49 protein-coding genes are annotated in these 56,733 nt (G+C 72.4%); 30 read left to right on the top strand and 19 right to left on the bottom strand.

What is annotated here, in order from left to right; translation table 11 throughout:
* Positions 1 to 68 precede the first annotated feature (68 nt).
* The 4 genes from ACZ499_RS22935 to ACZ499_RS22920 all read left to right on the top strand — a co-directional run bounded on the left by ACZ499_RS22935 (position 69) and on the right by ACZ499_RS22920 (position 3,621).
* A complete protein-coding gene (locus tag ACZ499_RS22935) occupies positions 69 to 755 on the top strand; it encodes an ABC transporter permease (RefSeq protein ID WP_468412844.1) in 687 nt (228 codons plus the stop codon).
* Positions 755 to 1,441: an ABC transporter permease gene (locus ACZ499_RS22930; protein WP_468412912.1), complete on the top strand. Its 687-nt coding sequence runs from the start codon at positions 755 to 757 to the stop codon at positions 1,439 to 1,441. The genes ACZ499_RS22935 and ACZ499_RS22930 overlap by 1 nt, the downstream gene beginning before the upstream one ends.
* Before the next feature lie 53 nt (positions 1,442 to 1,494).
* Entirely contained in the window at positions 1,495 to 2,460 is a 966-nt protein-coding gene (locus ACZ499_RS22925; protein WP_468677489.1) for an ABC transporter substrate-binding protein, read from the top strand.
* 96 nt (positions 2,461 to 2,556) lie between these two features.
* The gene (locus tag ACZ499_RS22920) at positions 2,557 to 3,621 is read left to right on the top strand and encodes a hypothetical protein (RefSeq protein WP_468677487.1); all 1,065 of its coding nucleotides are present in this window, start codon (positions 2,557 to 2,559) and stop codon (positions 3,619 to 3,621) included.
* Between the two features lie 69 nt (positions 3,622 to 3,690).
* On the opposite strand, the gene ACZ499_RS22915 is transcribed toward ACZ499_RS22920, so the two are convergent.
* Positions 3,691 to 4,833 carry an NADH-quinone oxidoreductase subunit D gene (locus ACZ499_RS22915; RefSeq protein ID WP_385547311.1) on the bottom strand — a complete coding sequence of 381 codons (1,143 nt, stop codon included), beginning with the start codon at positions 4,831 to 4,833 and terminating at the stop codon, positions 3,691 to 3,693.
* 416 nt (positions 4,834 to 5,249) lie between these two features.
* The gene (locus tag ACZ499_RS22910; RefSeq protein WP_468677486.1) at positions 5,250 to 6,227 is read right to left on the bottom strand and encodes an SAM-dependent methyltransferase; all 978 of its coding nucleotides are present in this window, start codon (positions 6,225 to 6,227) and stop codon (positions 5,250 to 5,252) included.
* Between the two features lie 104 nt (positions 6,228 to 6,331).
* On the opposite strand from ACZ499_RS22910, the gene ACZ499_RS22905 reads away from it, so the two are divergent.
* On the top strand, positions 6,332 to 7,543 hold the full coding sequence (locus tag ACZ499_RS22905) for a sensor histidine kinase (protein WP_468677484.1): 1,212 nt from the start codon (positions 6,332 to 6,334) through the stop codon (positions 7,541 to 7,543).
* 67 nt (positions 7,544 to 7,610) lie between these two features.
* Entirely contained in the window at positions 7,611 to 8,282 is a 672-nt protein-coding gene (locus ACZ499_RS22900; RefSeq protein ID WP_468677482.1) for a response regulator transcription factor, read from the top strand.
* A 48-nt stretch (positions 8,283 to 8,330) separates the two neighbouring features.
* Here the strand turns inward: ACZ499_RS22900 and ACZ499_RS22895 are convergent, their stop codons facing one another.
* Positions 8,331 to 8,645 (bottom strand): ArsR/SmtB family transcription factor, encoded by a 315-nt coding sequence (locus ACZ499_RS22895; protein ID WP_371653989.1) that lies wholly within the window; start codon positions 8,643 to 8,645, stop codon positions 8,331 to 8,333.
* A gap of 121 nt (positions 8,646 to 8,766) precedes the next feature.
* Between ACZ499_RS22895 and ACZ499_RS22890 the strand changes: the two genes are divergently transcribed.
* Entirely contained in the window at positions 8,767 to 9,744 is a 978-nt protein-coding gene (locus tag ACZ499_RS22890) for a quinone oxidoreductase family protein (protein WP_468412829.1), read from the top strand.
* 171 nt (positions 9,745 to 9,915) lie between these two features.
* Here the strand turns inward: ACZ499_RS22890 and ACZ499_RS22885 are convergent, their stop codons facing one another.
* Positions 9,916 to 11,004 carry a DUF5937 family protein gene (locus ACZ499_RS22885; RefSeq protein WP_468677480.1) on the bottom strand — a complete coding sequence of 363 codons (1,089 nt, stop codon included), beginning with the start codon at positions 11,002 to 11,004 and terminating at the stop codon, positions 9,916 to 9,918.
* A 98-nt stretch (positions 11,005 to 11,102) separates the two neighbouring features.
* Between ACZ499_RS22885 and ACZ499_RS22880 the strand changes: the two genes are divergently transcribed.
* Positions 11,103 to 11,321, top strand: coding sequence for a hypothetical protein (locus ACZ499_RS22880; protein ID WP_468412825.1), 219 nt, complete (start codon positions 11,103 to 11,105; stop codon positions 11,319 to 11,321).
* A 29-nt stretch (positions 11,322 to 11,350) separates the two neighbouring features.
* Here ACZ499_RS22880 and ACZ499_RS22875 read toward each other — a convergent pair whose 3' ends face one another.
* The gene (locus tag ACZ499_RS22875) at positions 11,351 to 12,529 is read right to left on the bottom strand and encodes a threonine aldolase family protein (protein WP_468677478.1); all 1,179 of its coding nucleotides are present in this window, start codon (positions 12,527 to 12,529) and stop codon (positions 11,351 to 11,353) included.
* A 114-nt stretch (positions 12,530 to 12,643) separates the two neighbouring features.
* Here ACZ499_RS22875 and ACZ499_RS22870 point away from each other — a divergent pair, with 114 nt between their 5' ends.
* From ACZ499_RS22870 to ACZ499_RS22825, 10 genes are all read left to right on the top strand, one after another.
* Positions 12,644 to 13,543 carry a Rossmann-like and DUF2520 domain-containing protein gene (locus ACZ499_RS22870; protein WP_385547286.1) on the top strand — a complete coding sequence of 300 codons (900 nt, stop codon included), beginning with the start codon at positions 12,644 to 12,646 and terminating at the stop codon, positions 13,541 to 13,543.
* Complete coding sequence (panC, locus tag ACZ499_RS22865) at positions 13,540 to 14,526, top strand: pantoate--beta-alanine ligase (protein WP_468677477.1); 987 nt, start codon at positions 13,540 to 13,542, stop codon at positions 14,524 to 14,526. Before ACZ499_RS22870 ends, panC begins: the two co-directional genes overlap by 4 nt.
* Positions 14,523 to 16,256 (top strand): L-aspartate oxidase, encoded by a 1,734-nt coding sequence (locus ACZ499_RS22860; RefSeq protein ID WP_468677475.1) that lies wholly within the window; start codon positions 14,523 to 14,525, stop codon positions 16,254 to 16,256. Before panC ends, ACZ499_RS22860 begins: the two co-directional genes overlap by 4 nt.
* A 2-nt stretch (positions 16,257 to 16,258) precedes the next feature.
* Entirely contained in the window at positions 16,259 to 17,266 is a 1,008-nt protein-coding gene (nadC, locus tag ACZ499_RS22855) for a carboxylating nicotinate-nucleotide diphosphorylase (RefSeq protein ID WP_468677474.1), read from the top strand.
* 3 nt (positions 17,267 to 17,269) lie between these two features.
* A complete protein-coding gene (locus ACZ499_RS22850; RefSeq protein ID WP_468412814.1) occupies positions 17,270 to 18,076 on the top strand; it encodes a type III pantothenate kinase in 807 nt (268 codons plus the stop codon).
* A 610-nt stretch (positions 18,077 to 18,686) separates the two neighbouring features.
* Entirely contained in the window at positions 18,687 to 19,268 is a 582-nt protein-coding gene (locus ACZ499_RS22845; protein WP_468677473.1) for a hypothetical protein, read from the top strand.
* A 14-nt stretch (positions 19,269 to 19,282) separates the two neighbouring features.
* A complete protein-coding gene (locus ACZ499_RS22840; protein WP_468677472.1) occupies positions 19,283 to 19,462 on the top strand; it encodes a hypothetical protein in 180 nt (59 codons plus the stop codon).
* A gap of 146 nt (positions 19,463 to 19,608) precedes the next feature.
* A complete protein-coding gene (locus tag ACZ499_RS22835; protein WP_468677471.1) occupies positions 19,609 to 20,088 on the top strand; it encodes a BlaI/MecI/CopY family transcriptional regulator in 480 nt (159 codons plus the stop codon).
* A gap of 9 nt (positions 20,089 to 20,097) precedes the next feature.
* A complete protein-coding gene (locus ACZ499_RS22830) occupies positions 20,098 to 20,619 on the top strand; it encodes an amino-acid N-acetyltransferase (RefSeq protein WP_371654001.1) in 522 nt (173 codons plus the stop codon).
* 154 nt (positions 20,620 to 20,773) lie between these two features.
* The gene (locus ACZ499_RS22825) at positions 20,774 to 21,109 is read left to right on the top strand and encodes a histone-like nucleoid-structuring protein Lsr2 (RefSeq protein ID WP_371654002.1); all 336 of its coding nucleotides are present in this window, start codon (positions 20,774 to 20,776) and stop codon (positions 21,107 to 21,109) included.
* Here the strand turns inward: ACZ499_RS22825 and ACZ499_RS22820 are convergent.
* Positions 21,088 to 21,735 (bottom strand): SCO3374 family protein, encoded by a 648-nt coding sequence (locus ACZ499_RS22820; RefSeq protein ID WP_468677470.1) that lies wholly within the window; start codon positions 21,733 to 21,735, stop codon positions 21,088 to 21,090. The genes ACZ499_RS22825 and ACZ499_RS22820 overlap by 22 nt on opposite strands.
* A 450-nt stretch (positions 21,736 to 22,185) precedes the next feature.
* Between ACZ499_RS22820 and ACZ499_RS22815 the strand changes: the two genes are divergently transcribed.
* Positions 22,186 to 24,711, top strand: coding sequence for an ATP-dependent Clp protease ATP-binding subunit (locus ACZ499_RS22815; RefSeq protein WP_468412805.1), 2,526 nt, complete (start codon positions 22,186 to 22,188; stop codon positions 24,709 to 24,711).
* 88 nt (positions 24,712 to 24,799) lie between these two features.
* On the opposite strand, the gene ACZ499_RS22810 is transcribed toward ACZ499_RS22815, so the two are convergent.
* A complete protein-coding gene (locus ACZ499_RS22810) occupies positions 24,800 to 27,913 on the bottom strand; it encodes an NACHT domain-containing protein (protein WP_468677468.1) in 3,114 nt (1,037 codons plus the stop codon).
* A complete protein-coding gene (locus tag ACZ499_RS22805) occupies positions 27,910 to 31,107 on the bottom strand; it encodes an NACHT domain-containing protein (protein WP_468677467.1) in 3,198 nt (1,065 codons plus the stop codon). Before ACZ499_RS22805 ends, ACZ499_RS22810 begins: the two co-directional genes overlap by 4 nt.
* 303 nt (positions 31,108 to 31,410) lie before the next feature.
* Between ACZ499_RS22805 and ACZ499_RS22800 the strand changes: the two genes are divergently transcribed.
* On the top strand, positions 31,411 to 32,094 hold the full coding sequence (locus ACZ499_RS22800) for a M23 family metallopeptidase (protein WP_468677465.1): 684 nt from the start codon (positions 31,411 to 31,413) through the stop codon (positions 32,092 to 32,094).
* A 17-nt stretch (positions 32,095 to 32,111) separates the two neighbouring features.
* Here ACZ499_RS22800 and ACZ499_RS22795 read toward each other — a convergent pair whose 3' ends face one another.
* Positions 32,112 to 32,672 carry a TetR/AcrR family transcriptional regulator gene (locus ACZ499_RS22795; RefSeq protein WP_385545202.1) on the bottom strand — a complete coding sequence of 187 codons (561 nt, stop codon included), beginning with the start codon at positions 32,670 to 32,672 and terminating at the stop codon, positions 32,112 to 32,114.
* A 110-nt stretch (positions 32,673 to 32,782) separates the two neighbouring features.
* Here ACZ499_RS22795 and ACZ499_RS22790 point away from each other — a divergent pair, with 110 nt between their 5' ends.
* On the top strand, positions 32,783 to 34,438 hold the full coding sequence (locus ACZ499_RS22790) for an MDR family MFS transporter (RefSeq protein ID WP_468677462.1): 1,656 nt from the start codon (positions 32,783 to 32,785) through the stop codon (positions 34,436 to 34,438).
* A gap of 445 nt (positions 34,439 to 34,883) precedes the next feature.
* On the opposite strand, the gene cseC is transcribed toward ACZ499_RS22790, so the two are convergent.
* From cseC to ACZ499_RS22760, 6 genes are all read right to left on the bottom strand, one after another.
* On the bottom strand, positions 34,884 to 36,185 hold the full coding sequence (gene cseC, locus ACZ499_RS22785; protein ID WP_385545208.1) for a two-component system sensor histidine kinase CseC: 1,302 nt from the start codon (positions 36,183 to 36,185) through the stop codon (positions 34,884 to 34,886).
* 112 nt (positions 36,186 to 36,297) lie between these two features.
* Entirely contained in the window at positions 36,298 to 37,002 is a 705-nt protein-coding gene (gene cseB, locus ACZ499_RS22780) for a two-component system response regulator CseB (RefSeq protein ID WP_468412798.1), read from the bottom strand.
* A gap of 60 nt (positions 37,003 to 37,062) precedes the next feature.
* A complete protein-coding gene (locus tag ACZ499_RS22775; RefSeq protein WP_468677460.1) occupies positions 37,063 to 37,665 on the bottom strand; it encodes a hypothetical protein in 603 nt (200 codons plus the stop codon).
* Between the two features lie 41 nt (positions 37,666 to 37,706).
* Positions 37,707 to 38,315, bottom strand: coding sequence for a SigE family RNA polymerase sigma factor (locus ACZ499_RS22770; protein ID WP_468412794.1), 609 nt, complete (start codon positions 38,313 to 38,315; stop codon positions 37,707 to 37,709).
* A 315-nt stretch (positions 38,316 to 38,630) separates the two neighbouring features.
* Entirely contained in the window at positions 38,631 to 39,542 is a 912-nt protein-coding gene (locus ACZ499_RS22765; RefSeq protein ID WP_468677457.1) for an HhH-GPD family protein, read from the bottom strand.
* Between the two features lie 52 nt (positions 39,543 to 39,594).
* Positions 39,595 to 40,209, bottom strand: a complete 615-nt coding sequence (locus ACZ499_RS22760; RefSeq protein WP_468677454.1) for a phosphatase PAP2 family protein — start codon at positions 40,207 to 40,209, stop codon at positions 39,595 to 39,597.
* Positions 40,210 to 40,321: 112 nt separating this feature from the next.
* Here ACZ499_RS22760 and ACZ499_RS22755 point away from each other — a divergent pair, with 112 nt between their 5' ends.
* Entirely contained in the window at positions 40,322 to 41,179 is an 858-nt protein-coding gene (locus tag ACZ499_RS22755; RefSeq protein ID WP_468677453.1) for a hypothetical protein, read from the top strand.
* A 661-nt stretch (positions 41,180 to 41,840) separates the two neighbouring features.
* Here ACZ499_RS22755 and disA read toward each other — a convergent pair.
* Both disA and radA read right to left on the bottom strand, forming a co-directional pair.
* Entirely contained in the window at positions 41,841 to 42,965 is a 1,125-nt protein-coding gene (gene disA, locus ACZ499_RS22750) for a DNA integrity scanning diadenylate cyclase DisA (protein ID WP_468412787.1), read from the bottom strand.
* A gap of 36 nt (positions 42,966 to 43,001) precedes the next feature.
* On the bottom strand, positions 43,002 to 44,411 hold the full coding sequence (gene radA, locus ACZ499_RS22745; RefSeq protein ID WP_468412785.1) for a DNA repair protein RadA: 1,410 nt from the start codon (positions 44,409 to 44,411) through the stop codon (positions 43,002 to 43,004).
* 249 nt (positions 44,412 to 44,660) lie between these two features.
* Here radA and ACZ499_RS22740 point away from each other — a divergent pair, with 249 nt between their 5' ends.
* A complete protein-coding gene (locus tag ACZ499_RS22740; RefSeq protein ID WP_468677449.1) occupies positions 44,661 to 46,337 on the top strand; it encodes a BACON domain-containing protein in 1,677 nt (558 codons plus the stop codon).
* Positions 46,338 to 46,357: 20 nt separating this feature from the next.
* Here the strand turns inward: ACZ499_RS22740 and ACZ499_RS22735 are convergent, their stop codons facing one another.
* The gene (locus ACZ499_RS22735) at positions 46,358 to 47,170 is read right to left on the bottom strand and encodes a DUF3109 family protein (RefSeq protein WP_385545237.1); all 813 of its coding nucleotides are present in this window, start codon (positions 47,168 to 47,170) and stop codon (positions 46,358 to 46,360) included.
* A gap of 40 nt (positions 47,171 to 47,210) precedes the next feature.
* On the opposite strand from ACZ499_RS22735, the gene ACZ499_RS22730 reads away from it, so the two are divergent.
* The 4 genes from ACZ499_RS22730 to ilvD all read left to right on the top strand — a co-directional run bounded on the left by ACZ499_RS22730 (position 47,211) and on the right by ilvD (position 51,596).
* On the top strand, positions 47,211 to 48,143 hold the full coding sequence (locus ACZ499_RS22730) for a Ppx/GppA family phosphatase (protein WP_468412779.1): 933 nt from the start codon (positions 47,211 to 47,213) through the stop codon (positions 48,141 to 48,143).
* Positions 48,144 to 48,245: 102 nt separating this feature from the next.
* A complete protein-coding gene (locus tag ACZ499_RS22725; protein ID WP_188272957.1) occupies positions 48,246 to 49,061 on the top strand; it encodes a sugar phosphate isomerase/epimerase family protein in 816 nt (271 codons plus the stop codon).
* Positions 49,058 to 49,432: a helix-turn-helix domain-containing protein gene (locus tag ACZ499_RS22720; protein ID WP_468677447.1), complete on the top strand. Its 375-nt coding sequence runs from the start codon at positions 49,058 to 49,060 to the stop codon at positions 49,430 to 49,432. The genes ACZ499_RS22725 and ACZ499_RS22720 overlap by 4 nt, the downstream gene beginning before the upstream one ends.
* Before the next feature lie 313 nt (positions 49,433 to 49,745).
* Entirely contained in the window at positions 49,746 to 51,596 is a 1,851-nt protein-coding gene (gene ilvD, locus ACZ499_RS22715) for a dihydroxy-acid dehydratase (RefSeq protein ID WP_468677445.1), read from the top strand.
* 34 nt (positions 51,597 to 51,630) lie between these two features.
* Here ilvD and ACZ499_RS22710 read toward each other — a convergent pair whose 3' ends face one another.
* The gene (locus tag ACZ499_RS22710) at positions 51,631 to 53,817 is read right to left on the bottom strand and encodes a protein kinase domain-containing protein (protein ID WP_468677444.1); all 2,187 of its coding nucleotides are present in this window, start codon (positions 53,815 to 53,817) and stop codon (positions 51,631 to 51,633) included.
* Positions 53,818 to 53,954: 137 nt separating this feature from the next.
* On the opposite strand from ACZ499_RS22710, the gene ACZ499_RS22705 reads away from it, so the two are divergent.
* From ACZ499_RS22705 to proC, 3 genes are all read left to right on the top strand, one after another.
* The gene (locus ACZ499_RS22705; protein WP_468677443.1) at positions 53,955 to 54,245 is read left to right on the top strand and encodes a peptidase; all 291 of its coding nucleotides are present in this window, start codon (positions 53,955 to 53,957) and stop codon (positions 54,243 to 54,245) included.
* A gap of 48 nt (positions 54,246 to 54,293) precedes the next feature.
* Complete coding sequence (locus ACZ499_RS22700; protein ID WP_468677441.1) at positions 54,294 to 54,779, top strand: hypothetical protein; 486 nt, start codon at positions 54,294 to 54,296, stop codon at positions 54,777 to 54,779.
* 161 nt (positions 54,780 to 54,940) lie between these two features.
* Positions 54,941 to 55,750 (top strand): pyrroline-5-carboxylate reductase, encoded by an 810-nt coding sequence (gene proC / locus ACZ499_RS22695; RefSeq protein ID WP_468677439.1) that lies wholly within the window; start codon positions 54,941 to 54,943, stop codon positions 55,748 to 55,750.
* Positions 55,751 to 56,733 lie beyond the last annotated feature (983 nt).

Genomic DNA, 56,733 nt, shown 5'->3' with positions numbered 1-56,733 from the left:
GGTTAGGGTCGCCAGACAGACGTTCGGTCGGGGGATTCACGGGATCCGGCGGGGGAGGTGGGGGACGGGTGACTGCGCAGAATTGTTTGGTGCGCAACGACTGGATCTGCTGGGAGTACGTGCGCTCCCGCAGCCAGGAGCTGACCGACGCCACGGTCCAGCACGTCTGGATCACGGTGGTCTCGGTGCTGGTCGGGCTGCTGATCGCGTTTCCGCTGGCGCTGCTCGCGCGTGGCCGCCGATCGGTCGCGGGCGCGGTCCTGACCCTGACGACCGTGCTCTACACGGTGCCGTCGCTGGCGATGTTCTCGCTGCTGCTGCCGGTGTTCGGGCTCTCCGCGTCGCTGGTGGTCACCGGCCTGGTGCTCTACTCGCTGACGATCCTCGTACGGAACATCCTGGCGGGCCTCGAAGCCGTCCCGGCCGAAGTGCGCGAGGCGGCCCGGGGGATGGGGTACGGACGGATACGGCTGCTGTTCGAGGTCGAGCTGCCGCTCGCGCTGCCCGCACTGCTGGCCGGCGTGCGCATCGCGACGGTGTCCACGGTGGCGCTGACCACGGTCGGCTCGGTGGTCGGCAAGGGCGGCCTCGGCAACCTCATAGGCGACGGCGTGCAGTCCACGTTCAAGGCGCAGGTGCTCACCGCCTCGGTGCTGTGCGTGCTGCTCGCCCTCGTGGCGGACCTGCTGCTGCTCGGCCTCCAGCGCCTGCTCACCCCGTGGACACGCATACGGACGACGGCGGGGGCGCGCTGATGGGGGTCATGGCCGACGCCTGGACCTGGCTGACGACGGGGTCCAACTGGTCCGGCGACGACGGCGCCTGGCACCGTCTGGCCGAGCACGCGTATGTGAGCGGGGCCTCGCTCCTGGTGGCGTGCGCCATTGCGCTGCCGCTCGCGCTGTGGCTCGGGCACATAGGGCGGGGCGGGGCGCTCGCGGTCAACATCTCCAACGTGGGCCGGGCGGTGCCCGTCTTCGCGGTGCTCGCCCTGCTGATGCTCACCCCGCTGCGCAAGGCCGGGTACGCGCCGACGATCATCGCGCTGGTGCTCTTCGCGGTGCCGCCGCTGCTGACCAACGCGTACGTGGGAATGCGCGAGGTGGACCGGTCGGTGGTGGAGGCCGCGCGCGGGATGGGGATGTCGGGCGGCCAGCTGTTCGCCCGGGTGGAGCTGCCGCTCGCCTACCCGCTGATCATGATCGGGGTGCGGTCGGCCGCGGTGCAGGTGGTGGCCACGGCGACGATCGCCTCGATGGTGGGGCTCGGCGGCCTCGGCCGGATCATCACGGCCGGGTTCGCCACGTACAACACACCGCAGGTGGTCGCGGGGGCGATCCTCGCCGCGCTGCTCGCGTTGCTGGTCGAGGGCGTGCTGGTGGTGGCCGACCGGCTGTTCAGCCCCCTGCGCGCGGTGCGCGGGCGCAGCACGGCCCCGTAACACCCCGGACCCCGAACACGTCGGACTTACGAACTCTCGGATGGTGAACGTTCATGAGCAAGATCCTGCGCACGGCCGGTGCGGTGCTGGGCACGCTGGCGCTGGCCGGGTCGCTGGCCGCGTGCGGCGGCGACAGCCTGGAGAAGGACAAGGGCAGTGGTGGCGGGGGCGGCAAGAAGGGCTCGCTCACCGTCGGCGCCGCCGGCTTCACCGAGTCCGCCGTCCTCGCCGAGCTCTACGCCCAGATCCTGCACGACGCCGGGTACGGAACCTCGATCACCACGGTGAAGAACCGCGAGCTGTATGAGCCCGCCCTGGAGAAGGGCGAGATCGACGTCGTTCCGGAATACGCGGCTACGCTTACCGAATTCCTCAACGCCAAGGTCAACGGCGAGAAGGCGAAGGACAAGCCGCTCGCCTCCAGCGACGCCGCGGCGACCGTCGCCGAGCTCACCAAGCTCGCCACCCCGCGCGGTCTCAAGGTGCTCCCGGCGGGCGCGGCGGTCGACCAGAACGCGTTCGCGGTGACCAAGGAATTCGCCACCAAGAACAACCTCAAGACCCTTTCGGATCTGGGGAAGTCGAAGCTCAAGGTCAAGATCGCGGCGGGCCCCGAGTGCCCCGTCCGCGTCTTCTGCGCCCCCGGCCTGAAGACCAAGTACGGCATCGAGGTCGGCGGGATCGACCCCAAGGGCGTCGGCACCCCGCAGGCCAAGCAGGCCGTCAAGGACGGCGTCGACCAGCTGGTGCTGACCACCACGACCGACGCCACCCTGGACCAGTACGGCCTGGTGCTCCTCGAAGACGACAAGAAGCTCCAGAACGCGGACAACGTCCTTCCCGTGGTCAATGCGAAGGAAGCGGGCGCCCAGGAGATAGCCGGCGCGCTCGCGAAGCTCACCCACACGCTGACGACCGGCGATCTCGTCGAACTGAACCGCAAGGTGGACGCCGAGCGGGCGAAGGCGGCCGACGTCGCGAAGGACTATCTCCAGTCGAAGGGACTGATCAAGAAGTAGCGAAAACCGGGGCCCGGAGAAGACGGTTGGGAGAAGATTCGGGAGATTGACGGGCAGGGGCTCCATTGGGCGTCTACGCACGGTAAATTTCAGGCCATGCCACGTGGACGCCACCGCCATTCCCCTCCTCTGCACAGGCTCCTCTCACCGTCGGCCGTCGCCGGCGCCGCTGTCTTCTGCGCCGGTGGCGCCTGGCTGTTCGATCAGCCCATGGCACTGCGGGGCCTGGCCGCGGCCGCCGCGGTGGCCGCCGTCACCGGCTCGGTGCTGATGCGCGGCTGGGACCGGGCGGCCGGTCGCCGGGTCGCCGAGCTGACCCGCTCGCGCGCCGCCGACCAGTGGCGCACCGAGGAGCGGATCGCCGAACTGGAGGCGGACCTGGAGGAGTCGCGCGAGCTGCGCGGCCGCCTGGACGCCAAGCTCCGTGCCAAGCGCATGGAGCTGGCCGGGCTGCGCGGCGAACACGCGGCCCTGCTGCGGCGGTACGCGACGGCGGAGACCGAGCGGGCCAGCGCGCTGGAGGGCCGCCGCAGGCTCGCCCTGGAGGCCGCCGCCCCCAAGGCGCTGCCCGCCGCGGCCAGTACGCCGACGCCCGCCGCGTACGCGTCCGCCTCCAGGGCACTGGAGAACCTGCCGTACGCGCGCCGCGCGCAGGAGGCGCGCAGCGCGGCCGCGGCGGTGGAGGAGGCCCGTGCGGCGGCGCGCAGAACCCCGCAGGCCGTGCGCCCGTCGGCCGTCCCGGCCGCCCTGCCCGCACCGGCGGACCGGAAGGCGGACGAGCCGCAGGGGAAGCGCTCGGCGGCCGCCGGGAGCGGGGAACACGTCCGCCCGTCGTCCGCCGCCCTTCCCGCGCTGCCCGGGGCCCCGAAGCCGGTCGCGGCGGCGGTGGTTCCGTATGTCTCCCGTCCCGCCGTACGGCCCGAGGGCAGCTTCGACTTCTTCGGCACCGCGGCCGAGAAGGAGGCCGCCGAGAGGGAGGCGGTAGAGGCCGCGATAGCGGCGGCCGCGGAGGAGGACCTGGCCGACGTGGTCGGCGAGGAGGTCCTGGCCGAGCGGCCGCACACCCGCCCCGAGCGGGTCGTCGGCAAGGTCATCGACCTGACCGCGCACGACGAGACGGAGCAGCTGGACGTGGCGGTGCTGCGGACGGCGATCTCGTAGACGGTACGGAACGGAACGGGGCCCCGGCGCTTGATGCGCCGGGGCCCCGTCGTATGTCTGGGGGTGCGGCTACTTGTCGATGTCGCCGACGACGAAGAAGAGCGAGCCCAGGATGGCGACCATGTCGGCGACCAGCGTGCCCGGGAGGAGCTCGGTGAGGGCCTGGATGTTGTTGTACGAGGCCGAGCGGAGCTTGAGCCGGTACGGGGTCTTCTCGCCCTTGCTGACGAGGTAGTACCCGTTGATGCCCAGCGGGTTCTCGGTCCACGCGTAGGTGTGGCCCTCGGGGGCCTTCAGGACCTTCGGGAGGCGCTGGTTGATCGGGCCGGGCGGCAGCTCGGCGAGCCGGTCGAGGCAGGCGTCGGCGAGTTCGAGGGCGTTGTGCGTCTGCTCCAGGAGCACCTCGAAGCGGGCCAGGCAGTCGCCCTCGGTGCGGGTGACGACCCGCAGGGTGTCCTGGAGTTCGCCGTACGCGAGGTACGGCTCGTCGCGGCGCAGGTCGAAGTCGACGCCCGAGCCGCGGGCGATGGGCCCGCTGACGCCGTACGCGTGCACGGCCTCCTGGGACAGGACGCCGACGCCGCGGGTGCGGCCCCGGAAGATCTCGTTGCCGAGCACGAGCCGGTCGTACACGTCCATCCGCGAGTTGGCGGCGGCGACGGCCTCCCGGGCGCGGCCCAGCCAGCCCAGCGGGAGGTCCTCCTTGAGGCCGCCGACGCGGTTGAACATGTAGTGCATACGTCCGCCGGAGACCTCCTCCATCACGTGCTGGAGCTCCTCGCGCTCACGGAAGGCGTGGAAGATCGGGGTGATTCCGCCCAGTTCGAGGGGGTACGAGCCGAGGAACATCAGGTGGTTGAGCACGCGGTTCAGCTCGGCGAGGAGCGTGCGGGTCCAGACGGCGCGCTCCGGGACCTCCATGCCGAGCATGCGCTCGACGGCCATGACGACGCCGAGCTCGTTGGAGAAGGCGGAGAGCCAGTCGTGGCGGTTGGCGAGCATGACGATCTGGCGGTAGTCGCGCGCCTCGAAGAGCTTCTCGGCGCCGCGGTGCATATAGCCGACGACCGGCTCGGCGTGCCGGATGCGCTCGCCGTCGAGGACGAGGCGGAGGCGGAGCACGCCGTGGGTGGAGGGGTGCTGGGGGCCGATGTTGAGCACCATGTCGGTGCTCTCCGCCGCCCCGCCGATGCCGACCGTGGTCTCCGTCATGGGCGACAGTATCCCCGGCGGGGGTTGGTTTCCCCCACCCCGCCCCTCCCCGCAGTGACATGTGCGGCTCCGCCGCGTGGCCTCCGGGGGGTGGGTGGGGGTCAGGGTGGGTGGGTTTCCCCGGCGGCCACGCCCCCGGACCCCTGGCGGGGGCTCCGCCCGTTGCACTGGCGGGGGCCGGCTGCGCCCCCTGCACCCTTGGCGGGGCTCCGCCCCCTGCACCCCGCCAAGGGGCTAGCGCCTCAGCCCCGTCCCCCTCAGGGCCGCAGGGAACTGCGCGACCAGCCCCCACCGGCCCGCAGTCAAACACCGGGCCCAGAAGGGCCGCGGGGAACTGCGCGATCAGCCCCCACCGGCCCGCAGACCGAGACCCGCACCCCCGGAGGGCCAGCCCCACCCATCCGCAGACGCATCCCTCACACCCGCTCCCGCAGCCACAAAAAGTCCCCCAGCCCGCCCCGAGCCACCAGCTCCGCCGCCTCCCCCGCGCGCGCCAGCGCCCGTACGTAAGCGGCCGGGTCCGTCGACGCCAGGGACAGGGGCGGGCGTTCGCCCGTGACGCCCAGCCTGGCCAGGGCCTCGCGCTGAAGCATCAGCTCCCCGGACCGGCCCGCGCACGCGTCCAGCGCCACATGGGACGTGATGTCGCACGTGCCGTCCGGCACGGGGGCCACCTCGCGGCCGCCCCGGAAGCCCGTGAGGGTTCCGTACCGCGGGCGCCCCCCAGCCACGTGCCCGTAGTCCACCGCCACCGCCAGCCCCGCAGACAACGTGCCGACCGCCCCCGCCCACGCCTCGTCCCGCGTGCGGCCGATCTCCGCCCGGTCGCCGGGCTCCCGCAGGGGCCACCACCGCTCCAGCCAGCGCGCGTCCTCGCCGGAGACGGGCGCGCCGAGGTGTTCGCCCCCGTCGGGGCGGACCAGGACCTCGCGCGGGACGCCGTCCGCGTCGGCCTCGGCCACGTCCGCCGGGACGTTGTCCAGCCACTCGTTGGCGAACAGGAGGCCCCGGACGCCAGTGGGAGGCCGAGCGAGCCACGTCACCCGCTCATCGAGCCCCGGCGGACGCGCCGCGCGCTCCACGGCGTACGCCCGTACGGGGAATCCGGCGGGCAGCGCGGCCAGTACGCCCGTGACGAGCTCCCCGCGCCCCGCGCCCATGTCGACGAACGCGACCTCGCCGCCCCCGAGCTCCTGCGCGACCTCCTCCAGGAGCCGCGCCACGGCCTGGGCGAAGAGCGGCGAGGCGTGGACGGAGGTACGGAAGTGGCCTGCGGGGCCCTCGGGGCGGAGGTAGAAGCCGCCGGGGCCGTACAGGGCCTGTTCGGTCGCCGCCCGCCAGCCGGACCAGGCCTGCGAACCCCTCGCTGTGTCGTCCCTCACCTCGTGTTTCACAGCAGAAGGCTAGGCGCCCTCCACCTTGGGGAGTACGCCCCGGCGACCCGGATCGACCCTCCGGTTGACCCTTGCACCGATCCGGCTTCCCTACGCTGGGTTACGTGCAGCTCCTCTACGACTTCATCCGCAGACACCCGACCGCGGTCGACACCCTCTGGGCGGTCTTCCTCTTCGGGATCTCCGGCATGTCGCTCGTCTCCGGCGGTACCGGCCACGGCTCGACCCCGGCGGCCCTGCTGATCGCCGTCGGACTGAGCGTCGTCGTGGCGCTGCGCCGCCGCGCACCCGAGAAGACGTTGGTGCTCGCGGCCGGAATGGGGCTGGTCCAGCTGGCGCTGAACGTCAGCCCGAACGTGTCGGACTTCGCCATGCTGGTCGCGATCTACACGGCGGCCGCCGTCGGCGAGCGCTGGGCCTCGCGGTTCGCCCTGGTGGGCTCGCTGCTCGCCGCTGTGATCGCGATGGTGCGCTGGCCCGACTACAACGGCAGCGACGGCGGCATGAGCCCGGGCCAGACCGTCTTCTTCGTCATCGTGATGACGGTCCCGTTCATCCTCGCCTGGGTCCTCGGCGATTCGATGCGCACCCGACGGGCGTACTTCGCCGAGCTGGAGGAGCGCGCCGCCCGCCTGGAGAAGGAGCGCGAGGCGCAGGCGAAGGTCGCCGTCGCCGCCGAGCGCGCCCGGATCGCCCGCGAGCTGCACGACGTCGTCGCCCACAACGTCTCGGTGATGGTGGTCCAGGCGGACGGCGCCGCGTATGTGATGGACAGCGCGCCCGACCAGGCGAAGATCGCCCTGGAGACCATCTCGATGACCGGCCGCCAGGCGCTCGCCGAGATGCGCCGCCTGCTCGGCGTGCTGCGCACGGGCGAGCACCGGGAGGCGGGGGAGTATGTGCCGCAGCCGGACGTCGAGCAGATCGAGGAGCTGGTCGAGCAGGTGCGTACGGCCGGGCTCACCGTGGACTTCAAGATCGAGGGCACCCCGCGCCCGCTGCCCAGCGGCGTCGAGCTCACGGCGTACCGGATCGTGCAGGAGGCGCTCACCAACACGCGCAAGCACGGCGGCCCGGAGGCGGGCGCCAGCGTCCGCCTGGTCTACTTCGACGACGGGCTCGGCCTGCTGGTCGAGGACGACGGGCGCGGGGCGGCGCACGAGATGTACGAGGACGGCGGCGCCGACGGCCGGGGGCATGGTCTGATCGGCATGCGCGAGCGCGTCGGCATGGTGGGCGGCACCCTGGACGCGGGGCCGCGGCCGGGCGGCGGCTTCCGCATCAGCGCCCTGCTGCCGCTGAAGCCCGCCCACTAGTTCCCGTACGCGCACTAGTTTTCCCGTACGCCCGAATTTCTCGTACGTCGTGATGGAGAGGGACCCGATGACGATCCGCGTGATGCTCGTCGACGACCAGGTGCTGCTGCGCACCGGCTTCCGGATGGTGCTCGCCGCCCAGCCGGACATGGAGGTCGTCGCGGAGGCGGGCGACGGCGCGGAGGCGATCGAGATCCTCCGCGCGACCGCCGTGGACGTGGTGCTGATGGACGTGCGCATGCCGCGGCTCGACGGGGTGGAGGCGACGCGCCGGATCTGCTCGGCCGAGACGCCCCCCAAGGTGCTGATCCTGACCACCTTCGACCTGGACGAGTACGCGTTCTCCGGTCTGAAGGCGGGCGCCAGCGGCTTCATGCTGAAGGACGTGCCGCCGGGCGAACTGCTGGCCGCCATCCGTTCGGTGCACAGCGGTGACGCGGTCGTCGCGCCGTCCACCACCCGGCGCCTGCTCGACCGGTTCGCCCCGATGCTGCCGACGACCGGCAAGGAGAAGGGACCCGGCGGCGCCATGGACAGGCTGACCGAGCGCGAGCGCGAGGTCATGCTGCTGGTCGCGCAGGGCCTCTCGAATGGCGAGATCGCGGCGCGTCTGGTCCTCTCGGAGGCCACCGTGAAGACCCATGTCGGCCGGATCCTGACGAAGCTGGGGCTGCGGGACCGGGTCCAGGTGGTCGTCCTCGCCTACGAGTCGGGGCTGGTGCGGGCCGGAGGGCTCTGAGCCGGCCGGCTCTCTTGGCCCGTACGGTCCTCAGCGGCCCGTACGTCCTCAGTCGCCGCGCAGGACCAGTGCGAGCAGCCCCGGGAAGCGCTCGTCGAACTCCTCGCGGCGCAGGCGGTTGACCCGCTTGGACCCGTCGTCGCGCTGCTCGACCAGCCCGGCCGCGCGCAGCACCGAGAAGTGGTGGCTCAGCGCCGCCTTGCGTACGGGCACGTCGAACGAGCCGCAGCTGCGCGTCCACTCCTGGGACTCGGCGAGCTCGCGCACGAGCTGGAGGCGGACCGGGTCGCCGAGGGCGTCCAGGGCCGTGATCAGGGGGACCTTGTCGGGGTGGGTGTGTTCGGGTGCCGCGCGATGGGTCATCGGTGTCCTTCCTCCTGCCCGGGCCCGGCGAGCTGCTCTTGCCGAGTGTTCGATGTGGGTCGTACACTCCTGAGTGTTCGACATTCATTGAACACTTTACGTGCCGAGGGGGACTCACGTCATGCGTGCGATTCAGGTCAGCGAGCTGGGCGGTCCGGAAGTACTGCGGCTGGTCGAGACCGAGGTGCCCAGGCCCGGTCCCGGCGAGGTCGCCATCGACGTCGCCTACGCCGGGGTCAACTTCGCCGAGGTGAAGGCCCGTTCGGAGGGCTACCGGGTGCGGTCCCTGCCGTTCGTGCCGGGCCTTGAGGTCTCCGGGCGCGTACGGGAGCTCGGCGCGGGCGTCGAAGGGCTCGTCGTCGGCCAGGAGGTCGCGGCGATGGCCGAGGGCGGCGGCTACGCGGACGTCGCCGTCGTCGCGGCCGCCGCCGTCTTCCCGGTGCCGGAGGGCGTCGGCCTGCGCACCGCCGCCACGCTCCCCACGGTCCTGCCCACCGCGCACGCCCTCGTCCACGAGGTGGGGCGGCTGCAGCCCGGCGAGAGCGTCCTGGTCCAGGGCGCGGCGGGCGGCGTCGGCACGGTCGTGGGGCAGATCGCCCGGCTCGCGGGCGCGGGCGCCGTCTACGGCGTGGTGTCCAGCGAGGCCAAGGCCGCGTACGCGCGCGAGCACGGGTACGACGACGCGTTCCTCACCGGCTCCTTCGCCCAGGACGTGCGCCGGGCGACCGGCGGCCGGGGCGTGGACCTCGTCCTTGACCCGGTCGGCGGCGAGACGCTGCGTCAGGGGCTGGACGCGCTGACCTTGTTCGGGCGGCTCGTCTCGTACGGGAACGCGGGCGGCGGGGAGCCGTGGCGCGTCGGGCAGCCCGAGCTCTACCCGGGTGCCCGCTCGGTCGCGGGCTTCTCCATCCTGGGCCTGGCGGCCGGCGCCCCGGACGCGCTGCGCGAGCTGGCCGGACGTTCGTTCGCGCTCGCGGCGGACGGCAGCGTGAAGCTGCCGGTGACCGCGGAGTTCCCCTTGGGGCAGGCGCCGGAGGCCCACCGCCTGATGGAGGGCCGCACGTCGACGGGGAAGCTGCTGCTGCGGGTCAGTGGCTGAGGAGGGGTGGGCCGGTGTTTGTCTGCAGGCGGTGGGGGCTGATCGCGCAGTTCCCCGCGCCCTTTCAGACACCTACTGGTGCAGGGAGCTGGTGCAGCGACCCCCAACCCCCAAGGGGCGCGGGGAACTGCGCGCTCAGCCACGGACAACCCGCACCCGGAACACGACGCGCTACCGCAGCACCCCCTCCAGGAAATCGCTGCCGAGGCGGGCCACCACCGCCACGTCCAGCTGGTGCAGCACATAGCGGCCGCGGCGCTGGGTGGTGAGCAGGCCCGCCTTCTTCATCACCGCGAGGTGGCGCGACACCTCCGGGGCGCTGATCCCGTACGCGTCGGCCAGCTCGCTCGTCGTGTACGCGCCCCGGGCGAGGCTGCGGCACAGCCGCATCCGCATCGGGTGCGCGACCGCCTCAAGGCGTGCCTTCACCACGTCGACGGGCGCGGCGCCGCCCAACTCGCCCGTCGGGACCGGATACTGGACGACCGGCTGCCAGCCCGGCGCGTGCAGCGCGAACAGGTGCGGCCAGCCGAACGCGGTGGGGATGAACGTCAGGCCGGTGCCCGCCGCGCTCGTACGCCCGTGGGTCAGCTTGTCCACGACGATACGGCTGCCCCGCTCGTCCTGTTCGAGGGCGACGGCGGGGGAGACCGCCGCGACCGCCTCCGCCAGGCCCTTGTGCTTCAGGAGCTCCGTCTTGTGCCGTGCGTCGGCGGCCAGTTGGACCCGGACGCGCTGCCAGGTCTCCCCGAAGAACGCGGCGTCGCAGTCCTCCAACAGCCTGCGTATCCACGCGCGCGCCCCCGGCGGGTCGAGCAGCATCCGCTTCACGAAGGCGGCCTGGCGCGGGCCGCGCGCGGCGGCGAGGTCCAGGGCGCGGTCCCGCATCCGCGCGTCGACCAGCGGGGACGGCGCCCCCGCGTTGTAGAGGCTCGCGCAGGAGATCTCCAGCGCCGCCGCCACGTACTTCTCGTCGTCCATGCGGTCGAGGTCGTCCAGCTCCTCGGCCAGCGTCTCGCGGGGCCGCGGCGGCAGCAGGATGTCCGAGCGGGTGGACCGCCACAGGAAGTCCGCCTCGTGCAGCCGGTCGGCCAGCTCCGGCTTGAGCCCGGCCGCCGTGGTGGTGGTCCAGCCGTGCAGCCGGGCGTGGTGCGCGGGCTCGGAGAGCGCGTGCAGGGCGGCGCCCAGCTCGGCCAGCGGAGAGGGTCCGAAGACGATCCGCTCCTGCGGCAAACCCGTGATGTCGATGCACACGCTCATGCGCCCATGGTGCACTGCCCCACTGACAGCGCCCCCGTCGTTTGACGCCCCTGGTCAATCGGCGCGACGGACGGCCCCGACCGGCGCAGCCTGGATGCATGGACGCCATCCAGCAGCACATGCTCGACACCTATCGCACGGCCCGGCTCCAGGAGCCGCCGCCCCCGCTGCCGGGCACGCACGACGTGCGCACCCTGCGCGAAATACGGGACTACCGGCGCTTCGAAGCGGTCCTCTCCGGCCGCCTCGCGGGCGGCCGGCTGCGCGCCGCCCTGGGCCGCCTCTTCGCCCCGCACCGGCCGCCGGCCTGCCGCTGAGGGGCGGCGTCAGGGGCGGGGGCGCCCGCTCACCCCTTGCTCCCCTCGCCCAGCCTCCGCACGAACTCCGCCACCGCGTCCCGTACGTCCTCCGCCGACCACCGCAGGCCCGGCTCCGCCACCGTCAGCTCCGTGTACGAGAGCCCGGGCGGCCCCGCGGGCGCCGGGAACCAGCGGCGGAAGAGGGCCACTCCGGTCTCCTCGGCCTGTACGAGCGCGGCGTCGGACAGGGCGTCCGCCCCGTACGGCAGCCAGACGTGGAACTGGTGGGTGTGCGGGACCTCCGGGTTGATCCGGAACCATGGCACCCCCGCCTTGGCGAACCCCTCCGCCAGCGCGCCGGCCACCACGCGCGCGTGGGCGACGTACGACGGCAGCTCGGGCAGCACCCGGTCGAGCCCGACGAGCGCGGACAGGGCCGCCGGATACTGCTGGAAGACCTGGCCCCCGTAACGATGGCGCCAGGTGCGCGCCTCCTCGATCAGGGACTCCGGACCGGCGAGCACCGCGCCCGACATGCCCTCCAGGGTCTTGTAGTACGACACGTAGACGCTGTCCGCGAGCTGCGCGATCTCCTGGAGCGGGCGGTCGAAGTGCACGGCGCACTCCCACAGCCGCGCGCCGTCGAAGTGCACCACCGCATCGCGTTCCCGGGCCGCCTCCACCACGGCGGTCAGCTCGTCCCAGGTGGGCAGGACGAACCCGGCGTCGCGCAGCGGCAGCTCCAGCATCAGCGTGCCGAACGGCTCCTCGAAGTCCCGTACCTCCTCGGCCGTGGGAAGCCGGGGCGCGGTCGTCGGGTGGACCGTGCGCAGCCCGCTCACCGCACCGAAGGCGCGCCGCTCGTGCACCTCTGGATGGGCCAGCGGGTGCAGCGCCACCGTGCTGTCGCCGGTGCGCCCCGCCCAGCAGCGCAGAGCGACCTGCTGGGCCATGGTGCCGGTCGGGAAGAAGGCGGCCGCCGGGAAACCGAGCAGGTCGGCGGTGCGCCGTTCCAGCTCGGCGACCGGCCCGTCGCCGTAGAAGTCCGGCACCTCGGCCATGTCGTAGACCGCGCGCGCGTCGGCCGCCAGTGCCGTCAGCCGCTCGCCCATGCCCGTCTCGCCGGGCGCCCGCCACAGGGTCCGCTCCGCATTGCGCCAGGCCGCCAGTCTGCGCAGGCGCAGCTCCTGCTCGGCCCGGCCGTTCCCATCCACCTCGTCAGTCATGATCAGATCATCGCCCACAGCCTGTGGACAGCCGCGGACGTCTCGAAACCTGGGCGTAGCATGACGGGGAAATCGTCCGGTACCCCTCGCGGACTGGAACGGAAGGCCCGCCGCGTGAACGCACAACCAGAAACCCGCCCAGCCCGCCTCACCGTCGGTGTCGTCGGTGCCGGCCGGGTCGGCCCCGCCCTCGCCGCCGCGCTGAAGCTCGCCGGGCACCGCCCGGTCGCGGTCTCCGGCGTGTCGGACGCCTCCGTGCGCCGGGCCGCCGCCCTGCTGCCGGACGTGCCCCTGGTGCCGCCCGCCGAAGTGCTGGCCGCCGCGGACCTGGTGCTGCTCACCGTCCCCGACGACGCCCTGCCGGGCCTGGTGGAGGGCCTCGCCGAGACAGGCGCGATCCGCCCCGGCCAACTGCTCGTGCACACCTCCGGGCGGTACGGGACGGACGTGCTCGCGCCCGCCACGCGCGCGGGGGCGCTGCCGCTGGCCCTGCACCCCGCGATGACGTTCACCGGGACCGGCGTCGACGTCCAGCGCCTGGCCGGGTGCTCGTTCGGCGTCACCGCGCCGGAGGAACTGCGGCTCGCCGCGGAAGCGCTGGTCATCGAGATGGGCGGCGAGCCCGAGTGGATCGAGGAGCAGAACCGGCCGCTCTACCACGCGGCCCTCGCCCTCGGCGCGAACCACCTCGTCACCCTGGTGGCCCAGTCCATGGAGCTGCTGCGGCTGGCCGGAGTCTCCGCCCCCGACCGGATGCTCGGCCCGCTCCTGGGAGCGGCGCTCGACAACGCGCTGCGCTCCGGCGACGCGGCCCTGACCGGCCCCGTCGCGCGCGGCGACGCGGGCACGGTCGCGGCGCACATCGCCGAGCTGCGCAAGCACGCCCCCGGCACGGTCGCCGGATACCTCGCCATGGCCCGTACGACCGCCGACCGGGCGCTCGCCCACGGCCTGCTGAAGCCCGAGCTCGCCGAGGATCTGCTGGGCGTGCTCGCGGACGGAGAGAACCGATGACCCTTCTGGTCCGCACCGCCGCCGAGCTGGCAGCCCTGGAGCGCACCGGCCGCCGCGCCGTCGTCATGACCATGGGCGCCCTGCACGAGGGGCACGCCACCCTGGTGCGCACCGCGCGCGAGAGCGTCGGCCCCGGCGGCCAGGTCGTCGTCACGGTCTTCGTGAACCCGCTGCAGTTCGGCGCGGGCGAGGACCTCGACCGCTATCCGCGCACCCTGGACGCCGACATCGAACTGGCCGGGCACGCGGGCGCCGACGCCGTGTTCGCGCCCTCCGTGGACGAGGTCTACCCCGGTGGCGAGCCGCAAGTGCGCATCACCGCGGGGCCGATGGGCGAGCGGCTCGAAGGCGCCTCCCGCCCCGGCCACTTCGACGGCATGCTCACCGTCGTCGCCAAGCTGCTCCACCTCACCGCCCCCGACCTCGCGCTGTTCGGGGAGAAGGACGCCCAGCAGCTGGCCCTGATCCGACGCATGGCGCGCGACCTCAACTTCCCCGTGGAGATCGTCGGCGTGCCCACGGTCCGCGAGGCCGACGGGCTCGCCCTCTCCAGCCGCAACCGCTACCTCTCGCAGGCCGACCGCACCACCGCGCTGGCGCTGTCGCGCGCGCTGTTCGCGGCCCGCGACCGGCTGACGGCCGAGCACGCGCTCCACGCGCGCGCCGCAGCCACCCACGCCTCCTCCGGGCGCGCCCTGGCGCTCTCCCGGATCGGCGAGGCCCGCGCGGCCGCCGACGCGTACGCGGTGGAGGCGGCGGGCCCGTCCCCCGCGGTCGTGCGCGCCGCCGCCCAGAGCGTCCTGGACGAGGCCGCCAAGGCGGAACCGCCGCTGGCCCTGGACTATCTGGCGCTGGTCGACCCGGCGACGTTCGACGAGGCCGTGGACGGCTTCGCCGGTGAGGCGGTCCTCGCGATCGCCGCGCGCGTCGGCACCACCCGCCTCATCGACAACATCCCGCTGAACTTCGGAGCCCCCGCATGACCAGGACGAACGACGGTCCGGCCCGGACCGGCATACGGCTGGACGCGCCCGCACCCGGCTGGTCCATCGACGCGGACGTCGTGGTCGTCGGCTCGGGCGTGGCGGGCCTCACCGCAGCCCTGCGCTGCACCGCCGCCGGGCTCACCACCGTGGTGGTGACCAAGGCGCGGCTCGACGACGGCTCGACGCGCTGGGCGCAGGGCGGCATCGCGGCGGCCCTCGGCGAGGGCGACACCCCCGAACAGCACCTGGACGACACGCTGGTGGCGGGCGCGGGCCTGTGTGACGAGACCGCGGTGCGCACCCTGGTCACCGAGGGCCCGGACGCGGTGCGGCGGCTGATCGCCACCGGCGCCGCCTTCGACACCGACGACTCCGGCGCCATCTCGCTGACCCGCGAGGGCGGCCACCACCGCCGCCGCATCGCCCACGCGGGCGGCGACGCCACGGGCGCCGAGATCTCGCGCGCGCTGGTCGAGGCCGTCCGCGAGCAGGCCGTACGGACCATCGAGAACGCGCTCGTACTCGACCTGCTGAGGGACGACGACGGGCGTACGGCGGGCATCACCCTGCACGTCATGGGCGAGGGCCAGCACGACGGCGTGGGGGCCGTCCACGCCCCCGCCGTGGTGCTCGCCACCGGCGGCATGGGCCAGGTCTTCTCGGCCACCACCAACCCGCCGGTCTCCACCGGCGACGGCGTCGCCCTGGCGCTGCGGGCCGGCGCCGAGATCTCCGACCTGGAGTTCGTCCAGTTCCACCCGACCGTGCTCTTCCTCGGCGCCGACTCCGAGGGCCAGCAGCCGCTGGTCTCCGAGGCGGTACGGGGAGAGGGCGCCCACCTCGTCGACGCCTCCGGCACCCGCTTCATGCTCGGGCAGCACGAGCTGGCCGAGCTGGCGCCCCGCGACATCGTGGCCAAGGCGATCACGCGCCAGATGCAGGCGCGGGGCACCGAGCACATGTACCTGGACGCACGGCACTTCGGCGCCGAGATGTGGGAGCAGCGTTTCCCCACCATCCTCGCCGCCTGCCGCGCCCACGGCATCGACCCGGTCACCGAGCCCATCCCGGTCGCCCCGGCCGCCCACTACGCCTCCGGGGGCGTCCGCACCGACCTGCACGGCCGCACCACGGTCCCGGGGCTCTACGCGTGCGGCGAGGTCGCCTGCACCGGCGTCCACGGCGCCAACCGGCTCGCCTCCAACTCCCTGCTTGAGGGCCTGGTCTTCGCCGAGCGCATCGCGGCCGACATCGCGGCGGGCGGCCACGCGCGCGTGGCGGCCCCCCAGGACGACGCCCATCGCGTCCCCGGGTCCGCCCCCACCTCCCCGCTGCTGGCCCCCGAGACCCGCATCCAGATCCAGCGGATCATGACCAACGGCGCGGGCGTGCTCCGCTCCGCCGACAGCCTCGCCGGGGCCGCCGCCCGCCTGGAGGAGATCCGGGCCGACGCCGACGGAGCCGGTGAGCGCAAGGCCGCCGAGCCCGGCGTGGACGCGTGGGAGACCACCAACCTGCTGCTCGTCGCGCGCGTGCTGGTCGCCGCCGCCGCCGCCCGCGAGGAGACCCGCGGCTGCCACTGGCGCGAGGACCGGCCCGACCGGGACGACGAGGACTGGCACCGCCACCTCGTCGTACGGGTGACGCCGGACCGTACGCTCGACGTCCGCCGCACCGATTCCGCAGACTTCCCCCCGACAGTCGCCGACGCCCCCAGGGAGCCGTAACCGTGAGCACCCCCGACGAACACCGTCCCGAGCCGGTGGACGTACCGCTGATCCAGATCGGCGTCCCCGCGAGCGGAGGCTGCGGCGACGACTGCGGCTGCGGCGACGAGGACGTGTACGAGTGCGGCCTCGACCCCACGCTGGCCGCGCTGCTGGCCGAGGCGGGCCTGGACCCCGTACAGGTCGAGGACATCGCGCACCTCGCCATCGAGGAGGACCTCGACGGCGGCGTGGACGTGACGACCGCCGCGACCGTCCCCGAGGACGCCGTCGCCACCGGCGACTTCACCGCGCGCGAGGCCGGCACGGTCGCGGGCCTGCGGGTCGCCGAGGCGATCCTGTCGATCGTGTGCACCGAGGAGTTCGAGGTCGAGCGGCACGTCGCGGACGGCGACCGGGTGGAGGCGGGCCAGAAGCTGCTGAGCGTCACCACGCGCACCCGCGACCTGCTCACCGCCGAGCGCAGCGCGCTCAACCTGCTGTGCCGCCTGTCCGGCATCGCGACCGCCACGCGCGCGTGGGCGGACGCCCTGGAGGGCACGCGCGCGAAGGTGCGCGACACCCGCAAGACGACGCCGGGGCTGCGCGCCCTGGAGAAGTACGCGGTGCGCTGCGGCGGCGGCGTCAACCACCGCATGTCGCTCTCCGACGCGGCGCTGGTCAAGGACAACCACGTGGTGGCCGCGGGCGGCGTCGCCGAGGCCTTCAAGGCCGTACGGGAGATGTTCCCGGAGGTGGCGATCGAGGTCGAGGTCGACACGCTCGACCAGGTCGGCGAGGTCCTGGAGGCGGGCGCCGACCTGATCCTGCTGGACAACTTCACGCCGGAGCAGACCGCGCGCGCGGTGGAGATCGTGGCCGGCCGGGCGTTCCTGGAGTCCTCGGGCCGCCTCACCCTGGAGACCGCGGCGCAGTACGCGGCGACGGGTGTCGACTACCTGGCGGTCGGCGCGCTCACCCACTCCTCGCCGATCCTCGACATCGGACTCGATCTGCGCGAGGCGGCGTAACCGATGCTGCTGACGATCGACGTAGGCAACACGCAAACGGTCCTCGGCCTCTTCGACGGCGAGGAGGTCGTCGAGCACTGGCGGATCTCCACCGACCCGCGCCGCACCGCCGACGAGATGGCGGTCCTGCTCAACGGTCTGATGGGCATGCACCCGCTGCTCGGGGCGGAGCTCGGCGACAACATCGAGGGCATCGCGATCTGCTCGACGGTGCCGTCGGTCCTGCACGAGCTGCGCGAAGTGACCCGCCGCTACTACGGCGACGTCCCTGCGGTCCTGGTCGAGCCCGGCATCAAGACCGGCGTCCCGATCCTGATGGACAACCCCAAGGAGGTCGGCGCGGACCGCATCATCAACGCGGTCGCGGCGGTCGAGCTGTACGGGGGCCCGGCGATCGTCGTCGACTTCGGCACGGCCACGACGTTCGACGCGGTGAGCGCGCGCGGCGAGTACGCGGGCGGGGTGATCGCCCCCGGCATCGAGATCTCGGTCGAGGCCCTCGGGGTCAAGGGCGCCCAGCTCCGCAAGATCGAACTGGCCCGGCCGCGGGCGGTGATCGGCAAGAACACGGTCGAGGCGATGCAGGCGGGGATCGTGTACGGGTTCGCCGGGCAGGTCGACGGGGTCGTGACCCGCATGGCCCGCGAGCTGGTGGGCCCGGGCGGCGACCCGTCCGACGTCACGGTGATCGCCACGGGCGGGCTGGCCCCGATGGTCCTGGGCGAGGCGCATGTGATCGACGAACACGAGCCGTGGCTGACGCTGATCGGCTTGCGGCTGGTGTACGAACGCAACATTTCCCGCATGTAGCTCAGCCCCACCCCGCTCCTTCCCGCTGTCATATGAGGCTCCGCCGCGTGGCCTCCGGGGGTGGGAGGGGGCGGAGGTGGGGTTTCCCGGGAGCTCCCCCCGGACCCCTTCGCGGGGCCTGCGGCCCCAGCACCCCTGGAACCCCGTGTTCGTCTGCGGGCTGTGTGTGGCTGGTCGCGCAGTTCCCCGCGCCCCTGGAGGCAAATGGGGGCTCGGCCGAATTTCAGCCCCACCGGCGTGCGAGGAGCGCGGTCCGGGCACATTCAGCCCCATCGGCGTTTGAGGAGCGGGGTCCGGGGTGGAGCCCCGAAGCGGGGGCGGGGGCGCAGCCCCAGCGGGGTACCGGGGGCGGAGTCCCCCGTAAGCGGGGTGCGGGGGCCGCAGGCCCCGCAATGGGGTGCAGGGCCCCGTAGGCCCCGCCCGGGGGCCCCGCAGGCCCCGCCCCCGGGAAACCGTCCTCAGCCCCCACCCACCCCCGGAGGGTTACGGCGGGGCGGGGAATTCGACCCCCACCCGGACACAACGCGCCCACCACCCCCCATTAAACGGATTTTGTCCATTTAGGACGTATTGTCGGTTCATGCCCACGCCTTACGGATCCCGCGGCGGAATGGTGTTCAGCGCAGACGAGCTGCGTGTGCTCCGACGCGCCCTCGCCGTCGCCCTCCACCCTGCCCCCCTCGCGGACACGGACGTCCAGGACTGCCTCCGGCTAGCCGGATCCGTGGACGAGGCCGTGCGCGAGGCGAACCGGCTGCGCGCCTTTCTGCTGGCCGATCTCGCCCGCTACCGCACTGCCCTGCCCGGCTCCGCCCCGGGCTATCTGGAGCTCCTCCAGGACGCCCTGGCGGCCGGTTACGCCCCGACCCCGGACGACCTGGCAGCGCTGCGCGGGTTGCGCGCGCAGCCCGCGGCCGCCGCACTGCTCGAACGGTGCCGACGGCTGTCCGAGCACTCCGTACGGGCGCGGCTCGCCGCCGTGGCCCCGGGACCGCGCACCCGGCTCCTCGCCCTGCCCGGCGGGCGCGCCGCCGCGCAGGATCCGAAGCAGCCCCGACCCCAGCCCACGTCCGAGCCCGCCCCGCCGCAGCCCAAGGCGCCCCGCCCGGACCGGCCCATCCCCACCCCCGGCGAGGTGTTCCCGCCGCGCCGCAAGCCCCTGCCCCCGTCCGCCGCCCGCGCCGCCGGGTAGCTACTCTGGTCGGCATGGACTACGTTTCCGCGCTCGTTCCCCCCGTGGTGATGGCCGTCTTCTTCATCGGGCTCATCGTGACGATCGTCAAGAGCCAGGGCGGCCCCAACAAGGGCAAGGAGGACGCGGCCGTGGACGCCGCGCTCGCCCGCGCCGAGGCCGCACAGCAGCGGCCGAGCACCGGCCAGGTCTGACCGCGAAAGGCCTGCGGCCCCTCCCGGCCGCACGGCGCGTTTCACGCGTCAAGGGCGCGCGACCCTTATCAAGGGCGCGCGCCCTTTTTGCTGTTCACCACCGTAAATAACCAGCCATTCACGACATCTCCCACTATGGTGCAGATGTGCCTCGCCAATTGGGAGAGCTGGAAGACGCCGTCATGACGCGCGTCTGGCAGTGGAACCGTCCGGTCACCGTCCGGGAAGTACTGGAAGACCTTCAGCAGGAACGGTCCATCGCGTACACGACCGTGATGACCGTAATGGACAATCTCCATCAGAAGGGCTGGGTGCGCCGGGAAGTCGACGGACGCGCCTATCGATATACCGCGGTCTCCACCCGGGCCGCCTACGCGGCCGCACTGATGAACGAAGCGTGGTCGCAGAGTGACAACCCGGCCGCCGCACTGGTCGCCTTCTTCGGCATGATGTCTCCGGAGCAGCGCGAGTCCCTGCGCGATGCCGTACGGATGGTCGGACCGCCCGAGGGCTACGCGGATCCGGCCGATCCGCCACGGTCGACGGAAGCCGAGTCCCCGCAAGAGAGCGCACAACCCGCGGAACCCGCAGAACCCGATGGGACCGGAGACGGCACGGGGCGATAGCGTCCGGTCATGTCTTATGCCCCCGCAAATGCCGTCAGCGTCCGCCGGGCCAGGACCAGCGATGTCCCGGCGGTCCGCCGCCTTCTCGACGCGTACGTCGGCGCGGGGATCCTGCTCGACAAAGCGACCGTGACGCTTTACGAGGACATCCAGGAGTTCTGGGTCGCGGAACGCGACTCCGATGCCCGGGTGGTCGGCTGCGGCGCGCTGCACGTGATGTGGGAAGACCTCGCCGAAGTGCGCACTCTCGCGGTGGACCGCGAGTTCAAGGGCGCCGGAGTGGGGCATCTGGTGCTCGACAAGCTGCTGCAGACCGCCCGCTGGCTCGGGATCCGCAGGGTTTTCTGTCTCACCTTCGAAGTGGACTTCTTCGCGAAGCACGGCTTCACCGAGATCGGGGAGACTCCGGTCGACACAGATGTCTACAGCGAGCTGCTGCGCTCGTATGACGAGGGTGTCGCCGAGTTCCTGGGTCTCGAACGAGTGAAGCCGAACACCTTGGGCAACAGCCGGATGCTTCTGCACCTGTGATCGCGGGAACCCGGTGGAACCCGGCAGAGCCCTATGTCCGAATCGCGCACGTTTCCCGCTCTGTAAGGTCCCTGAACCTCTGCCGGGGGTTTGTGTTTTCCAGGCAAAAGCGGTTTCCTTTCCGCGTACTGCATTTTCGATGAAAGGAAATCCGGTGGCACAGAAGGTTCAGGTCCTTCTTGTCGATGACCTCGACGGCGGCGAGGCGGACGAGACCGTGACGTTCGCTCTCGATGGCAAGACCTACGAGATCGACCTCACCACCGCCAACGCGGACAAGCTGCGGGGTCTGCTCGACCCGTACACGAAGAGCGGGCGGCGCACCGGTGGCCGCGCTGCCGGCGGCCGGGGCAAGAGCCGCGCTGTCGCGACCGGCGGCCAGGACACCGCCCAGATCCGCAAGTGGGCCAAGGAGCAGGGCTACAGCGTGAACGACCGCGGACGCGTCCCGGCCGATATCCGCGAGGCCTACGAGAAGGCCAACGGCTGAGTTCCCGCGTTAGCCGACCCCTTCGCGCCGGCCCTCTCCAGGGCATGCGCGGAGCCGGTTACCGATTTCGTGGGGAACAACAGGGCCCGGTGGCATTCCGTCGCCGCCGCGTCCACCAGCCGGACGAGGTCGGGGGTGCCCTCACCGCCCCCGTCGCCCTTCGGTCCGGCGAATCCGGTGAAAGCCGGAAGGGTTGCCTCTACCTCGCACCCCGGCTCGGGAGGCCGCAGCCACACGGCGGTCTCCCGCGAGCCGTCCCGATCGGGCGGCACGCTCCAGCCGGGCGGTACGGGAGCGGTGATCCGGCCGCCGGCGCCGATGGCCGACAGGTCCAGGGCGACCCCGCCCCACTCCAGCCAGTCGAGCAGCCCCGGCAGCTCCTCCGCGCTGCCCGCGGCCACCAGGAGCCGCATCCGGCGCCCCACGAGGGCGACAGGGCCCGTGTGCCCGTACCGTCTCAGCAGGGCGGCACCGGCGGGCGCCGGGAGGTCGAGCACGTCGAAGCGCAGCCCCGTCAGGAGCCGCACCGGCGGTCCCGCCGCCACGGCCCAGCCGAGCTCCCGCTCGTACCACTGGACGAGCGGGCGGCCGAGCGGGGTGCGGGGGCAGGGCACGGTGAGGGCCATGTCCGGAGCAACTCCTGAAACGCCCCGGAGTTACGCAGAGTTTCCGGACGGATGCGTTCCGTAGGTGCATCGGGGGTGCGCGGAAGCATTCGGCGGCGCAAGTGTGTTCGCCCGTAGCTGAGGGAACCGGGGCGCGCCGCATGGACTGTCAGTGCTTACGGGTAAGACATTCCTAGTGGGGAGGGGCGAGAAGCTCGCCGGGCCGTCTCGCGTTCGCCATCGGCGTACTGGAGACAGGGGTATCTGCTTGGCCTGCGGGAACATCGTCTCGCACCATCGAGTTGGAGCAGTTGTCGACTGTTCGGCAGCAAGTTTCCCCGCCTGGGCGGGGGTGATCGGGTCGGATGTCGGCAGTTGGAATGAGCTGTCCCGTCCCACGGGACTAGCATGCGGAAGGACAGGGAGGGGACCGACCCCTTACTGCCCGACCGCTCTGAGGAGCGATTAACGATGTTCGAGAGGTTCACCGACCGCGCGCGGCGGGTTGTCGTCCTGGCTCAGGAAGAAGCCCGGATGCTCAACCACAACTACATCGGCACCGAGCACATTCTCCTGGGCCTGATCCATGAGGGTGAGGGTGTCGCCGCTAAGGCCCTGGAGAGCCTCGGGATTTCTCTTGAGGCGGTCCGCCAGCAGGTGGAGGAGATCATCGGCCAGGGCCAGCAGGCCCCGTCCGGTCACATCCCCTTCACTCCGCGTGCCAAGAAGGTCCTGGAGCTGTCGCTCCGCGAGGCCCTCCAGCTCGGCCACAACTACATCGGCACCGAGCACATCCTGCTCGGCCTGATCCGCGAGGGCGAGGGCGTCGCCGCCCAGGTCCTCGTGAAGCTGGGCGCCGATCTCAACCGGGTCCGGCAGCAGGTCATCCAGCTGCTCTCCGGCTACCAGGGCAAGGAAGCCGCCACCGCGGGCGGCCCGGCCGAGGGCACGCCTTCGACCTCCCTCGTCCTCGACCAGTTCGGCCGGAACCTCACCCAGGCCGCTCGTGAGTCCAAGCTCGACCCGGTCATCGGGCGCGAGAAGGAGATCGAGCGGGTCATGCAGGTGCTGTCCCGCCGTACCAAGAACAACCCGGTGCTCATCGGCGAGCCCGGCGTCGGCAAGACGGCGGTCGTCGAGGGCCTGGCGCAGGCCATCGTCAAGGGCGAGGTGCCCGAGACCCTCAAGGACAAGCACCTCTACACCCTGGACCTGGGCGCGCTTGTCGCCGGCTCCCGCTACCGCGGTGACTTCGAGGAGCGCCTGAAGAAGGTCCTCAAGGAGATCCGCACCCGCGGCGACATCATCCTGTTCATCGACGAGCTCCACACCCTGGTGGGTGCGGGCGCCGCCGAGGGCGCGATCGACGCCGCCAGCATCCTGAAGCCGATGCTCGCCCGCGGTGAACTCCAGACCATCGGTGCCACCACGCTCGACGAGTACCGCAAGCACCTGGAGAAGGACGCGGCCCTTGAGCGCCGCTTCCAGCCCATCCAGGTCGCCGAGCCGTCGCTGCCGCACACCATCGAGATCCTCAAGGGGCTGCGCGACCGTTACGAGGCCCACCACCGGGTCTCCATCACGGACGAGGCGCTGGTCCAGGCCGCGACGCTGGCCGACCGGTACATCTCGGACCGCTTCCTCCCGGACAAGGCGATCGACCTGATCGACGAGGCCGGCTCCCGGATGCGCATCCGCCGGATGACCGCGCCGCCGGACCTCCGCGAGTTCGACGAGAAGATCGCGGGCGTGCGCCGCGACAAGGAGTCGGCCATCGACTCCCAGGACTTCGAGAAGGCGGCCTCTCTCCGCGACAAGGAGAAGCAGCTGCTCGCCGCGAAGGCCAAGCGCGAGAAGGAGTGGAAGGCCGGCGACATGGACGTCGTCGCCGAGGTCGACGGCGAGCTCATCGCCGAGGTCCTCGCGACCGCGACCGGCATTCCCGTCTTCAAGCTGACGGAGGAGGAGTCCTCCCGTCTGCTGCGCATGGAGGACGAGCTCCACAAGCGCGTCATCGGCCAGAAGGACGCCATCAAGGCGCTCTCCCAGGCGATCCGGCGCACCCGTGCGGGTCTGAAGGACCCGAAGCGCCCCGGTGGCTCGTTCATCTTCGCCGGCCCGTCCGGCGTCGGTAAGACCGAGCTCTCCAAGACGCTCGCCGAATTCCTCTTCGGCGACGAGGACGCGCTGATCTCCCTCGACATGTCGGAGTTCAGCGAGAAGCACACGGTCTCGCGCCTCTTCGGTTCCCCGCCCGGATACGTGGGTTACGAAGAGGGCGGCCAGCTGACCGAGAAGGTCCGCCGGAAGCCGTTCTCCGTCGTCCTCTTCGACGAGGTCGAAAAGGCCCACCCGGACATCTTCAATTCCCTGCTCCAGATCCTGGAGGACGGTCGCCTGACCGACTCCCAGGGCCGGGTCGTCGACTTCAAGAACACGGTCATCATCATGACCACGAACCTCGGCACCCGGGACATCTCCAAGGGCTTCAACCTGGGCTTCGCCGCCCAGGGCGATGTGAAGACCGGCTACGAGCGGATGAAGGCCAAGGTCAACGAGGAGCTGAAGCAGCACTTCCGCCCCGAGTTCCTGAACCGTGTCGACGACACGGTGGTCTTCCACCAGCTCACCGAGGAAGACATCATCCAGATCGTCGACCTCATGGTCGACAAGGTGGACGAGCGCCTGAAGGACCGCGACATGGGCATCGAGCTCAGCGCGGAGGCGAAGTCGCTCCTGGCGAAGAAGGGCTACGACCCGATCATGGGTGCGCGCCCGCTGCGCCGGACGATCCAGCGCGAGATCGAGGACATCCTCTCGGAGAAGATCCTCTTCGGCGAGCTGCGCCCGGGCCACATCGTGGTCGTCGACACGGAGGGCGAGGGCGAGGCGAAGAAGTTCACCTTCCGCGGCGAGGAGAAGTCCGCGCTGCCGGACGTCCCCCCGATCGAGCAGGCGGCAGGCGGCGCCGGCCCGAACCTGAGCAAGGAGGCGTAGCCTCCGCGGGCTCGCCTTGAGGGGCTGCCCCGGCTGTATGCAGAGGTTTTGCGTACGGGCCGGGGCAGCCCCTTTTTCGTGCGTACGGTCAGAGGGGGCGGCCATTCACGGTGACGGCGACTCCGGACAGTGTGCGGAGGTCCCTGCGCTCTTCACGGCTCAGCTCCGGTCTGGCGAGGAGATTGAGGCTCAGCGCCTCCAGCGAGGGAAACACTTGGGGGAGTAGCCGGCAATCGCCGACGTCGTTCAACACGTTCAGGTGGACCTTGCGGATCTGTGGGCAGGGCGGCCCGCCGAGGAGTTCGCGGGGACGGCTGCCCCGGAGGCCCAAGGAAGTGAGTCTCGGCATTCTCGCCACCTGGGCCAGGAGACCGCGCAGGTCCGATGACCGGTACACCGTCAAGTGCGACAGTCCCCGCCACTCCTCCAGCCCGCTCGCATCCGCCATCGCATCCACGTACATGCTCGTGACTCCGGCATGCGCCGGTACCGCTGCCAGGCCGCGGCCTCTCATCCTGCCGAGACTGAGGGATTTGAGGGCCGTCAGCCCCGTAAGAGCGGAGAAGTCTTCGAGCTGGGGGCAATCGTCGGCCAGGGCCAGCCGATGGAGTCCATGGACACCACGGAGGAAGGAAAGGCTGGACAGGACGCCGTTGGACGCCAGGCGTAAGGAGCGCAGAGGCAAATTGCCCAGGGAGCCCGTCAGCTCCTGGGCGGTGAAGTTCCCCACGATGACGACCTCTTGGACGGCGGGGAGACCGCGAAGCTCTTCCAACTGTTCCTTCGATGTGACGCGCACTGTGATGCCCGGCCATGAGATCTGCGAGAGCACCTCGCGCGCGTAGGCGGTGGTGGGGTAGTGATCCCATGCGGTCGCGAACTCGTACGCCGCCGCACGGCTGTGAGAGGCCCAGGCGCGCGCATAGGGGATGGCTTCGGCCCCGCCAATCCTGTTGATCAGCGCGGTAATGCCGGGCGCCCCCGATGAATCGACCCCGCTGTCATCCGGCATGGGCAACTGCGGCAGCAGAGCAGGGCCGAGACGGGCCAGCAAGGCGATCGTGTGCGAACTCACCGGCGGTAACAGCGCCGCGATGCTCCGCTTCACGCGTTCGCTGGTCTGTTCATCGAGCCACGCCGCGTGCTGGGCGCAGAGCGCGGCCAGTACATGGGCTTCGTACGCTCGTTTTCCCTTCGCCTTCAGCAATCCATTGAGCAGCCCAGGCAGTTGACTCCGCCCGCAATGCCCGGCCGCGAGCAGAATGACGTCCTGCCACTGTTCGTCGCTCGCATGGCGGACCAGTTCCTTGATGTGGTCGTCCTCCACCAGCTCCTTCGCCGCCAGGAAGTCCTGGAACGTGCGGTGTGTGAACTGGTAGACATCGTGGCCGCGCTCCTGGAGCAGGCCGCTGCGGTTGAGGAGGTGGCGCAGGACCGCCTCCGGGGTGCCCTGTTCCCGTACGCGCGGCATCCCCGGCAGGGCCCGCTGGATCTGCAGCTCGGCCTGTTCCGCCGTGAACTCCGTCTGCCCCTCCCGCACCAGCCACACCGCGATCCGCTGGAGGAGCTGCGTGGACTCCTCCACAGTGAGGGTGATCCGTTCCGCCGCGCCCACCTTGCGGCGCTCGTCGCGGTTGCCGAGGAGCATGCGCAGGGCCGACTGGTACAGGTCCCAGCGGGTCTTCGGCAGGAAGCCCTGGCGCAGGCGGTGCAGGGCGCAGATGACCGCGCAGAGCAAGGGCGTACGCGCGAGCGCGGCCAGTGCCGCGTTGGTGCGGAACTGGTGGGCCAGGTCCCGCTCCAGCTCGTCCAGCGGCTCGTGCGGGTCGCTGTCCAGCCGGGCCGCCCGGTGCCAGGCGGCCACGAACGCCTGGATGTCCTCGTCCCGCATCGGCAGCAGCCGCAGCTCCTCGAACTCGGCGCGCCGCAGCCACCCCGGCTCCACCGCGAGCGGGCGTACGGTCGCCACGCACCGCACCTGCGGATAGCGCTCCAGGAGGAGCGAGAGCCATCGGTGGGCCTCCTCGCGGTCCTCCTGGGGGACCTCGTCGAGCCCGTCCACGAGCAGCATCGCCCGCCCGGTCTCCAGGACCCGCGCCGCCCAGCCGTCCGGCGCCTCGTCGATCATCAGGCGGGCCGCGTACGGGAGCCGGCCGGGCTGCGGGTAGGCGCCGCCCTGGGCGCGGAGGGTGCGCAGGGGTACGACGAACGGCACCAGGCCGTTCAGATCGGCCAGTTGGGGCCCGAGCGTGCCCGCCGCCGCGTGCGCCGCCAGCCACCACACGAGGGTCGTCTTGCCCGCGCCCGCCTCGCCCCGCAGCAGGACGCGCGGGCGGCAGGCGAGCAGCGCGTCGATGCGCTGGGGCGCCCCCGCATCGGGAAGGCCGGGCGCCCCGGGCCCCTTCGGCTGCGCCTCCAGACTCAGATACGCGGTGTCCAGGTCCCACTCCGCGTCGTGCCGGTTCAGCTCGTCGAGCCCGAAGATCCGGGTGCGGCGGTACTGGGCGCGCAGGGCCTTCGCGTACTCCTCCTCGTACGCCACGTCGTCCCCGTACTCGGCGGTGACCTCGGGCAGGGGCGTCATGGGCGCGCTGTAGTCGGCGCACCAGGTGCGGAAGCCCTCGTTCGCGGCGAGTGCGGCTACTGGTACGCACTCCACGCGCCGGTGACCGCGCCCCTTCGGCACCTTCCTCACCAGGCCGACCACCGTCGCGCCCACGTACACGGGCGCGCCGGAGAGCCCGGCGAGCGGGGAGGTGCCGTCGCGCCGCTCCCTCGCGGGCGGGCGGTCGAACTCGAAGGTCAGCGTCTGACGGAAGCGGCCCGCGACCGGCAGCACGGTTCCGGTGAACTGGTCGAGGTCCAGCCGGTCGCCGTCGTACCGCTGGACGTCCGGGAACCCGATGATCTCGCAGTAGGGGAGCGGCCGTTCGGTGGCGACCGCGCCGAGCCGGGCACCGGCGGCATCGTGCAGCCGCCGCCCCGGGCCGCACCACAGCAGTGCGGCGTCGAGATCGGTGTCCTGCCAGACCACATGGCACGCGATCTTTTTCCCGGGCCCGTCCGGCAGCGCGACCCTCGGCACGGCGTCGAGCCCGAGGTGCGCACAGGTCAGCACCAGCCCGGGGCCGATCAGTACGCCCGTGCCCTGCATGGCGCCGAACACGGCCACGACGTGGCGGGAGCCCTGGAAGCCGTTCACGGCAGCGCCACCCCGCCGTCGAACACCTCGACGCCCTCCGGAAGCCGGTCCATTCCGGTCACCGTATGGCTGGACTGGACGTGGATCTGGAGCAGCGTCGGCGGAGCCGCGAGCCGGCTCACGTCGTACTCCCGCTGGTACGCCCAGAGGTTCAGGACGTGCAGGCGCGGGAAGACGTCCGCGAGCCGGGCGAGGGCGGCCGATGGCACCTGGTCGATCAGATAGACCTGGAACACGGACGGCAGGGCGAGCCCGGCGGGGGCGGCGGACAGTGATGTGCCCGTCACCTGCAAGGTGCGCAGCCGGGGGATACGAGCCACCTCCTCCCACTCCTCGGCGCTCTCGGGGCTGCTCCACGGCCCCAGGTAGAGACCGGTCAGGGCCGTGGTGGACCGGGCCAGGCCACGCAGGTCGCCCGCCGCCGACCCGCTGATGTCGAGCGACTCCAGCGGGGCCGCCGCCGGGAGCGCGGCCGGCGACCAGCTCAGCCGGTCGCCGGTCAGGCCGAGCGAGCGGAGGTGGCGCAGTGAGGTGAGCGGGCTCAGGTCCGCGTTGCCGATTCCGCTCAGCGAGAGTTCGGTGAGCGGCTTGCCACGCAGGCCCGCGAGGTCGGTCAGCCGGGGGCAGTCGGCCACGCCGAGGTCCGTGAGCGGGTGCGGTCCCCTCAGGAAGGACAGGTCCTCCAGGGTCGGGTTCTCCCGCAGCCGCACCCGGGTGAGCGAGGCCTCGGCCGCGTACGCGCTCAGCGCCTGGGCCGAGACGTCGCCGCGCGCCTCCAGCTGCGGCCGGGTGCCGAGTGCCCGCAGGGCGCGCAGCTGCTCGTCGCAGGTGACCGTGAAGAGGATGTCCTCGGGGTCGATCCCGGCGATGACCTCGTCCGCGTACTGCTGGGTGTCGAACCGGCTCCAGGACCAGACGAGCTGGGCCCTCACCTGCCGTGAGGGGTGGTGGCCGAAGCGGGCCAGGAAGGCGATCGCGCGCTCCGACTCCACGTGCGAGGCGGCGATGACGGCCAGCTCGGCCGTGTACTTGTCCAGCCCCTCGGGGCCCGGCAGCAGGTCGAGGATCATCGGACCCGCCGCCGCGAGCGCCCGCGCGGCCACCAGGTCGCGCGGCGGGATCAGCGCGGCCGTACGCCGCTCGACCTCCGCCCGCACCTCCGAGGCGAGCTCGGGCGCGTGCTCCAGGCCGGTCGCCGCGAGCAGATGGACGCGGGTGCGCACACCCGGAGAGGCGTGTTCGTCGCCGTACCTCAGGAGCTCCCCGAACAGCTCCACGCGCTCGCGCGGGCGCGCGTGGGCGACGGCCATGCGGATGACGTCCTCCCACTGGTCGTCGGCGGAGTGGGCGACGAGCAGCCCGAGGTCGCCGGCCTCCACGGCGGCCCGCGCGCCCAGGTAGTCCTGGAAGGTGCGGTGGATGAAGTCGACGGTCCCGGGGGCGGGTTCGCGCAGCAGGCCGCTGCGGTGCAGGAAGTGCTCGAAGACGGCCCGCGCGTCGCCGAGCTCGGCCAGCTCCGGTACGGAGGGGAGCAGCTCCGCGATGACCGTCTCGGCGCGGGTGCGGTCCATCTCGGTGCGGCCGTTGCGGATCAGCCAGTACGCGAGCTGCTGGAGCAGCTGGATCTGCGGCTCCTGGCGGCGCTCGGGCACCCGCATGTCGCGCTCGCGGTCGCGGCGGATCAGCAGCATGGAGAGCGCCGCGTCGTACAGGTCCTTGCGGCCGTACGGCAGGAAGCCGCGCCGGTCGCGGTGGAGGGCGCAGATCAGGCCGCACATCAGCGGGTTGGTGGCCAGGCGCCCGAGGTCCGGCTTGGCGCGCACGGCTGCGAGGAGCTGGCTCTCGTACGCGGTGAGCTCGCCGTCGTCGTCCGCCCCGGTCCGCGCCGCCGTGTGCCAGCGCCGGATGAACGCGGCCACGTCCGCCGGGCCCATCGGGCAGAGCGTGAGCTCGGTGAAGCTCTCCTCGCCGAGCCAGTCCTCACCCACCGCCGAGGGGCGCGAGGTGACCAGCCAGCGGTTGCCGGGGTAGGCCTCGACCAGATCGCTCAGCCACGCCCGGGCGTGGGCGCGTTCGGCGTCCGGGATCTCGTCGATGCCGTCGACCAGGATCAGGCCGCGCCCCTCCTCCAGGACCCTGGACTCCCAGCCGGGCGGCTGCTCGCCCGCCAGCGGGGAGCCGACGGCGGCCAGGAAGTCCTTGGGCGCGGGCAGCCGCGCGCCGTGGCGGGTGAGGGTGCGCAGCGGCAGGACGTAGGGGATGCGGTCGTAGAGGTACGCGGTCGAGTGGTCGAGGTCGTCGCGCGCGGCGGACAGGGCGAGCCACTGGACGAGCGTGGTCTTGCCGGATCCGGCCTCACCGCGCAGCAGTACGCGCTCGTGGTCGGCGAGTACACGGTCGGCGGGGCGGGGAGCGAAGTCCTCCCCGGCGCTCACGGCGCCCGGCACCGGCGCGCGCTCCTCGCGCGTGCGCCACGGCCTGGCGGCGCGCCCCACCACCTCCAGCCTCAGATACGCGGTGTCCAGGGGCCACTTGCGCGGCGAGTTGGCGAGGTCGATGCCGTAGATCGTCAACTTGCCGTGTTTCTTCGCCAGATGCGCCAGATAGCGCGCCTCGAACTTCCCGTCCTGTGCGCCGGGGCGCGGCGTCCGCGCGATCAACTCGTCCATACGGGCGATGAGTTCGCTCTGGCGACGGCTCTGCTCGACGAGGGTGGCGGGCACGAAGGTGGAGCGCTGGGTGAAGAAGTTCAGGATGTGCAGACAGGCGGTGTCGAGCAGGCGCACGTAGAAGTGGGTGGCGTCGGCGGAGAGGTGGCGCTCGGGGTGGTCGCCCGCGCGGCTCAGCTCGCGGGCGAGTTCCCGGTGGCCCAGGGCGACCGCCTCGGCGTCGCTGAGGGTGAGCTCGCCCAGTGCGTAGAGGGTCCGGGCGAGGGCGTCGGCCACGGCCCGCTCCTCGTCCGCCGGGACCGGCCGCTCGCCGGACCGCAGGGCGGCCCTGACCAGCTTGGCGGCGAGGGCGCGCAGATCCGTCTGGCCGAGCGTGCGCTTCTCGCCCCGGAAGGAGACGTACGACGAGATCCGGACCGGCTGGTCGGCCAGGCCGGCGCCGGCCGGTTCGGCGGTGAACAGCTTGCGGATCAGTGGGGTGACGGCGGCGGACGCGACTTTGGCGGTTAGGAGTCCGGGTTCCACGACGCGCCAGCGTAGCCGTGGACACGGGACCTCGGTCCCGAAAAGGAAGGACTTGGGTCCCGCCGAAAGGGGGCGCACGGTGACAAGGGGCACAGGCTCCCGGGGGCCTACTACCGCCGATAGCGGCGCATGAGCCATGCATGGGCCGAATTCCACCGGTGATCGATACGGCTTTCATTAGTAGATGGGTGTTTTGTGGCGGGATGGGGGTGTGGGTTACCAAGGGATGCAGCCCGGCGCGCCACTCGTGTGCCGGGCCTGTTCCTGCCCCGCCCCTGTCGTCCACCCGGAGGATGTCCCCGCATGTTCCAGCGCTCCGCTTCCCGCACCCCCCGCCCGACCGTCCTCCGTCTCTGCGCCGCCGCCGTGGGCGCGGGCCTGGGAGCGACGGCCCTGCTGGGTGCCGGGACAGCCGTCGCCGCCGACAAGGCGGGGGCCCCGGCGCTGGCCGGTGCGGCCGCTTCCGTCGCCGCGCAGGCCGACGCGCAGGCCAAGGCGGCGACGCACGCCAAGGCGGCGACGCACGCCAAGAAGGCTGTGGCCAAGAAGGCTGCGGCCAAGAAGGCCGTGGCGTGGGTGGACCCGGTGGACACGTACAAGCTCAGCGCCACCTTCGGCACCGGCGGCTCGATGTGGGCGCACAAGCACTCCGGCCAGGACTTCGCGGTGCCGATCGGCACCCCGGTCAAGGCCGTGCACGCGGGCACCGTCGTCAAGGCGGGCCCGGGCGGCGGCGGCGACGGCCCGGCGTACGGCAACGCCATAGTGATCCGGCACGCCGACAACACGTACTCCCAGTACGCGCACCTGTCGCGGATCGACGTCCACATCGGGCAGACGATCTCCACCGACCAGCGGATCGCGCTCTCCGGCAACACCGGCAACTCCAGCGGCCCGCACCTGCACTTCGAGATCCGTACGACGGCGAACTACGGCTCGGCCGTGAACCCGGTCGCGTTCCTCCGCACGGCGGGCGTCACGGTCTGACGACCGCGACGTAGGGACTATCGCGCGCCGCTGTGCGCCTGAGTAACAAGATCGATGGCGACTTCGAGGATGGCCTTGCGCCTCTCCTCGGGGTCGCCTTCGAGGTCCTTGAGGGCGTGCATGCCGACGTGCATGGAGAAGAGCGCCGTGAAACAGCGGATCTGGTCGGTCAGGGGCGCGCCCGGGTCCTTGATCAGTTCGACCATCGCGAGGACGCGGTCCTTGAAGTTCTCCCCGATGGACAGCTCGCGGACGGTGGCCTGGTTCTCCTGCATGAAGCGGAAGAGCGGGGCGGCGTCGGTCAGGGCGTCGCTGTAACGTCGCAGAACCTCGATCTTGGATTCCAAGGTCTGAGGCTGCTTCCTGCCCCATTCGAGAAGTTCATCCATCGGTCGGGTGAGGTCCTCAAAGAGGCTCACCAGGATGTCTTCCTTGGTTTTGAAGTGGTAGTAGAGCGCCGCCTTGGTGACGTCGAGCCGCTCCGCGATCTCACGCAGCGAGGTCTTCTCGTACCCCTGCTCGCCGAAGAGCTCCAGGGCCACATCCTGGATGCGCTGGCGGGTGTTGCCTCTGGCCATCGAGCTCTCCTGAAAACTTACTTGACGCCCGGCTAGTAGGGGGTCTACTTTCCCCAGTGTAGTAGTAACTAGCCGGGCGGCAAGTAAGTGTGGGGCAGGGAGTGGGAGAGATGGCACAACAAACTCAGCCGGAGGCCGGTTCGGCCGCGGCTCCAGAGGCCGGGCCGAAGCAGCGCAGCGTCCGAGTGGTCCTGCTGGCCCTGATGATCGCGATGCTCCTCGCGATGCTCGACAACATGATCGTCGGCACCGCGATGCCCACCATCGTCGGTGACCTGGGCGGTATGGCCCATCTGTCCTGGGTGGTCACCGCGTACACCCTGGCCACCGCCGCCTCCACGCCCATCTGGGGCAAGCTCGGCGACATGTACGGCCGCAAGGGCGCCTTCCTCAGCTCCATAGTCGTCTTCCTGGCGGGCTCCGCGCTCAGCGGCATGGCCCAGGGCATGGGCCAGCTGATCGGCTTCCGGGCGATCCAGGGCCTGGGCGCGGGCGGTCTGATCGTCGGCGTCATGGCGATCATCGGTGAGCTGATCCCGCCCCGGGAGCGCGGCAAGTACCAGGGCATGATGGCCGGTGTCATGGGCATCGCCATGATCGGCGGCCCGCTGGTCGGCGGCTCCATCACCGACCACCTCGGCTGGCGCTGGTCCTTCTACATCAACCTGCCGCTCGGCGTGGTCGCGCTCGTGATGGTCACGGCCGTCCTGCACCTCCCGAAGAAGAAGTCCAAGCCGAAGATCGACTACCTCGGTACGGTGCTGCTGACCATCGGCATCACGTCGATCGTGCTGGTCACCACTTGGGGCGGGACGGAGTACGCCTGGGGCTCGGCCCGGATCATGGAGCTGATCGCGCTGGGCGTCGCGTCCCTGGTCGGCTTCCTCTTCGTCGAGACGAAGGCGGCCGAGCCGATCGTGCCGCTGCACATCTTCCGCAGCCGCAACTTCTCGCTGATGGCGGCGATCGCGTTCATCACGGGCTTCGTGATGTTCGGCGCGGTCCTCTTCCTCCCCCTCTACCAGCAGTCGGTACAGGGCGCCTCGGCCACCAACTCGGGCCTGCTCCTGCTCCCGATGCTGCTGTCGATGACGGTCGTCTCCCTCTTCGCGGGCCGCGTCACGACCTCCACGGGCCGCTACAAGGCGTTCCCGATCGTCGGCAGCATCCTCATGGTCACCGGCCTCTACCTCCTCTCCACGATGGACACGGGCACCACGCGGCTGACCTCCGGCCTGTACATGGCGGTCCTCGGCGCGGGCATGGGCTGCCTGCTCCAGATCACGATGCTGGTGGCGCAGAACAGCGTCGAGATGAAGGACATCGGCGTCGGCTCCTCCACGAGCACGCTGGCCCGTACGCTCGGCTCCTCCTTCGGCGTGGCCATCATGGGCGCGCTCTTCAACAGCCGGGTCCAGGACGGGATGACCGCGCAGGGCGGGGCCGGGGTCACCCAGCAGTCCGCCCAGCTCGACGCGGCGAGCCTGGCGAAGCTGCCGGTGCAGCTGCGGGAGGCGTACCAGCACGCGGTGTCGTCCGGTACGCACGGGGCGTTCGTCCTGGGTGCGGCGGTCGCGCTCGGCGCGGTGGTGGCTTCGCTGTTCGTGAAGGAGGTGCCGCTGCGGGGGGCGGGCCCGAAGCCGGACGCGGCGCCTGGCACGGCCCCGGCTGACGCCTCGGCTCCCGCTCCGGCGGAGGTGGCTGATGGCTCGGCTCCGACCGACACGGAGACGGCTGCGCCGCCGACGGTACGCGAACGCGTCTGACCCCCTCCCTCCTTAGCCCGAAGGCCCCCGGACCCTGTCCCCTGGGGGCCTTCGTGGTGCCCGGGGGTTGATTCCCCACCCCACCCCTTCCCGAAAGCCCTGGGCGGGCGGCCGGGTGGTGGGCTGAGGTGGGGGGGAGGAGGAAGGTCTACTGGGGGCTACGCCCCCAGACCCCCAAGCGGGGGCTCCGCCCCCTGCACCCCTGGCGGGGCTGCGCTCCCGGGTGGGCGGGGTCTATCGGGGTGGCCATTACAGGGGGCTGCGCCCCCTGCGCCCCGGCGGGCCGCGCTCCTGCACCCCTGGGTGGGTGGGGTTTACCGAGGTGGGGGCATTACAGGGGGCTGCGCCCCGACCCCCGAGCGGGGGCTGCGCCCCCTGCACCCGAGCCACCCGCCACCGGCACCGCCCCCAGCCCCTACCCCTACCCCAGCCCCGACCTCAGCCCCTACCCCTGAGGCGGCAGAACCGGGAAGCTCCCCGTCGCCGTAGGGGCGTGCTCCGGGAGCCAGAGGACCGCGATTGCTCCGCCCGGCGTCGAGGGGGAACCCGCCGCGTTCCGGAACGTCAGGCGCGCGCCCAGTACCCGCGCCTGGCCCGCCGCGATCGTCAGGCCCAGGCCGTGGCCGTGGCCCGCCCGGTCGCTGCTGCCCGTGCGGAAGCGGCTCGGCCCCTCCCGCAGCAACGCCTCCGGGAAGCCGGGGCCGTGGTCGCGGACGCGCACCACGCGGCCCTCCACAGTGACCTCCACCGGCCCCGCCCCGTGCTTCGCCGCGTTCCCCAGCAGATTCCCCAGGATCCGCTCAAGACGGCGCGGATCCGTGTTCACCCACGACTCGTGGACGACCCGTACCGTCACCTCGGGATCCAGCACCGCCACCCGCCGGCTCACGAACTCGCCGAGCGCGATCTCCTGGAGCTCCGCCCGCTCGGACGCGCTGTCCAGCCGGGCGACCTCCAGTACGTCCTCCACCAGCGTCCGCATCGCCTGCGCCCGGTTGCGTACGAGCTCCGTCGGCCGCCCCGGCGGCAGCAGCTCGGCCGCCGTCAGCAGCCCCGTCACCGGCGTACGCAACTCGTGCGCGATGTCCGCCGTGACCCGGCGCTCCGCCTCCAGCCGCTCCTGCAATGCGTCCGTCAGCGCGTCGACCGCCCGCGCCAGCTCATCCGTCTCGTCGCGTACGACCCCGCCGATCGCGTCTCGTACGCGTACGTCCGTATGCCCCTCGGCCACCTTCGTCGCAGCCGCCGCGGCCTTCCGCAGCCGCCGCGAGATCTGCCCGCCGATCAGGATGCCGAGCGCGCACCCACCGAACACGACCGCCACAGAGCCGATGACCAGGGCCCGGTCCAGGTCCGAGATCACATTGGAGCTGCGGTCGGTGAACGTGCTGTGCAGGGACAGGATGTCGCCGTTGCCCACCGGCACGGCCGCCCAGATGTCCGGCACGCCGCCCTTCGGCTCCTGGACGGACGTGGCCTTGCGGCCCCGGTCCGTCTTGGCCTTCAGATCGGCCGGCAGCGCCGGGTCGTTGAGCTTCGCGCCGAACCGCGTCTGCTTGCTCGTCTCGTAGATGCGCTGCGCGAACAGCACGCGGTCGAGCTGGAGGTCGCGCGCGTTGTCGAGCATCGAGACGCGCGCCGCGTTGTGCACGACGAGGCTGAGCGCCATCACGGTCAGCGCACCGACGGCGGTGATGGCGATACTGATCTTCCAGCGGACGCCCGTCCGCAGGGTGGGCCGCCTCACGCGCCCCTCACCCACGCCTCACCCGCACCCGAACCCTCACCCGTACCCGCAGGCGCACCCGAACCCGTGCCCACGCCCGAACCCGTGCCCACCCCCACGCCCGCGCCCACGCTCACGCCTTCAGTTTGTAGCCGAAGCCACGCACGGTCTCGATCCGGTCCTGCCCGATCTTCGTCCGCAGCCGCTGCACATGGACGTCCACCACGCGCGTGTCACCGCCCCACCCGTAGTCCCACACCCGCTCAAGGAGCTTGTCGCGGGAGAGCACGGTACCGGGCGCCGACGAGAACTCCAGGAGCAGCCGCATCTCGGTCGGGGTGAGGGCGACGGTCTCACCGCCCTTGCGGACCTCCATGCCCTCGGTGTCGACCTCCAGGTCGCCGAAGGCGAGCATCCCGCCCTCGGGGTCCCCGTCCGTCTCGGCCGCGCCCGCGCCGGGCCCGCCCGCGTGCCCGAAGCGCCGCAGCACGGCACGGATCCGGGCGACGAGCACGGCCCCGTCGAACGGCTTGGTCACATAGTCGTCCGCGCCCGCCTCCAGGCCGAGGACCACGTCGATCGAGTCCGCGCGCGCGGACAGCATGATCACGGGGACGGTCGACTCGTCGCGGATACGGCGGCACAGGCTGACGCCGTCCAGGCCCGGGAGCATCACGTCGAGCAGCGCGATGTCCGGCTGGTCGGCGCGGAACGCCTCCAGGCCGGAGAGTCCGTCGGGCATGGCGGTCACGGTGAAGCCGTCGCGCTCCAGCGCGAGCTGGGTGGCTTCACGGATGACGTCGTCGTCCTCGACGAACAGGACATGGGTCTCGGCCATCGTGCTGCTCTCAGTTCCTCGGCGTGCGCTTGCGCTGTTACGTACGGATGCGGCGGGCGGTCAGGGCGAGGCCGGCACGGGCGCCTCGGTGCCCTCGTCGTTGCCGACCGCCTTGCTGAAGTCGTTCTCCACCTGGTCGTGCTTGGCGAACTTCGTGCCCGACCAGCGGTAGGTCGTCACGATCTCACTGGAGGCGAACGCCGGCTTGTCGCCCTTGGCGTACATCTGACGGGTCACCACCAGGTCGCCCCGGTCGATCTCCGCGTAGACCGGCGCTTCCTCGGAGGTGAAGACATTGTCGTACGAGGAGCCGTCCTCGCGGTACACATAGGAGCCGAGCCCCACGGCATCTCCGCAGGTCATCACGTTCACCACGACGTCCTGGCCGGTGGCGCCGGTGATATGGCCGTACGAGACGTCGATCGGGTACTCGTCCTTCACACAGGGCTTCAGATCCGCCTTCACGCGCTCGCTGACCTTGGGGTCGGCCTTGAGCAGCCGTACGGCGTTGACCTTCTTGAAGGGTGCCGCGGCCGTCGCGGTCGGCGTCGGCGAGGCGTGGCCCGCGACCTTGTCGGTGTGCGCCTCGCCCTCGTCGCGCGTCCCCGTGCCGCCCGTCGAGCATCCCGCCGCGAGCAGGCCGAAGGCGGCGAGCCCGGCCATCGCCGTGGTTCCCGCCGCCAGTACGCCCCCTCTGCCCCTGCCTAGGCCGCGCACCGCTCCCGCCCCTTTTCGTCGCGCTCGTTGCGGCCGACCCGGCGGTCGGCCTGACGGCCCACCCGGCCGTCACGTCCCTCGGCGTTGCCGAGGGCGTGGAAGTCCAGCTCGCGGCTCTCCAGCTCCTGCCGGAGCCGGGCCAGTGCCCGGTGCAGCGTGCTCTTGACGGTACCCGCCGACATCCCGAGGGCCGCGGCGGTCTCCTCCGTGCTCATCTGCTCCCAGTGTCGCAGCACCACGACGCTGCGCTGCTTGGGCGCCAGGACTTTCAGTACGTCCATCAGGAGGGCGCGGTCGGCGCGCTGCTCGGAGCCGTCCTCGATGCGCGCGTCCGGCAGCTGCTCGGTGGGCACCTCTTCGAGCTTGCGTGCGCGCCACCACTCGGTCCGCGTGTTGATCATCACGCGGCGCAGGTACGCGTCGGCGAGCGCCTTGTCGGCGATGCCGTCCCAGCGGCCGTACGTACGGGCCAGGGCGGTCTGCAGCAGGTCCTGCGCGTCCACCGGGTCCGGAACCAGCCGCCGGGCGCTGCGCAGCAGGGCCTCCTGCCGGGTGCGTACGTACTCTTCGAACTCGAGCACCTCGCCGTGCGCCATACCCAACCGCCTCCGTCCCCGTGACTTCCCTGCCTGTCCCACTTACCTGACTGAAGCTACGGAGCCGTTGTCACGGGCCTGTGCGGAGCAGCCGTCGGGGGGCGCACGGTGAGCCATCGGTTGTGTAACAACAGAGGTTTGACCCGTGTTTTCAAGGGGTACGGGCGTGTCCCCGCGGTGACGGAGAGCTATCCCGAAGAGGGGCGGGCCTGGTCAACTGGGGTCGCTGGACCGGGTGTTCCCGCCCCGTGACGGTCGGTCATGACAGTCAGCTGTGACGGTCGGCCGTGACACTCGGGCGGGGCGGGAGTCCGGTCAGGTCAGCGGCAGCCGGTACACCCCGCCCGCGAGCGGCTCCACCAGTCCGTCCGCGACCAGCCCGTCCAGTGCGCGGGCCCGCTGCACCGGTTCGTGCCACACCGCGTCCAGCGCCGCCTGCGGTACGGGATCCACCGCCTCCCGCAGCACCGCGAGCAGCTTGCCGCGCACCTGGCGGTCGGTCCCGGCGTACGTCTGGCCGCGGCGCGGCGGCCCGTCGTGCGCGGGCTTCCCGGCCATGTGCCAGGCGCAGCGCGCGGCGATCGGGCACCGCCCGCAGTCCTCGTTCCTGGCCGTGCACACCAGCGCGCCCAGCTCCATCGAGGCGGCCGCCCAGCGGGCCGCGCGGGCCTCGTCGTCGGGCAGCAGCGCGCGGGCGAGGCGCCGCTCGGCGGCGGTGGTGGCGTTCGGCGGGTACTGGACGCCGGTGACGGCCCGCGCGAGGACCCGGCGGACGTTGGTGTCCAGGACCGCGTGGCGCTGCCCGTACGCGAAGGAGGCGACGGCCGCCGCCGTGTACTCGCCGATCCCGGGCAGCGCGAGCAGCCGGGCGTGGTCGCTGGGGACGTCACCGCCGTGCCGTTCCGTTATCGCCACGGCGGCCCCGTGCAGCCGCAGCGCGCGGCGCGGGTAGCCGAGCCGCCCCCAGGCGCGCACGGCCTCGCCCGGCGCGTCGGCGGCCAGGTCGGCCGGGCGCGGCCAGCGGGCCAGCCACTGCTCGTACACCGGGAGCACCCGGCTCACGGGCGTCTGCTGGAGCATGAACTCGCTCACCATCACCCCCCAGGCACCGGCCTCGGGGCGGCGCCAGGGCAGGTCGCGCGCGTGCTGGTCGAACCACCCGAGGACGGGGGTGTGGAGAGCGTCGGGGGAGACCGTGTCGGGGTCGGTCGTCGGCATCGTCGTCATCGCACCCCCGATCCTGGCACGGAACGGGGGTGCGACGGGCACGGCGGGCCGCTCAGCGGCGGGCGTGCAGGGGCGCGCCCGGCCCGGTCAGCCAGACCGCGGCGCCGTTGCCGCTCGCCCGCATCGACTCGACCAGCGAGCGCACCGGGCGCGTACCGGCCTTGGCCATGAAGAACGCGACGGCCGTGCCGAGCAGCAGGCCCACCGCCACGTCGTGCGGGTAGTGCACGCCCACGTACACCCGCGAGAACGCCATGAGCAGCGCCATCGGCACGGTCAGCGCCCAGATGCGCGGCCAGGCCAGCGCGAGCGCGACGGCCGCGCCGCCCGCGATGGTGGCGTGGTTGGACGGGAAGGACCAGTCACCGTTGGCCGGGCAGGTGATCAGGGAGGCGGCGGCGCCCTTGACCGCGCGGCACGGGCGCTCCTCGTCCACCAGCGACTTGACCACCTCGCTGGCGATGTACGCGGCGGCGGTCGCCAGCGGGGCGAGCAGGGCCAGCGCCATCGCCGTCGGACCGGCCCGGCGCGCCCGCCACCAGCAGACGACGAACAGCACGCCGAACAGGATCAGCCCCACCTCCGTCCAGAGCTCGACGAGGTGCTGCAGCCACGAGGGGTTGTCGTGGGCGAAGTCGGTGATGTCGCGGTAGAGATCGCTATCCATGGTGACGGACAGTATGGAACATCGCCCTCCGGAATGATGATCCGGAAAAGTTGCGGAAGGCGAGCGGCGGGTGGGGCGGGAGTTGGTGCGGAACTCTCGTAGAGTTTCGCCCGTGGGATCTCTGCGCAATCCGGTCGGGCCGCTTCCCTCCTCCATCTACTGGCGACGGAGGGCAGTCGCGCTGTCCTTGCTCGCGCTGCTCGCGGTGGTGATCCTATGGGCCGTCAGTTCCGGTGGCGGAGGCGGCAGTAAGGGCAGCGGCAACGACAAGGGCGCCCACCCGGCCCCCTCGATCACGCCGGGACCCGGGAGCTCGGGGCCGGCGATCAGTACGGCGCCGGGCGGCCGTGACGAGTCCCCCGGTGGCTCCGCCTCGTCCTCCCCCGCCTCGTCCTCCTCCGGCTCGACCGCCGGTTCGTCGTCCGGCGGCGGTGCGGGCGGTTCGTCCGACGGCGCGGGCAACGGGGGCGCGGACGGCGGGGGCTCGGCGTCCGGAGGCGGCGCGGGCGCCGTCGGCGGCGGCTCCTCCGACGGCGGTACGGCGCGACAGGTACCCGCGGGGTCCTCGCTGCCGGTCTGCGCGCCGGGTCAGCTGAAGCTGACGGTCCGGAGCATGAAGAACGTGTACGCGCCCGGGGAGAAGCCGCGGGTCGAGATCTCCGTCCAGAACACGACGGCCTCCACCTGCAAGGCGGACCTCGGGCCCAAGGGCGCGGTGCTCGTGGTGACGGACTCCGGCGACAGCAAGGTGTGGGCGTCGGACGACTGCCCGAGCGGGTCGGGGAGCGCGCTGTACCAGGTGCCGGGCAATGCGACGATCACGCACATCGTGGCGTGGGACCGGACGCGGAGCGCGGCGCGGTGCGCGACGCCGGCGCCGGGGGGGCCGGCCCCCGGGACGTATCTCTTCGAGGTGCAGGCGACGGGGCTGCCGGTGGGGCGAGCGCCGTTCTCTTTGACGAAGGACTAGCCCCACCCCGCCCCTTCACCTAAACCCTCCGGGGGTGGGTGGGGGGTTGAGGTGATCTCCCGGGGGCTCCGCCCCTGGACCTCGGGCGGGGTTGTGGCCGTGGACCTCGGGCGGGGCTGTGCCCGTGGACCTCGGGCGGGCCTGCGCCCCTGGACCTCGGGCGGGGCTGTGCCCCTGGGCCCGCTTGCGGGGGCCTGCATCCCTTCGCGGGGCCTGCGGCCCCTGCACCCCGCTCACGGGGGCTCCGCCCCCGATACCCCCGCCGGGGCTTCGCCCCCGCCCCCGCTTCGGGGCTTTGCCCCGGACCCCCTTCGTCTGCAGGCAGCCTGTGGCTGGTCGCGCAGTTCCCCGCGCCCCTGAAGGGGCGGGAGCTTCGCTCCCTGCCCCCCCGCTCCTCAAACGCCGGAGGGGCTGAATCTTGGCCGGGCCCCCTGAACCTGACCCGTCCGCGCTGGACACCCCCATCCCCCTAAGGGGCGCGGGGAACGGCGCGCTCAGCTCCCACCGGCCCGCAGATGAACACCGGGCCGAGAGGGGGCGCGGGGAACGGCGCGCTCAGCCCCCACCGGCCCGCGGGCGAACACCGGGCAAGAAGGAGCGCGGGGAACGGCGCGACCAGCCACACACAGCCCGCAGCCGAGATCACCGCACCCCGGCGGAGCTAGACGTAACGCTCCAGGATCGACGACTCCGCCAAGCGGGACAGCCCTTCCCGGACGCTCCGCGCCCGCGCCTCGCCGACGCCGTCCACCGCCTGGAGGTCGTCCACCGACGCGGCCAGGAGTTTCTGGAGGCCGCCGAAGTGTTCCACCAGGCGTTCGATGATCGCGCCGGGGAGGCGGGGGACCTTGGCCAGGAGGCGGTAGCCGCGGGGGGAGACCGCGGAGTCCAGCGTCTCGGGGGAGCCGCTGTAGCCCAACGCCCGCGCCACTATGGGGAGTTCCAGGAGCTCCGCGTGGGTGAGCTCGTTCAGCTCCGTCAGCGCCTCCGGCACCGTGCGCGAGCGCTTCGCCGTGGGCTCGGGCACGTAGTCCCGGACCACCAGCTCGCGCTCGGGCTCGACGCCCGCGATCAGCTCGTCCAGCTGGAGCGAGAGCAGCCGGCCGTCCGTGCCCAACTCCACCACGTACTCGGCGATTTCCGTGGCGATACGTCTCACCATCTCCAGGCGCTGGGCCACCGCCGTCACGTCCCGGACCGTCACCAGGTCCTCGATTTCGAGGGCGGAGAGCGTGCCCGCCACCTCGTCCAGGCGGAGCTTGTAGCGCTCCAGCGTCGCCAGCGCCTGGTTCGCGCGCGAGAGGATCGCCGCCGACTCCTCCAGGACCCGGCGCTCCCCGTTCACGTACAGCGCGATCAGGCGCATGGACTGGGAGACCGAGACCACCGGGTAGTTGCACTGCTTGGAGACCCGGTCCGCCGTGCGGTGGCGGGTGCCGGTCTCGTCCGTGGGGATGCCCGCGTCCGGGACCAGCTGCACCCCCGCCCGGTGGATCTTGGTGATGTCCTTGTCCAGGACCAGCGCGCCGTCCAGCTTGCACAGCTCGCGCAGCCGCGTCGCGGCGAACTCGACGTCCAGGACGAAGCCGCCCGTACACATCGAGTCGACCGTCTTGTCGAGGCCGAGGACGATCAGGCCGCCCGTGTTGCCCCGGAGGATGCGCTCCAGGCCGTCGCGGAGTGCGGTTCCGGGCGCGACGGCGCTCAGCGCGGCACGCATCAGTACTTCGTTGCCGGAGCCTGTGCCGGACTTGCCGGATCCCGCTGCCCGGTCGTTGGCTGCCACTGCACTCCTCCGGTCGCAGACGTTCGACGGCAAAGTCTACCGGCGCTCTTCCTCCCCCCGTGGGGCGTCCGCGCGACGCCCGCGGGGCAGCACCCGGAGCGCGTCCCCCATGTCGGCGACTTCCGTGACCTTCATACCGGCCGGGACCTTCCCCGGGTCGGACGGCACCAGCGCGTGCGTGAAGCCCAGGCGGTGGGCTTCGGCGAGCCGGCGCTGGACGCCCGTCACCCTTCTGACCTCGCCCGCGAGCCCCACCTCACCGATCGCCACCAGGTTCTTCGGCAGCGGGGTATCGCTCGCCGCCGACGCCAGCGCGAGGGCGATCGCCAGGTCCGCAGCGGGCTCGGAGAGCTTCACGCCGCCGACCGTCGCGCTGTAGATGTCGCGCTTGCCCAGCGCGCTGATCCGCCCGCGCTGCTCCAGGACCGCCAGCATCATCGAGACCCGGGAGGTCTCCAGGCCCGACGTGGTGCGGCGGGGGGAGGGGATCTGGGAGTCGACGGTGAGGGCCTGGACCTCGGCCACCAGGGGCCTGCGGCCCTCCAGGGTCACCGTCAGACAGGTGCCCGGCACCGGTTCGTCCCGCCGGGTGAGGAACAGGCCCGACGGGTCGGCCAGGCCCGTGATGCCCTCGTCGTGCAGTTCGAAGCAGCCGACCTCGTCCGTCGCCCCGTACCGGTTCTTCACGCCGCGCACCAGGCGCAGGCGCGCGTGGCGGTCGCCCTCGAAGGACAGGACGACGTCCACCAGGTGCTCCAGGAGGCGGGGTCCCGCGATCGCGCCGTCCTTGGTGACGTGGCCGACGAGCAGCGTCGCCATCCCGCGCTCCTTGGAGGCGCGGATCAGCGCGCCCGCCACCTCGCGCACCTGGGCCATGCCGCCCGGCGCGCCGTCGATCTCCGGGGAGGCCACGGTCTGGACGGAGTCGAGGACGAGCAGGGACGGCTTGACCGCGTCCAGATGGCCGAGGACCGCGGAGAGGTCCGTCTCGGCCGCCAGATACAGATGGTCGTTGAGCGCGTTGATCCGGTCGGCGCGCAGCCGGACCTGGCTCGCGGACTCCTCGCCCGTCACATACAGCGTGCGGTGCTCCTCGCCGGCCGCCTTGGAGGCGACGTCGAGCAGCAGCGTGGACTTGCCGACGCCCGGCTCGCCCGCGAGCAGCACCACCGCGCCCGGGACGAGCCCGCCGCCCAGGACGCGGTCCAGCTCGTCGACGCCGGTCGAGCGCGCGGTGGCCTGGCGGGCGTCCACCTGGCCGATCGGCACCGCGGCGGTGGAGACCCGGCCCGCCGACGTGGTGCGCACAGCGGGCGCGCCGTACTCCTCGACCGTTCCCCACGCCTGGCACTCGGGGCAGCGGCCGAGCCACTTGGCGGTCGTCCAGCCGCATTCGGTGCAGCGGTAGGACGGCCGGTCCTTCGCGGATTTCGTACGGGTAGCCATGGCGTCACCGTAGCGGCGACCACTGACAGCGCCTCCGGGCGGCGGGCCCTCGGGGGCTGGGCGGCGGCGCGTCCACGGCTGAAAGCCGTTCCCCCACAGAGGGGAAGGCAGCGTTCCGCACCGGGGAAGGCAAGCTTCCGCGACGGAAGACCGGGTTCCTGTCCCCTTTTGAGGGATACCTTCACCCGTAAGGAGTAAATGTGCTCAAGGGGCGCTAAGGACCCGGGATCCTGCGCCTACCTTCGCCGGGTGAAGAGCAGCGGTCTGGATCACCCCACGCACACCACCGGCGCACACCGGGCGCAGCGCCATGCGCCCGGGACGTTGACCCAGCGGCCGCCGACGCGCTACGAGGCGTATCTCAACGGACTGTTCACGTACTGCCTGTCCGTGCTCTGCGACCACGAGGGGGCCGTCCACGTCCTCGGTGAGGTCCTCGCCGTCTCCGAGCGGCAGCACGCGCGCTGCCCCGAGACCGAGGCCGAGCGCAAGGCGTGGCTGTACGCGCTCGCGCGCTGGTCCTGTCTGCGCAAGCTCGCCGAGCGCAAACGCGACCGCAAGGGCGCCCACACCGGCCGCCCGCAGGCGTGCGAGCAGAGCACCTCGGCCCCCGTCGCGGCCGAGGAGGCCGAGCGGCGGCGCCGCGAGCTGGCCCTGCTCGCCTGGCCCGAGGCCGCCGGCACCACCCCCGAGCAGCGCGAGGCCCTGGAGCTCGCCGTCCGCCACCAGCTGGGCCCCCGCGAGGTCGCCTCCGTCCTCGGCATGAGCTACCCGGCCGCCCGCGAACTGCTCGCCGCGGGCGCCTGCGAAATCGAGCGGACCCGGGCCGCGCTCGCCGTCGTCGAGACCGGCGGCTGCCCGTCGGTCGCCCGGCTCACCGGCGACCACCAGGTGCTGCTCTCGGCGGCCCTGCGCCGCGAGCTGGTCCGGCACGTCGACGACTGCCCGCGCTGCCGCCGCGCCGCCGAGCGCGCCGGGGCCGCCGGGCCCTGGCCGGGCTCCTCGGTCACCCCGGACGCGCTGCCGCTGGCCGAGGCGCCGCTCGCGGCCGCGTACGCGGCGATGCTCCACGTGCCCAGGACCCGCGCCGGCGCGCCCCGCTTCGACCGGTCCGGCTTCCCGATGGACCCCAAGGACCGCGCCGCCCGCCGGGACCGGCTGCGCGCGCGTGCCGTGACGACCACGGTGGTGGCCACGGTCGTCGCCGCGCCCGCCTTCGCGCTCTGGGCCGCCTACCGGGGCGCCCCCGCGACCGGCGAGTCCCACGACGGCACCAAGGTCACCGCCAGCGAGGCCGACAGCTCCGCGCTTGAGGGGCTTCCGTACGAGCGCTACCAGAACGCGGGCAACGCCCGCACCGACCCCGACCCCCGCGTCGCCGAGGGCAGCCGCGCCCCCGCCGACGTCTCCGTGGAGGTCGTCAGCCCGGGCTCGGCCAGCCCGACGAGCCCCGGCGACCTCACCGTCTCGGCCCGCTCGCAGGGCGGCGTCACGGTCCTCACGCTCACCGCGACGGGCGACGCCCCGGTGAGCTGGTCGCTGTGGACGGACGCACCCTGGCTCGTCTTCAGCAGCACGGGCGGGACGCTGGAGGCGGGCGGAAACGTATCTGTGTACGTCTCCGTCAACCACGCGCGCGAACCGCGCGGCCCGTGGTCGGCCCGGGTGGGCCTGCGGCCCTCGGGCGCGGTCGTACGGATCACCGGGACCGGGCAGGGGACGCGGGCCATCCCGCCCGCCTCGCCCGACCCCGGCACGCCGTCCTCGCCGGACCCGAGCCCGCCGACGACACCGACGACGCCGCCCGCCTCCCCGACGCCGACCAGCCCGACGCCCACCCCGACCGCTCAGTCCCCGACCCCGACGGCCCCGTCCTCGCCGCCGGACACCCCGAGCGGCACGGCGCCGTCGGAGCAGCTGTCATGAGTGCGCCGCCGGTACGGCCGTCAGCGGGCCGGGTCCGCCGGGTGCGGTGCCACCAGCGGCAGCGAGGACGCGAGCCGCGCCTCGCACAGGCCCACGAGCACGTCGTACGCCTTCTTGCCCATCAGCTCGGTCAGCTCCGGCCGGTAGGTCACATAGACCGGCTCGCCCGCGCCGTGCGCCGAGGTCGCCGAGGTGCACCACCAGTGCAGGTCGTGGCCGCCCGGACCCCAGCCGCGCCGGTCGTACTCACCGATCGAGATCTGCAGCACACGCGTCTCGTCCGGCCGGTCGATCCAGTCGTACGTACGCCGCACCGGCAGCTGCCAGCAGACGTCCGGCTTGGTCTCCAGCGGCTCCTTGCCCTCCTTGAGCGCCAGGATGTGCAGCGAGCAGCCCGCGCCGCCCGCGAACCCGGGCCGGTTCTGGAAGATGCAGGAACCTTCCCACCTGCGGGTCTGCCGCTCGCCGTCCTCGTCGAGCTGGACCCAGCCGCTCTGCGTGCCCTCGTCGTGGAACTGCCACAGCTCCGGCGTGAGCCGCGCCACGTGCCCCGCCACGCGCTTCTCGTCGTCCTTGTCCGAGAAGTGCGCGCCGAGCGTGCAGCAGCCGTCGTCGGCGCGGCCCGCCTGGATGCCCTGGCAGCCGCTGCCGAAGATGCAGGTCCACCGCGAGGTCAGCCAGGTCAGGTCGCAGCGGAAGACCTGTTCGTCGTCGGCGGGGTCCGGGAACTCGACCCACGCGCGCGCGAAATCGACCCCCTGCTCGTCCGCTCGCTGCTTGGGGGTCCTGGGGGCCTTGGCTTTGCCCGGCTTCGCCTTTTTCGTCTTTGGCACGGGACCAGCGTATGTCCGCGACGGCAGTAGCGTTCAGCCCATGAGACTCGGAGTCCTCGATGTGGGGTCGAATACGGTTCACCTGCTGGTGGTGGACGCGCACGCCGGTGCCGCGCCGCTGCCCGCGTACTCGCACAAGGCCGAGCTGAGGCTCGCCGAACTCCTCGACGGGGACGGTGCGATCGGACCGGAAGGCGTCGACCGGCTGGTGACCACGGTCAGCGGCGCGCTGATCGCGGCCGAGGACAAGGGCGTCGAGGAAATGCTTCCGTTCGCCACCTCCGCGGTGCGCGAGGCCAGCAACGCGGACCTGGTGATCGCCCGGGTCAAGGAGGAGACCGGCGTCGACCTCGGTGTCCTCTCCGGCGAGGAGGAGGCCCGCCTCACCTTCCTCGCGGCCCGCCGCTGGTACGGCTGGTCCGCCGGGAAACTGCTGCTCCTGGACATCGGCGGCGGCTCCCTGGAGGTCGCGTACGGGATCGACGAGGAGCCCGTCGCGGCCGTCTCGCTGCCGCTGGGCGCCGGCCGGCTGACGGGGGCCTGGCTGCCCGGTGACCCGCCGGACCCCTCCGACGTACGGGCGCTGCGCCGCCACGTACGCGCGCAGATCGCCCGTACGGTCGGCGAGTTCGCCCGCACCGGCTCCCCGGACCACGTGGTCGCCACCTCCAAGACCTTCAAGCAGCTCGCCAGGATCGCGGGCGCCGCCCGCTCCACCGAGGGCGTGTACGTGCAGCGCACCCTGAGCCGCAAGTCGCTGGAGGAGTGGGTGCCCAAGCTCGCCGCGATGACCACCGAGCAGCGCGCCACGCTGCCGGGCGTCTCCGAGGGCCGGGCGCGCCAGCTGCTCGCGGGGGCGCTGGTGGCCGAGGGGGCGATGGACCTGTTCGGGGTGGAGGAGCTGGAGATCTGCCCGTGGGCGCTGCGCGAGGGCGTGATCCTGCGCCACCTGGATCAGCTGCCGGCGGGATGACGGTGTGCTGACGGGGGTGGCGGGCCCGGTGCGGGCGAAGGGTTCCGGCCAGGTGGGCGGTCCCCTCGCGGCCCCTCTTGTGGGTGCCCGTACGCTGTCTCCGTGGCAGAACCAGTAGTGCGCATCCCGGATGCGAAGGTCGCCCTGTCGACGGCTTCGGTCTATCCGGAGTCGACGGCGACGGCCTTCGAGATCGCCGCACGCCTGGGGTACGACGGCGTCGAGGTCATGGTCTGGACCGACCCGGTCAGCCAGGACATCGACGCCCTGCGCCGCCTCTCCGACTACCACCAGGTGCCGATCCTGGCCGTTCACGCCCCCTGTCTGCTGATCACCCAGCGGGTCTGGTCGACCGACCCCTGGGTGAAGCTGCAACGGGCGAGAGCCGCGGCCGAGAAGCTGGGCGCCTCCACCGTGGTGGTGCACCCGCCGTTCCGCTGGCAGCGCCAGTACGCCCGCGACTTCGTCACCGGCATCTGGCGGATGGCGGACGAGACGGACGTACGATTCGCCGTCGAGAACATGTACCCGTGGCGCTACCGCGACCGGGAGATGCTCGCGTACGCACCTGACTGGGACGTCACCAAGGACGACTACCGGCACTTCACGGTCGACCTCTCGCACGCCGCGACCGCCCGCACCGACGCGATGGCCCTCGTCGACCGCATGGGCGACCGGCTCGCCCACGTCCACCTCGCCGACGGCAAGGGCTCGGCCAAGGACGAGCACCTGGTGCCCGGCCGGGGCAACCAGCCGTGCGCCGAGCTCCTGGAGGGCCTGGCCCGCACCGGCTTCGACGGGCACGTCGTCATCGAGGTCAACACCCGCCGGGCCATGTCCGCGGCCGAACGCGAGGCCGACCTCGCGGAGGCCCTCGCCTTCACCCGGCTGCACCTCGCCTCGAAGGTGCGCCGGTGACCGGCACGGCTTCCGCGTCCGCCCCGTGCTGCCGGGGCCGGGGCCGTCCGTCGCGCGCCGAGGCCGACAGCGGCCCCGGGGCGCGCGAGCGGGTCCTGGAGGCGGCCCGCGCGGAGTTCGCCCGGCGCGGCTACGACAAGACGTCCGCACGCGGCACCGCCGAGGCGGCCGACGTGGGCGCGGCACTCGTCCACCACTACTTCGCCACCAAGGGCGAGCTGTTCGAGGCGACGGTCGAGATGACCCTGGAGCCGGTCCAGCCGGTCCAGCCGGTCCAGCCGGGCCCGGCGGTGGTCGGCGCCGACGCCTCCCTCGACGGCGTCGGCGAGCGCATGGGCCGCTACTCCATCGAGGTCACGGACCCGGGCTGATCCCCCGGCCTCCCCTTCCCCCCGCCGCCGCGTGGGCACACGGGCCGCGCCCGCAGACGAACAGGGGCCCGGGGTTGGAGCCCCGCAACGGGGTCCGGGGCGAAGTCCCCGGGAACCTCCCCCCTCCACCACCGGAGGGTTTCGGAAAGGGGCGGGGCAGGGGAGCCCACCCGCCGCAGGCGCCACACCCCGCGCATGCCCGAATGCCGAGCCACCCGTCCCGCCATCCGGACACCCTGTCCGGATCTTGGAGCCGGAGCGTACGCTCGAAGCAGCCCGATCTGGCTATTCAGGATGCTGAGGAGCGACCGCAATGCCCGAGCTGAGGTCCCGCACCGTCACCCACGGCCGCAACATGGCCGGCGCCCGCGCCCTGATGCGCGCCTCGGGCGTAGCCGGCGCGGACATCGGCAAGCCGATCATCGCGGTGGCGAACAGCTTCACCGAGTTCGTGCCCGGCCACACCCACCTCGCCCCCGTCGGCCGCATCGTCTCCGACGCGATCCTGGCCGCCGGCGCCGTCCCCCGCGAGTTCAACACCATCGCGGTCGACGACGGCATCGCGATGGGCCACGGCGGCATGCTCTACAGCCTGCCCTCCCGCGACCTGATCGCGGACAGCGTGGAGTACATGGTCGAGGCCCACTGCGCCGACGCCCTGATCTGCATCTCCAACTGCGACAAGATCACCCCGGGCATGCTGATGGCCGCGATGCGCCTCAACATCCCCACCGTCTTCGTCTCCGGCGGCCCGATGGAGGCCGGCCAGGCCACCCTCGTCGACGGCACCGTCCGCAAGCTCGACCTGATCAACGCGATCAGCGACGCGGTCAACGAGAACGTCTCCGACGAGGACATCCTCCGTATCGAGGAGAACGCCTGCCCCACCTGCGGCAGCTGTTCCGGCATGTTCACCGCCAACTCGATGAACTGCCTGACCGAGGCCATCGGCCTGAGCCTGCCCGGCAACGGCTCGGTCCTCGCCACCCACACCGCCCGCCGCGCGCTGTACGAGAACGCGGCCCGTACGGTCGTCGACATCACCAAGCGGTACTACGAGGACGACGACGCCTCCGTCCTCCCGCGCAGCATCGCCACGCGCGCGGCGTTCGAGAACGCCATGGCCCTCGACATCGCCATGGGCGGCTCCACCAACACGATCCTGCACCTGCTCGCCGCCGCCCAGGAGGCCGAGCTCGACTACGGCCTCCCGGACATGGACGCGATCTCGCGCCGCGTCCCGTGCCTGGCCAAGGTCGCGCCCAACGTGGCGCCCTCGACCACGTACTACATGGAGGACGTTCACCGCGCGGGCGGCATCCCCGCCATCCTCGGCGAGCTCTACCGCGCGGGTCTGCTCAACGAGGACGTCCACGCCGTCCACTCCCGCTCGATCAAGGAGTGGCTCGACGCGTGGGACGTGCGCGGCGGCTCCGCGACGCCCGAGTCGGTCGAGCTGTGGCACGCGGCCCCCGGCTGCGAGCGCTCGGCGACCGCGTTCTCCCAGTCCAAGCGCTGGGAGACGCTGGACACGGACGCGGCGAACGGCTGCATCCGCGACGCCGCTCACGCGTACTCGCAGGACGGCGGCCTGGCCGTCCTCAAGGGCAACCTCGCCGAGGACGGCTGCGTCGTGAAGACGGCCGGCGTCGACGAGTCCATCTGGACGTTCGAGGGCCCGGCGGTCGTCTGCGAGTCGCAGGACGAGGCCGTCGACAAGATCCTCCGCAAGGAGATCAAGGAGGGCGACGTCGTCGTCATCCGCTACGAGGGCCCCAAGGGCGGCCCCGGTATGCAGGAGATGCTCTACCCGACGTCGTTCCTCAAGGGCCGCGGCCTCGGCAAGTCCTGCGCGCTGATCACGGACGGCCGCTTCTCCGGCGGCACTTCGGGCCTCTCCATCGGCCACGCCTCGCCCGAGGCGGCGTCCGGCGGCACGATCGCCCTGGTCGAGGACGGCGACCGCATCCGCATCGACATCCCCAACCGTACGATCGAACTCCTCGTCCCCGAGCCCGAACTGACGACTCGGCGGGAGGCCCTGGGCGGCGTGTACGCCCCGAAGTCCCGCGAACGCAAGGTCTCGGCAGCCCTGCGGGCGTACGCGGCGATGGCCACGAGCGCGGACAAGGGCGCGGTGCGGGACGTGTCGAAGCTGGGCTGACGCCGGCGGAGGGTGAAGGGGGCTGCGCTCCCCTTCACCCTCCTGCCAGCGCCCCCGCCTCCACTCCGAACACCGCCCCGTCCGGCGCACTCCCGAACACCCGCCCCCCACCCAGCGCCGGCGCCCCCAGGCTCGCCGTGAACGTGTCGCGCCCAGACGCCATCCGCGGACCGGTCTGCCCGACCAGCACGCCCCGCCCCGCGTCCACGGCCAGCAGCCGCCCGTCCGAGGCGGTCACGTACACCCGCCCATCGCCCGCGACCGGCCGCGAGGCGCGGGCCGCGCCCGTCTCCAGCCGCCAGAGCTGCGCGCCGCGCCCCGCGTCCACCGCGAGCAGCGACCCGCCCGCCCCGAACACGTACACCGTGTCGCCGTCGACCGTCGCCTGAGCCTGGTCGACGGGGGCGGGCAGCGGCGTACGGCGTACGGCACGGGTCGCGGTGTCCAGGCGTACGACCGCCGTCGTGAAGCTGTCGGCGTCCGCCGCGAGCAGGGCGAGCGCCCCGCCCGCCACCCCGACGGGCCCCAGCGAGCCCGGCAGCCGCTTGGTCCAGAGCACCTTGCCGGTGTCCGGCGCGACGGCGGTGACCAGTGAGGTCGCCGCGTCCTCGGCCACCGACACGGCGTACAGCGCGGTACCGCCGGGCGCCGCCATCCACTGCGCCGTCGCGGCGGCGGGCCGCCCGTGCCAGCGCTCCTTGCCGGTCGCGCTGTCGAGGCAGCGCACCTCGCCGTTGTCGGCGGTGAACACGACGGACGTCGCGCCGAAGGCGAGCGCGGCGTGCGCCGGGACCGGGCGGGCCCAGCGCCTGGCGCCGGTCGCCGGGTCGAGCGCCTCAAGGCGGCCCGAGCCCGGCGGCGCCACGAGGACGAGCCCGCCGGAGACCCGGGGCTGCCCGTCGTCGGCCACCCGCCCGGTCGCGCCCTTGGCCTTCACCGACCACAGGACGCGGCCGTTCGCCGGATCGAGCCGGGCCGCGGTGACGCCGGGTGCGGCGCAGTACAGGGCCCCGCCCGCCCCGGCGAGGGAGCAGGCGGGCGTGCGGTTGCCGTCCCCGGCGCCCGCGAGCGGCACGGCCCAGGGAGTGAACGCGGCGGTCCGGCGGGCCTCTTGACCGGTCGGACCGGTCGCCCGGGGGCCGCTGTCGTCCCCGCCCGCAGCCATCCGTACACCCACCACCCCACCCGCGACCACAGCCGCCAGGGCGGCACCGGCGGCGGCCCACCGCAGCGGCCGGCGTCCCCGTCGGGGAGTCGCGGACGGCTCGGCGGCGGCCCGCTTGTGCGTGGGCACATCGGAGGAACCGTCCTCCTCCCCGCCCGGCCAGGGCCGCCCCGGCACCTTCTCGACCGGGTTGCGGAACCGCTGGGTCGGGATGAAGGCCTCGGTCCCGTACGCCGCCGAGCGCAGCTCCGCCATCAGCTCGTCCGGCGTGGGCCGGTCCTCGGGCTTCTTGGCGAGACAGCTCCGCAGCAGCGGTACGAGATCGTCCGGGACGCCGGTCAGATCGGGCTCGTTGTGCACCACCTGATACGCCACGATGTAGTGGCTCTCGGAGTCGAACGGCCCGTTCCCGGTCGCCGCGTGCACCAGGACCGCGCCCATCGCGAAGACGTCGGCGGCGGGCCCGACCTCGCGCGGCGACTGGAACTGCTCCGGCGCCATGAACGGCGGGGTGCCGATGAGCTTGCCGGTCTCGGTGCGCAGATCGCTGTCGTACGGGCGCGAGATGCCGAAGTCGATGACCTTGGGCCCGTCGGCGGCGAGCAGGACGTTGCTGGGCTTGAGGTCGCGGTGCACGACCCCGGCGCGGTGGATGTCGCGCAGGGCCTCCGCGAGCCCGGCGCCGAGCCGCCGTATCTGGGAGGGGTCGAGTGGCCCGTTCCGCTTCACTTCCTCGGCGAGCGTGGGCCCGGGGATGTAGAGGGTGGCCATCCAGGGCCGCGCGGCCGTCGGGTCGGCATCCACGACGGACGCGGTGAAAGCCCCGCTCACCCGCCGCGCGGCCGACACCTCCTGCCGGAACCGCGCCCTGAACTCGGGGTCCTTGGCGTGCTGGGCGTGGACGACCTTGACGGCCAGGCGCAGGCCGGAGGCGGACGCGGCCAGATGGACCACGCCCATGCCGCCGGTGCCGAGCGTCGACTCCAGCAGGTACTGCCCCGCGTACTCCGGATGCTCTGCTTCTGGGCCCGGCCCCGTGCTGCGCAGCGGCGGCATCGCCCACCCCCGTGTGTTCGTCCCCGAGCGCGACGCTCGGAGCCTAGTCGATGATGCGTGCGAGACCCGAGGGGCTTGCTAGCCTGCGGGTCGCGTACGCGGCGTACGCACAGTGACGGTGATGGGGGAGGTCCGAGATGACTGCGGAAGAGCTCGCGGGCATGGAGGCCGAGGCGACGACGAAGCGGTACCCGGTGGCGCCCGGCGTCCAGGTGAACGTCCGCAGCGGCCCCGGCACGGGATACCCGGTGGTCAAGGTGCTGCCCGCCGGGGTGAGCGTCCCGATCAACTGCCAGTGCCCCGGAACGACGGTCTCCGGCCCGTACGGGACGACGAACATCTGGGACAACATCGCCAACGGGCAGTACGTGTCGGACGCGTACGTGAAGACGGGCAGCGACGGTTACGTGGCGGTCCGCTGCGGCTGAACCCGCTTCTCGCGGCCGGGGGGTAATGCCGGGGGGATAATCAAGCCCATGAGCGACCAGAACGGCAATGGCGGGGGCGGCCCCGAGCCCGAGCCCATCCGTTTCTTCGGCACGACGTGGGTCGGCCACGACAACGGCTACGGCCTGCGCCGCGCCGGGGTGGCGATCGGCGCCCTGGCCGCGGCGGTGGCGGCGTGCTTCGTGCTGCGTTTCGCGTACGAGGGCCTCCAGATCGCCGACACCGGCAGCTTCGTGACCGTCATGGTCGTGGTGATGTTCGCGGTGTGCAGCGCGATGGCGTTCCGCAAGACCTGGGAGGGCTTCGGCGCGCGCCCCACGGACCCCGAGCGGGAACGCTCGCTCCAGGGCCTGAAGGCGATCGGCTTCGTCGGCTCCCTCCTGGCGTACGCCTTCCGGGCCCTCCGGGAAGCCCCCGGCGAATCCCTCCACCGCAAGGAGTACGAGGACGCCCTGACGCGCTACGAACGCCGCAAGGGGAACCCGGCGAGCCGGAAGCGACCGAAGCGGAAGTAGTTGCCCGGGGGCTTCCGTTCCCCCCAGACCCCCTGCTCCTGGGGCTTGCCCACCCGCTCGCCCGTTGCTGGGGTCGCCGCTCCTCGGACACCCCACCCCCCACACCCCGCACGGTGCGAGGATGACGATGTCAGACCCCGCACCACCCGGAGGGTGACCGCATGACCCACACCGTCGCAGTCCTCGGCACCGGCAAGATCGGCGAAGCCCTCCTGAGCGGGATGATCCGCGCCGGCTGGAACCCCGCGAACCTCCTGGTCACCGCCCGCCGCCCGGAACGCGCCGAGGAACTCCGCACCCGTTACGGCGTCGAGTCCGTCACCAACGCCGACGCCGCCAAGCGCGCGGACACCCTGATCCTCACCGTGAAGCCCCAGGACATGGGCCGCCTCCTCGACGAGCTCAGCCCGCACGTCACCCCCGACCGCCTGGTCATCAGCGCCGCCGCCGGCATCCCCACCGCGTTCATCGAGGAACGGCTCGCGCCGAACACCCCGGTCGTCCGCGTCATGCCGAACACGCCCGTGCTCGTCGACGAGGGCATGTCCGTCATCAGCGCCGGCAGCCACGCGACCCCGACCCACCTCGCCCACACCGAGGAGATCTTCGGCGGCGTCGGCAAGACCCTGCGCGTCCCCGAGTCCCAGCAGGACGCGGCCACCGCACTCTCCGGCTCGGGCCCGGCGTACTTCTACTACCTGGTCGAGGCGATGACCGACGCCGGCATCCTGCTCGGCCTGCCGCGCGCCCAGGCCCACGACCTGATCGTGCAGGCGGCCATCGGCGCCGCCGTGATGCTCCGCGACAGCGGCGAACACCCGGTCAAGCTCCGCGAGGCGGTCACCTCCCCGGCGGGCACCACGATCAGCGCGATCCGCGAGCTGGAGAACCACGGCGTACGGGCCGCCCTGATCGCCGCCCTGGAAGCAGCCCGCGACCGCAGCCGGGAGCTGGCCTCGGGCAACGGCTGAGCCGCTCCCTCTCCCTGCGCATCTCCTTCTCTCCACCAGTCCCTCTCTACTAGGGCGTGTTTCGAAAGTCCCGTCTGCCCGGCGGCGTCTGGCACGCACGCTCGCCGCGTTGTCGGGATCACCCCGATACAACCAGTATCGGGGCGACCCTCCGCCTTGCGATCGCACGCACCAGACGCCGCCGGGCCCGCCCTTCGGGCGGACGACGCTATTTTCGAAACACGCCCTAGTCCCGCCGGCGACACCGCACGGAAGCGACGGCGGCGCCCCGCCCACGAGCAGGACGGACGCCCCCACCACCAGCGCGGCGGCCCTGACGGGTGCCCCTTCGGCCACCTCACAGGCGGCCCGCAGGGAATCACCGGCAGATGTGACAGCGTCCGCTCCCACCACGCGATACGTGCTCCCCACTCCGTACTCCGTACGGGCCCGCCTCACCCCGCGCCGCCGCGTTCCGGGCGAGCGGCGCCCGTACGGAGTGAAACTGCGCCGCATACCGACACGAGTTGCGGAGCAGTCCGTTCCAGCCGATCCGCCTCGGCTCGTGACACCTCGTCCCCGCACTGCCGCAGCCGGTCGATCTCGCCGCCCGTCTCACGGTTGACGATCGGCCGTCCCGCCATCCCTCCCTCGGCCGTAAGAACCAGCCAGACGCCCTCGGGGCCGGGGTTGACACGCACTTGGCCCGTACGTAGTGTTCTCCGAGTTGTCCGACGTGAGCGCCGACTCCGGTCGGTCCCCGGACAGCCATTCCGCACCAACCACTTGATCCGAACAGCGGTCACCGCCGTTTCGTTTTTCGTGTGCTTTTGCGAAATGAGGAATCCGCGTTCGATAAGGACGCAGCCCCGATTGGATCGGGGGCCAGGATTCCGCTAAAGTCTCACTCGTCGGAACGGCCCAACGGCCGGGAAGACAAACCGACTTGACCCGGGAGACCGGAAAGCAGGCCCGAAAGGATCTGATAGAGTCGGAACCGCCGG

This window comes from Streptomyces sp. NPDC031265 (genome assembly GCF_055570295.1).
This window is presented reverse-complemented; position numbering and strand designations above follow the sequence as displayed.

What these genes read in the sequence shown, in the direction of transcription:
- ACZ499_RS22930 (WP_468412912.1), top strand. Translation starts at nt 755, where the DNA reads ATGGGGGTCATGGCCGACGCCTGGACCTGGCTGACGACGGGGTCCAAC.
- ACZ499_RS22925 (WP_468677489.1), top strand. Translation starts at nt 1,495, where the DNA reads ATGAGCAAGATCCTGCGCACGGCCGGTGCGGTGCTGGGCACGCTGGCG.
- ACZ499_RS22920 (WP_468677487.1), top strand. Translation starts at nt 2,557, where the DNA reads ATGCCACGTGGACGCCACCGCCATTCCCCTCCTCTGCACAGGCTCCTC.
- ACZ499_RS22915 (WP_385547311.1), bottom strand. Translation starts at nt 4,833, where the DNA reads ATGACGGAGACCACGGTCGGCATCGGCGGGGCGGCGGAGAGCACCGAC.
- ACZ499_RS22900 (WP_468677482.1), top strand. Translation starts at nt 7,611, where the DNA reads ATGACGATCCGCGTGATGCTCGTCGACGACCAGGTGCTGCTGCGCACC.
- ACZ499_RS22895 (WP_371653989.1), bottom strand. Translation starts at nt 8,645, where the DNA reads ATGACCCATCGCGCGGCACCCGAACACACCCACCCCGACAAGGTCCCC.
- ACZ499_RS22890 (WP_468412829.1), top strand. Translation starts at nt 8,767, where the DNA reads ATGCGTGCGATTCAGGTCAGCGAGCTGGGCGGTCCGGAAGTACTGCGG.
- ACZ499_RS22885 (WP_468677480.1), bottom strand. Translation starts at nt 11,004, where the DNA reads ATGAGCGTGTGCATCGACATCACGGGTTTGCCGCAGGAGCGGATCGTC.
- ACZ499_RS22880 (WP_468412825.1), top strand. Translation starts at nt 11,103, where the DNA reads ATGGACGCCATCCAGCAGCACATGCTCGACACCTATCGCACGGCCCGG.
- ACZ499_RS22875 (WP_468677478.1), bottom strand. Translation starts at nt 12,529, where the DNA reads ATGACTGACGAGGTGGATGGGAACGGCCGGGCCGAGCAGGAGCTGCGC.
- panC (WP_468677477.1), top strand. Translation starts at nt 13,540, where the DNA reads ATGACCCTTCTGGTCCGCACCGCCGCCGAGCTGGCAGCCCTGGAGCGC.
- ACZ499_RS22860 (WP_468677475.1), top strand. Translation starts at nt 14,523, where the DNA reads ATGACCAGGACGAACGACGGTCCGGCCCGGACCGGCATACGGCTGGAC.
- ACZ499_RS22850 (WP_468412814.1), top strand. Translation starts at nt 17,270, where the DNA reads ATGCTGCTGACGATCGACGTAGGCAACACGCAAACGGTCCTCGGCCTC.
- ACZ499_RS22845 (WP_468677473.1), top strand. Translation starts at nt 18,687, where the DNA reads ATGGTGTTCAGCGCAGACGAGCTGCGTGTGCTCCGACGCGCCCTCGCC.
- ACZ499_RS22840 (WP_468677472.1), top strand. Translation starts at nt 19,283, where the DNA reads ATGGACTACGTTTCCGCGCTCGTTCCCCCCGTGGTGATGGCCGTCTTC.
- ACZ499_RS22830 (WP_371654001.1), top strand. Translation starts at nt 20,098, where the DNA reads ATGTCTTATGCCCCCGCAAATGCCGTCAGCGTCCGCCGGGCCAGGACC.
- ACZ499_RS22820 (WP_468677470.1), bottom strand. Translation starts at nt 21,735, where the DNA reads ATGGCCCTCACCGTGCCCTGCCCCCGCACCCCGCTCGGCCGCCCGCTC.
- ACZ499_RS22815 (WP_468412805.1), top strand. Translation starts at nt 22,186, where the DNA reads ATGTTCGAGAGGTTCACCGACCGCGCGCGGCGGGTTGTCGTCCTGGCT.
- ACZ499_RS22800 (WP_468677465.1), top strand. Translation starts at nt 31,411, where the DNA reads ATGTTCCAGCGCTCCGCTTCCCGCACCCCCCGCCCGACCGTCCTCCGT.
- ACZ499_RS22795 (WP_385545202.1), bottom strand. Translation starts at nt 32,672, where the DNA reads ATGGCCAGAGGCAACACCCGCCAGCGCATCCAGGATGTGGCCCTGGAG.
- ACZ499_RS22790 (WP_468677462.1), top strand. Translation starts at nt 32,783, where the DNA reads ATGGCACAACAAACTCAGCCGGAGGCCGGTTCGGCCGCGGCTCCAGAG.
- cseB (WP_468412798.1), bottom strand. Translation starts at nt 37,002, where the DNA reads ATGGCCGAGACCCATGTCCTGTTCGTCGAGGACGACGACGTCATCCGT.
- ACZ499_RS22775 (WP_468677460.1), bottom strand. Translation starts at nt 37,665, where the DNA reads ATGGCCGGGCTCGCCGCCTTCGGCCTGCTCGCGGCGGGATGCTCGACG.
- ACZ499_RS22770 (WP_468412794.1), bottom strand. Translation starts at nt 38,315, where the DNA reads ATGGCGCACGGCGAGGTGCTCGAGTTCGAAGAGTACGTACGCACCCGG.
- ACZ499_RS22765 (WP_468677457.1), bottom strand. Translation starts at nt 39,542, where the DNA reads ATGACGACGATGCCGACGACCGACCCCGACACGGTCTCCCCCGACGCT.
- ACZ499_RS22760 (WP_468677454.1), bottom strand. Translation starts at nt 40,209, where the DNA reads ATGGATAGCGATCTCTACCGCGACATCACCGACTTCGCCCACGACAAC.
- radA (WP_468412785.1), bottom strand. Translation starts at nt 44,411, where the DNA reads ATGGCTACCCGTACGAAATCCGCGAAGGACCGGCCGTCCTACCGCTGC.
- ACZ499_RS22730 (WP_468412779.1), top strand. Translation starts at nt 47,211, where the DNA reads ATGAGACTCGGAGTCCTCGATGTGGGGTCGAATACGGTTCACCTGCTG.
- ilvD (WP_468677445.1), top strand. Translation starts at nt 49,746, where the DNA reads ATGCCCGAGCTGAGGTCCCGCACCGTCACCCACGGCCGCAACATGGCC.
- ACZ499_RS22710 (WP_468677444.1), bottom strand. Translation starts at nt 53,817, where the DNA reads ATGCCGCCGCTGCGCAGCACGGGGCCGGGCCCAGAAGCAGAGCATCCG.
- ACZ499_RS22705 (WP_468677443.1), top strand. Translation starts at nt 53,955, where the DNA reads ATGACTGCGGAAGAGCTCGCGGGCATGGAGGCCGAGGCGACGACGAAG.
- ACZ499_RS22700 (WP_468677441.1), top strand. Translation starts at nt 54,294, where the DNA reads ATGAGCGACCAGAACGGCAATGGCGGGGGCGGCCCCGAGCCCGAGCCC.
- proC (WP_468677439.1), top strand. Translation starts at nt 54,941, where the DNA reads ATGACCCACACCGTCGCAGTCCTCGGCACCGGCAAGATCGGCGAAGCC.